Origin of the sequence: Novosphingobium taihuense, from assembly GCF_007830315.1 — a bacterium.
Classification (GTDB): domain Bacteria; phylum Pseudomonadota; class Alphaproteobacteria; order Sphingomonadales; family Sphingomonadaceae; genus Novosphingobium; species Novosphingobium taihuense.
Genome location: NZ_VLKJ01000015.1, coordinates 1 through 55,763 on the forward strand (window position 1 = coordinate 1; position 55,763 = coordinate 55,763).

Genomic DNA, 55,763 nt, shown 5'->3' on the forward strand with positions numbered 1-55,763 from the left:
GGGCGTGGCGCTGGAAGATCTCGGCGTGCGCAACAAGGGCGTGGACCCGCGCGCGGCGTGGCGGCTGTTTGCCGAGCGCTACTGGCTGTTCCGCGGCACGCCTTCGCGCATGTGGCTGGACTGGGTCTTCGCCGAGGCCTTCGGCATGGGCGTGCAGCTGAGTGCCGAGACGGCCGACCTCTACTACGACACCATCACCGATATGCTCGCCACGGACGCGTTCCGCCCGCGCGCGCTGTTCGATCGCTACAACATCGAGGTCATCGCCACGACCGAGAGCCCGCTCGACACATTGGAGCACCACGCCGCGATCCGCGCCGAAAACGCGCGCGCCGACGGGTGGCAGGGCAAGGTCATCACCGCCTATCGCCCCGATCCGGTGATCGATCCCGAGTTTGAGGGTTTTCAAGCCAACCTCGACCTGTTCTCCCACCTGACCGGCGAGGATTGCCGCACCTGGACCGGCTATCTTGCCGCGCACCGTCAGCGCCGCGCGTTCTTCGCGTCGATGGGCGCGACGAGCACCGACCATGGCCATCCGACGGCCGCGACTGCCAACCTATCCGCCAGCGAGGCCGCCGCGCTGTTCGATCGCGTCGCCTCTGGGAACTTCCATTCTTCCGACGCCGAACTGTTCCGCGCGCAGATGCTGACCGAGATGGCGGGCATGAGCCTCGAGGACGGCCTCGTCATGCAGATCCACCCCGGCTCCTTCCGCAACCACAACGCCGCGCTGTTTGATCGCTTCGGCCGCGACAAGGGCGCCGACATCCCGATGCGGACCGATTTTGTCCACTCGCTCAAGCCGCTGCTCGACAGGTTCGGCAACGAGCGCGATCTTTCGATCATCCTCTTCACGCTGGACGAGAGCGCCTATGCCCGCGAACTCGCGCCCCTGGCCGGGCATTACCCGTGCCTAAAGCTCGGTCCGGCATGGTGGTTCCACGACAGCCCCGAGGGCATGAAGCGCTTCCGCCACATGACCACCGAGACGGCGGGCTTCTACAACACCGTCGGTTTCAACGACGATACCCGCGCCTTCCTCTCGATCCCGGCCCGACACGACGTTGCCCGGCGCATCGACTGCGGCTTTCTGGCAGAGCTGGTCGCCGAGCACCGCATCGAGGACTGGGAAGCGGCGGAGCTGGCACAGGACCTGTCGTACAACCTGGCGAAGAAGGCCTATAACCTGTGAAGCGCCTGTCGCCCGGCACGCTGGCGGCCTTGCCCGCCGAGGTTGCCCGCCCGCTCTACCATCGCGAAGCGCAGAAGGTCGGCATCGTCCACTTCGGCATCGGCGCGTTCCACCGCGCGCATCAGGCCTGGTACACAGATGCGGCCCTGAATCTGGATAACGGGAATGAGGGTGATGCTGATTGGGCCATCACCGGCATCTCGCTCCGCTCGGCAGGCGTGGCGCGGCAGATGAACCCGCAAGGCGGGCTCTACACCGTTGCCGAACAGAGCGCCGAGGGCGCGAGGCTGCGGATCGTCGGATCGGTGCGCAACGTGCTGGTGGCAAGCGAGGAGCCTGACGCGGTAATTGCCGCGGTCGCCGCGCCTTCAACGCAGATCGTCAGCCTGACGGTGACCGAGAAGGGCTATTGCCGCAGCGCTGACGGCACTCTCAACTTCGACCTCGCGCACTCCCTGAGCTTCTACTACTTCGTCACGCAAGGTCTGCTGGCGAGGGCCAAGGCCGGGCTTGGCGGCGTGACGCTGCTGTCCTGCGACAACCTTGCCGACAATGGCGCGAAGCTTGAGAGCCTGATGCTGCAGTACCTCGCGCGGCACGAGCCTGATCTTGTGCCATGGTTCAAGGCAAACTGCACCTGTCCCTCGACGATGATCGACCGCATCGTGCCTGCCACGACGGACGAAGACAGGGCAATGGTGGCAAAGGCGCTGGGCGGTCTGAACGACGATGCCTGCGTGGTGACCGAGCCGTTCAGCCAGTGGGTGATCGAGGATCGCTTTGCGGGCCCGCGCCCGCGCTGGGAAGCGGTTGGCGCGCAGCTGGTATCCGAAGTCGGCCCCTACGAGACCGCCAAGCTCAGGATGCTCAACGGCGCTCATTCGCTGCTCGCCTATTGCGGGCTCAAGGCAGGCTACGAATACGTCCACGAGGCTATCGCCGACCCGGCCCTGCGGCAACTCGCCACAAGCCTGATGCGCGAGGAAGCCGCCCCCACGATCACGCCCGCTCCCGGACAAGACCTTGCCGCCTACGCCGAAGCGCTGATCGCCCGCTTCGCCAACCCCTGCCTCAACCACCGTCTGATCCAGATCGCCATGGACGGATCGCAGAAGATCCCCCAGCGCTGGCTCGAAACCCTCGCCGCAACCGCCGCCCAAGGCAGGACCTGCCCTGCTATCCTCCAAGGCATCAGCGCGTGGATACACCACTTGTCTGGTGCCAACGGACCGGTCGACGATCCCATGGCCGACAAACTCACCCCCATCGTCGCGCGCGCTGATACCCCCGCGCAGGCAGCAACCGAAATCTTCAGCGCAAACGGACCATTGGCAGGATACTGGACACCGCAAACGCGGGATTTTGAGGCAATCCTGCCTTAGCCCAGCGCAGAACGCGGGATGCTGATGCGGCAGAACACGCCTTCGGGGAGGAACCGGTAGTCCAGCTTCCCCCCGATGCCGTGGGTGACCGAGCGTTCGATCAGGCGCGTGCCAAAGCCGCGCGACTTGGGGGCGGTCACAGAGGGACCTCCGGATTCCCGCCATTGCATGACCAAGGCCTCTTCCTCCAGCGCGGTCGCACGGCACAGCACCTCGACACTGCCGTTGGCCGACAGCGCACCATACTTTGCCGAATTCGTGGCGAGTTCATGCAGGACCATGGCCATCGCTTGGGCAGTGCTGGACTTGAGCACGAGATCGTTGACAACAGGGTCGAGGTCGACGGCGATGCCATAAGGCGTCAGCTCGTCGGCGATGAGAGCCTGAAGCTTCACGCCATCCCAGCGGTTTTCCGAAAGGTGGCTGTGCGCGCGGCTGATTGCAGCGATGCGGCCGATCAGCGCCTCCTTGAATTCGGCGACCGAGCCTTGCGCCTTCATCATCTGGACGATCGACTGTACCACGGCGAGCAGATTCTTGGCGCGGTGGTCGACCTCGCGAGTCAGCAGGTCTTCCCTTTCGCGCGCCTGCTTGAGGTCGGTAATCTCCACGCAGAAGATGCCGACGCCACGGCGCTGACCATCCGGGCCATGGACCGGATAGAACACTTCGGACCATGTCCGCTTTACGCCTGGCCGGGCTGGTGTCTCGCCCGAAATCTCGACCCCGCGCATCACTTCGCCGCCTTCGAGCACGGTGCGCAGCAGCGGTTCGGCCGATGCCCTGAGATCGGGCAGTAAATCCCATACGTTGCGGCCGATGTGGTCTTCGGGGGTAAAGCCGTTCATTTCGGCAAGTGCCGAATTGATGCGGGCAAAGCGCAAGTCGGCGTCGAGCAGGCCGAGGCCGACCGGGGCCTCGTCGTAGATCGCCTGGAGTTCGTCGATCACGCCGAGCAGGTGGGCGCGCTGTTCGGCCTGCCATTCGCCATCCCGTTCGAGATGCTGCTTTGCTGCGATGAGGTCCATCGCGCTGGTGCAGAGCGCGTGGACCACTTCGAGCACGATTACAGTCGACGGTACGAAGACCAGCAGAGCGATTCCAGCGCCATCTCTCAGTTCAACGCCGCCTGATGGCCTCACAAACATGTACCATGCCAGGACCCAAGCCAGCACAGTTGCGGAGTATCCGGCGATGCGGCCGCCGAGGAAGGTTGCGATCACGATGGCCGGATAATAGGCCAGCAGTGGCGCGGGGGCAGGGTCACCCATCATCAGGCGCACGCCCAACGCCGTGCCGACGAGCAACAACGCAGTGGCTATGCCCGGAATGGGGCGTCCCAGCAGGGCATGACATAGCGAAAACGGCCAATGGCCGAACAGTTGCGTCTCGCGCTGTCGGCGGTCCGACGCCATGCCCCTGATTCCCTTGGCCTTCTCCGCCAACCGGACGGCTCAAGTGGCTATCTTGCCCGACTTTGCCGCTTGCGCAATCCCGCTTCGTCGCATTCAGGGTTTCGGCAGCGCCTTCAGCCCGGAAACCGGCCACCAGGATAAAGTGTGAACGTCATGCGCAGAGGTCCACATGCCCTTCGGCGTATAGCGCAGCGCGCCACTTCCGGCAGGCTTGCCGCCGCGCTGGGCTACGGTCATCGTTCTGGGATCGATCGCGGCCCAAACCTGATCGTCGGTGGTGCGCAGCCAGACCTTGCCGTCGCCGGTATCGATATCGCCCCACTTGAGGTTCGCGCCGACCTTGACCCGGCCGACCACTTGGCCAGTAATCGGATCGGCGCGGACGAGGGTGCCATCGCCCTGTTCCTGCACCCACACGCCGCCTTCGCCTGCGGCGAGAAAGCCGGGCATCGTTCCGAGCGAGGCGCGGGTGACGACGGTGTTGGTCCTGGGGTCGATCTTCTGCAGCGTCTGCTTGGTGGCGCTGACCGCCCAGACGGCGTCATAGCCGAAGGTCACGTACCAGGTATCGGGATCGACGGGGATCGAGGCGACCACGGTGTTGGTTTCAGGATCGACGCGCGCGACGGCGCCCTCGGGCTTGCTCGCCAGCCAGATTGAGCCTGCGCCATTGGCCACGATCAGTTCGCCCTGCTTCTGGTTGGCGATGCCGGTGGGAATGGAAGCGACGATCTTCGCGGTTTCCAGATCGATCCGGACCAGCGAGCCATCGGCGCAATTGGCGACCCAGAGCGAGCCGAACGCCACGGTCATTGCACCGCAGGGCCTTGCTATGGCGACTTCGGCGAGCTTGCCGTTGCGTGACCACTTCTCCACCTTGCCGCGATTGGTGGCCCAGACCGCATCGCCATCGACGGCGAGGAAATCGGCAAAGCCGGGTACGGTCTGCGCCTGTTCGACCTGCGAGTGAGCGAAGGTCGGGGCCAGAGCGGCGGCGGCGAGGAGCAGTGTGCGGAGCATGGGAGAAATCCTTCCGGCCAATCAGCTACGCGAGGCGATGTAGGCGCGCCATCCGCCAAGGTGCGTAATGTCCTCCGCTCCGGCCAGCGCACGCGGTTCGGCGACGAAACCCTTGACGCTGCTGCCGTCCGCCAGTGTGACCGTGCCGATGGCAAGCGGCGCCGGCACTTCGACGGTGAAGCTGCCGAACTCGGCGAGGCCAAGTTCATAGACCTCGAGCTTGATCGCCGCACCGCCTTCGTCAAACACCAGCGCGGGCTTGGGCGGCACGCTGTTTGCGATGGCGTAGAGCTTGTAGGAGGGCGCGGTCTCGAAGGCACCGACGAATTTGGCGTCTCGCGAGGTCAGTTGCCAGTGCAGCGGCATGCCTTCGAGGTGGGCTCCGACAACGGCGAGTTTCACGGTCTGCATCTTGCCCTCCAGATCGAGCGGGGGTGGGGGAGTGAGGTTGGCAGCGCCCAGCCACTGATCGGCGGCATCGAGCAGGGCGCGGTCGGTTGCTGCGGGGCCAATCAGCGTGATGCCGAAGCCCGAGCCATTGTGGCGCACGCCTGCCGGGACCGCGACGGCGGCCATGTCCAGCAGATTCACGAAGTTGGTATAAAAGCCCAGGTTGCTGTTGAGGGCTACAGGGGCCACCGCCAGTTCGGCCACACGATAGGTCGTGCCGGTCGTGGGGAAGGCGAGCATGTCCACGCATTCCCACAGCTGGTCGGCATGGCGCTTCAACTCGGCCATGCGGTAGATGCCGTTCCACAGTTCTACCGCAGTCTTGTCCCACCCGGCTTCGACGACGATGCGTACCGTTGGGTCGATCGCTTCGGGATTGTCTTTCAGCAGTTCGGCGATGGCAGCGGTGCGTTCGGCCACCCACGGGCCGCCGTAGAGCAACTGGGCTGCTTCGAGCAGCGGGGCGATGTCGATTTCCACGATATCAGCCTGTTCGGCCAGCGTGGCCAGAGCACGGTCGTACAAGAATTCGGACTCGCTATCGCCGAAAAATGCACGCTGGTCGCGGCGGGGGACACCGATGCGCTTGGGGCTGAGTGGCGTTTCAAAAAGCTGGCGCGACCACGGATCGCCTGCGTCGAACCCGGCGACCGCATGATCGACCAGCCTTGCGTCGATGGTGTCGGACGCGAAGACGGTGATGCAGTCGATCGAGCGGCAGGCGGGGACGAGGCCCTTGGTGCTCCAGCGACCCTTGGTGGGCTTGAAGCCGATCAGGTGGTTGAACGCAGCGGGCACGCGGCCCGAACCTGCCGTGTCAGTGCCCAGCGCGATGGGCACAAGCCCTGCGGCAACGGCAATGGCCGAACCGGAGCTTGAACCGCCACTGACGTAGTCGCGGTTGTAGGCGTTGCGCGGGATGCCAAAGGGGCTGCGCGTGCCGACGAGGCCGGTGGCGAACTGATCGAGGTTGGTCTTGCCCACGCAAATCGCACCTGCGGCCTTCAGGCGGGCAATGACGGTTGCGTCTTTTTGTGGGGCATAGGCAAAGGCGGGGCAGGCAGCGGTGGTTTCAAGGCCAGCGACGTCGATGTTGTCCTTGGCCGCGAAGGGGACGCCGGCCAGCGGCAGGACTTCGCCTGTCGCCACGCGGGCATCGATGGCACTGGCTTGGGCCAACAGACTTTCTGCCGAGGCCCGGCTGATCCAGACTTGCGGCTGGATTTCATCGTATGCAGCGATGCGGGCGAGGGTTTCCTCGATCACGCTGACTGCGGTTACTGCGCCCGAGTTGACTCCGGCGGCGAGGGCGGCTGCGCTGCGGCGGTCGAGCAGAGTCATGCGCTCCTCCGCAGGGCCAGCATCGGGGTTCCGGGCTGGAGCGATTGACGCTCCTTTATGTAGAGCGCGGCGATGGTTCCGGCCCCCGGACTCTCGACCGGACATTCCATCTTCATCGCCTCGATCACCGCAATGGTCTCGCCCGCCTGTACGGTGTCGCCGGGCTGGACGAGCAGTTTCCAAACGCTGCCGCCGAATGGGGCTTCGATCAGGTCGGCACCTTCCGGAACGTCAACCGCATCTTCAGCCGGGGCTTCGCTTTCGGTCAGCGCGTTGACCCGGTCGAACTCGCCACGGCGCTCCCACTCGGCGCGCTCGGCGTCGAAAGCGGCCTTGCGGTTCGCCTCGAAGCTCTCAATGGCCTCGGCATTGTCGGCCAGAAACCTGCGATAGTCGGACAGGCGGAATTCGGAGGGTTCGATCCGAAGTGCGCGCTTGCCGCTGGGGAAATCGCGGCGCCATTCGGCCAGTTCCTCTGCGCTGACCGGATAGAAGCGGATCTGGTCGAAGAAACGCAGCAGCCACGGCTTGCCCTCGATGAAGTCTGCCGTCTGTCGATGCGTGTTCCACACCTGCACGGTGCGGCCGAACAGTTGGTAGCCGCCGGGGCCTTCCATGCCGTAGATGCACATGTAGGCGCCGCCGATACCGACGACGTTCGGCGGGGTCCAGGTGCGCGCCGGGTTGTACTTGGTGGTGACAAGGCGGTGGCGCGGGTCGACCGGGGTGGCAACCGGTGCGCCGAGGTAGACATCGCCGAGACCCATTACGAGGTAGCTCGCTTCGAAGATCAGGTTCTCAACCGCAGCAACGTCGGGCAAGCCGTTGATGCGGCGGATGAATTCGATGTTGTCCGGGCACCACGGCGCATCGTCGCGCACGGCGCTCATGTATTTCTCGATCGTCTCGATCGTGGCCGGATCGCGCCAGCTCAAGGGCAGGTGGACAATGCGCGAGGGGATCGCGAAGTCCTCGAGATCGCCAAGACGCTCCTCCGCCGCGATCAGGGCGGCGAGGGCAGCGGCCTGCGTCAACTGCCGCCCGTCGTAATGTAACTGGAGCGAGCGGATTCCGGGAACGATGTCGATCACGCCGGGCAGCGCCATGCGCTCGAGTTCGGTCATCAGTGCGTGGACGCGGATACGCAGTTCAAGGTCGAGGACGATGGGGCCGTACTCGACGAGGATGTTGCGATCGCCCTGTTGCCGATAGACCGTGCGCGGACGTCCGGTTGCTGCAGGTACTTCGCCGAGGATCGGGGTCTGCGTCGCAGTGTCGCAAGTACGGCTGGAGCCGGGCTTCTTGCCCGTTTCGAGGTAATGCTGCTGCGCTTCGTCAGCTGCAACAGCTTCGGCCATGGTCACCGGCACGAAGCGCACGCGGTCTCCGGGAACGAGCTGGCCAATCTTCCACAGGTCCGCCGCGATCACCACGAAGGGGCAGACGAAGCCGCCGAGTGAGGGCCCGTCAGGGCCGAGGATGATCGGCATGTCGCCGGTAAAGTCCACCGCTCCTATGGCATAGGCGTTGTCGTGGATGTTGGACGGGTGCAGCCCCGCTTCTCCGCCATCACGCCGCGCCCACTCGGGCTTGGGGCCGACAAGGCGCACCCCGGTGCGGTTGGAGTTGTAGTGCACCTGCCACTCGGCGGTGACCACCATGTCGATATCGTCTTCGGTAAAGAAGTCCGGCGCGCCGTGTGGGCCATAGAGCACGCGCACGCACCAGTCGGTCGGGAGCGACGGCAGCGGGGGCGGGGCGAGGGGGGCGTCGGTCGGTTCATTGGCGAGATGCAGGACATCTCCGGCAACGAGACGGCGAGCGGCGTGGCCGCCGAACTGGCCCAGCTCGAAGGTGCTGCGACTGCCAAGGTAGGGGGCGATGTCGAGGCCTCCGGCGACGAGCAGGTAACCCCTCATACCGCCTCCGGCTGCCCTGCCGATGCTGAGCGTTTGCCCTGCCTTTGCCTCGAAGAGTTGGCCTGGAGTTAGCGGTTTGCCTTCGAGAGTTGCCCCGAAGTCCGCGCCGGTGAGGCACAGGGTTGCGTCGGCCGAAAACAGCAAGGTGGGGCCGGTGACGGTCATCTCCAGACCCGCAGTGCCTTCGGGATTGCCGAGCAGGCGGTTGCCGAGGCGGAAGGATTGGTCGTCCATCGGTCCTGATGGCGGCACGCCCACGGCCCAGAGGTGCTGGCGGCCCGGCCAGTCCTGAACGGTTGTGGCGGTGCCGCCGCTGATCACGCGGATCGATTGCGGTGCAAAGACAACGTCTTCGAGCGCAACAGTTGAGACTTCACCTGAATTGAAGGCAGGCGCGGCGACGACGCTGCGCAACCAGCGCAGGTTGGTCTCGATTCCATCGACGCGGGACTTGGCCAGCGCCTCCTGCATTGCAGTGACGGCCTCGGCGCGGGTGGGCGCGTGAACGATCAGCTTGGCAAGCATGGGATCGTACCACGCGCTGACCTCGGTGCCGGCCATGACCCAGGTTTCGGCTCGGATGTCTGATGGGAATTCGACACAGGTCAGTGTGCCCGAGGTCGGGCGGTAATCGAGCGCCGGGTCCTCGGCATAGAGGCGGATCTGGACCGAGTGGCCGCTCGGCGTGGTGGGGGCACTGGCGAGAAAGCTGTAATCCCCGGCCGCCCCACGGATCATCCACTCGACAAGATCGACGCCCATGACCATTTCGGTTACGCCGTGTTCGACCTGCAGCCGGGTGTTCATTTCGAGGAAAAAGAACTCCTTGCGCTCGGAATCGTAGAGGAATTCTACGGTGCCTGCCGAGCGGTAGCGCGCCGCTTCGCCCAGGCGGATCGCGGCGGTGTAAAGGGCCTTGCGCACGGATTCGGGCAGAAGCGGGGCCGGGGCTTCTTCGACGACCTTCTGGTTGCGGCGCTGCAACGAACAGTCGCGCTCACCCAAGGCGACGACTCGGCCTTGGCCATCACCGAAGATCTGCACTTCGACATGGCGGGCGCGGCGGACGAAGCGCTCGAGGAATACGCCCGCATCGCCGAAATTGCTCTGGCCCAAGCGGGCGACCGCGGCGAAGCCTTCGCGAATGTCGTCAGCGGTCTCACACACGCGCATGCCGATGCCGCCACCGCCTGCGGTCGCCTTGAGCATTATCGGAAAGCCGATTGTCTCGGCGGCGGCGAGGGCTTCGTCCTCGCTGGTCAGCAGGTTGCTGCCGGGGGCGAGGGGCACGCCGTGGGCTGCTGCAAGTTCGCGCGCGCTGTGCTTGAGGCCGAAAGTGCGGATGTTGTCAGGCGTTGGGCCGATGAAGATGATGCCCGCTTCGGCGCAGGCGGCGGCGAATTCGGTGTTTTCGGATAGGAAGCCGTATCCCGGGTGGATTGCGCCCGCGCCGGTGCGCTTTGCCGCATCGATGATCGCGGCGATGTTGAGGTAGCTTTCCGAAGACCGCGCGCCACCGATACACACGGTCTCGTCAGCCTGCGCGACATGGAGCGAAGCTTCATCGGCCTCGGAATAGACCGCGACCGAGCGCAGGCCCATCTTGCGCAAGGTGCGGATTATCCGGGTGGCAATTGCGCCGCGATTGGCAATCAGAACGGTGTCGAAGGCAGGAAGGACGGTCATGCGCTCACGATCATGCGGACGGGGGTGGGGTTGAACGCGTTGCAGGGGTTGTTGATCTGCGGGCAGTTCGAGACGACGACGATCACGTCCATGTCTGCGCGCAGGTCGACGGTGAGTCCGGGAGCGGAAATGCCGTCGACGATGCCCAGCGCGCCGTCAGCCTCTACCGGCACGTTCATGAAGAAGTTGATGTTCGAGACGATGTCGCGCTTGCCACGGCCTTCCCAAAGGTTGGCTTCGAGGAAGTTCTCGACGCAGGCGTGCTGCGACTTGGTGTGATGTCCGTAACGCAGGGTATTGGATTCGCAGGAACATGCGCCGCCGATGGTGTCATGATAATCGACCGCGCTGCCGGTGATGGTCATCAGCGAGCGGCCTTCGTTCGACAGCAGGCGGGTGCCTTCGCGCAGGAACAGGTTGCCCTGCGCTGCCACGGTATCCTGAGCGCTGTAGCGTTCGGAATCGTCGGCAGCGCTGTAGATCAGAAAATCGACCGCCTGATTACCTTCGAGATCGACGATACGCAGCGTTTCGCCCTTCTTCACGTGATGCAGCCATGGCGCGCGGGCGGGGACGATTTCGTCGTGGACGATGCTGCCGGAAAGGCCGGAGAGGTGGGGATCGGTCATGAGGCCTGTCCTTTTCAGCGGCGGTAGAAGTCTTCGACGTTGAGGAAGGCGCGCTGGCCCTCCGGCGTCGCGTTGCGGATCGGGTCGGCCTCGGTGGTCAAGGGCCCGCGCCATGCGGTGAGGCGCAGTGGTGTGACGGAGTATTCCGGCCTTGGATCAAGGATATGTGGGACGTTTGCGACAACCACGATCACGTCCATTTCGGCGCGCAGCACCACGCTGCGGCCGGGGGCATAGGGGCCGACAAGCGGGGTGATGGTGCCGTCGTCCTCGATGCGGGTGCCCTTGAACAGGGTGACGCAGGGGTGGACATCACGGCGGCCGAGGCCGTGCTTGGCCGCGCCCAGCAGAAAGCGGTCGCGCCCGTTGGGATAGGCCCCGCTGTTGCGGCCCTCACCGTACTTGGCGGCGTTGGTTGCGGCGTTGGAGGTGCCGCAGAAGCAGTCGTGGGTGCCGGCATCATCGGCCTCGATGCTCATCAGCACGCGGCCCATGTCGGACAGCAGGAGTTTGCCGGTGCCGAGGTAGGCGTTCCACTGGACCTTGACCGTATCGGCAAAGTTCAACCGCTCGGTCGGCATTTCGGCGTTGAAGAGGTTGAGCGAAGCGCAGGCGTCGCCCTTGACGTCGATCAGGCGCAGGCGGGTGCCTCGGGCAATGCGGCGCGTCGCATAGCCGCCGGAGGCGACCGTTTCTTCCCAGAGCAGGTCATCGGCGTTCACGCCTTCGGGAAGGTCGCTCGCCACAGGCGGGAGGATCGGCATCGCTTCCACAACCGTTCCAGCCATCGAGCGGGCATGGTCGCGGGCGGCGTTGGGGTTTGCTAATGTAGAGGTGGGGGCGTCGGTCATGCGGCCGCTCCTTTCTTCGATCCGGGGCCTGCCTCTGACAGAGGCGGCAGCAAGGCGGTGGTGGTGACAAGCTGGAGTTGCTGGACGCCGCGCACGCGGCGCAGCGCATCGGCAAGACCCTTGAGCCGGGCGGCGGGGCCCTGCACCAGCAGGACTTCCAGCGACTGGTCATCCTTGAGGAAGACGTGCTGGGTGGAGATCACTTCGGTCTGGAAATCGGCCTGCGTGCCCGCCAGCTGCTGGCGGACGCGGCCCCGGTCTCCGCGATAGACGAGCGTGATGGTGCCCGCGAGCATCTCTTCGGGCCGAGTCAGCGCCTCATGCGCGGCGAGGGCGTGGCGGATCAGTTCGGCGATCAGCTGCGAGCGCGATGGGAGCTGGCGCTCCTCGACCATCATGTCGAGTTTGCGGAACAGGTCCGCGGGCAGGCTCATGCTGAGGCGGGCAAGGCTGGCGGGTTCGGTGCTCATGGTCGCCACCCTCACGCCGCTTCGGTTTCTGGTTCGGGGGCGGGCTCGTCCTTGCGCAGCTCCAGATCGTAGACCGCCGTTGCGCCATAGCGGTGCGGAGCGTGAGGATCGTGGCGGCGCTTGTCGAGCGCGAGCACGCGGGTGCCGAGCGAGAAGGCCTCCTTGATATCGTGCGTGACCATGATGATGGTCAGGCCGAAGTCCTGCCACAGCTTGCGTATCAGCACGTGCATGTCGGCGCGGATGCCGGGATCGAGCGCTCCGAAGGGCTCGTCTAGCAGGAGAATGCGCGGGCGCATGATCAGGGCCTGCGCGATGGCAAGACGCTGCTGCATGCCGCCCGACATCTGCGATGGGTAAAGGTAAAGGCTGTCCCCCAGGCCCACCGACTGGAGCATCGCGATGGCCTCGGCCTCGGCGGCCTTCCTGGCGCTGCCAAACAGGCGGGCCAGCAGCGGCGCCTTGGTGCATTCGAGGCCGAACATGGTGTTCTGCAGCACGGTCAGGTGCGGGAATACGGAGTAGCGCTGGAACACAACGCCGCGATCCGGGCCGCATTCACGCGCCAGCGGCTCTCCATTGAGCGTGATCGAGCCTTGCGAGGGCACTTCCTGCCCGAGCACGACTCGCAGGAACGTGCTCTTGCCCGCGCCCGAGGGGCCAACGACCGAGACGAACGAGCCTTGGGCAACGTCGAGATCGACCTTCTCGAGGACGATGCGGTCACCATACTCGACCCAGACGTTTCGAAGGGAAAGGAGCGCGCTCAATGCTTCTCTCCGTGTGCCCAGGGGAACGCCTTGCGGCTGAGGGTGTTGAGGCCCCAATCCATGGCGATGGCGAGTAGCGCGATCCATGCGACGTAGGGAATGATCACGTCCATCGCGAGGTACCGGCGGACGAGGAAGATGCGGTAGCCAAGGCCGACATCGGAGGCGATGGCTTCGGCTGAAATCAGGAACACCCATGCCGGGCCAAGCGCGAGGCGCAAGGCTAGGATAAGGCGGGGCATGGCCTGGGGCAGGGCGACGCGGATGAGGATTTGCCAGCTTCCCGCGCCCAAGGTCTGCGCTTTGGCCAGCATCTCGCGTGGTAAAGTCCCCACATGGCCAGCGACATCGCGGATCATAACCGGGGCGATGCCGATGACGATCAGTGCGACCTTGGCGGTCTCTCCCAGACCCAAAGCTACGAAGAGGATCGGCAGGAGTGCGATCGGCGGGATCACCGCAATGCCGGTGACGAGCGGGCCGAACGTGGCACGGACAGGGGGCAGGGCGCCGAGGACGAGGCCGACCAGCAGTGCCATCAGAGTGGCGATGCTCAGCCCGAGACCTAGCCGTTGCAGGCTGGCGAGGGTATCGGCCCAGAACACCACCGTGCCGGAGAGTACATCCGTCTTGGTCATCTGCGACCAGAGGGCGGTGGCCATGCCGGAGGGAAGCGGAAGGATCTTGTCGACCGGGTTCACCGCATGGCGTGCATAGGCGGCGAAGAGGTAGACGATCACCAGCAGCAGGATCGGCACGGCACCCAGCGCGAGGCGCTGCTTGCGATCCGGTTCGCGGTTTACCCAGCGCATGAGAAACTATCCCGAAATATCGAGGAGATCAGAGCTTTCCGTCGGCGGCGAGCTTCATGAAGCTGTCGTCGAAGCGCAGGGTGACATGAGCAGGATCGCCGAGCGTCTTGTCACCGGGGAATGCCATGCCGACAGCATCGGCAGAGGAGGCCCCGGGAAAGAGGCCCTTCGAGAAGCTGAAATCGCGCACGCGGGTCATCGTCTCGATAAGCTTGGGGTCCTGCGTGGCGGCGACAGCGTCCTTGGCCTGCGCATAGAGGAAGGTTGTCTTGATCTGGGTTTCGAAGACGTCAGGCGTGGTGCCGGCGAGCTTGGCCATCGCGGCGCGGGCTTGCTTGCCCTGCTCGTCTTGCGCGGTCATCACTTTCATCGTGTCGTACCAGATGCCCGCCAGCGCCTTGCCAAGATCGGGGTTGGCCTTGAGCGTGGCAGTATCGACGACCAGCAGGTCGAGGATCTCGCCGGGGATGTTGGCCGAGGTGAAGACCGATGAGACACCGGGTTGCGCGCCCATCACTGAAAGCTGCGGGTTCCAGGCGACAGCGGCGGTGGCCTCGGGCGAGGCGAAGGCGGCGACAATGTCGGCGTCCGAGGTGTTGATCGTCTTCACGTCGGTCAACGACATGCCGTTGTTTCCGAGTGCGCGGGCGAGCAGGTAGTGCGAGACCGAGAGTTCGGAGAGATAGACCTGGCGGCCCTTGATCGCGGCAAGGCTGTTGGCACCTTTAAGCAGGATGCCATCGTTGCCGTTGGAATAGTCGCCGATGATTATCGCGCTGGTATCCTTGCCGCCGGCGGCGGGGATGGTGAGAGCGTCCATGTTGGCGACGGTCACGCCATCGAACTTGCCTGCCGTGTACTGGTTCACCGATTCGACGTAATCGTTGACCTGCACGACGTTGATCTTGATGTGGTACTTGTCGGCCCACTTTTTCACGATGCCGGCCTGCTGCGCATAGGGCCACGGCATCCACCCTGCGTAGATCGACCAGCCGATGCTGAATTCGGTGCGCTTCTCGGCGACTTTCTCACCACCCGAGCACGACGCGAGAGCCAGTGTTGCCGCGATCAGTGCGGATTTCCCGACCTTGCCGAGATGGGCACCGAAGCGCGCCGTGAAAGCATGAAGCACCAGCCATTCCCCTTCGTGGAGTGAGCGTTGTCGCTGCCCTGGGACCGGTGGTCGGTGGTATTACGAACAGCTGCGTTGGTAATACCTGCCCGCCTCAATCTGCGGATACGTCGATTGACGTAGCGGTCGTCGTGGCTGCTTCGTGCCAAGTGCGTTACAACAATCAGGCTATGGGGCTTTAGCGAGCATCGTCATGAACGTCAGGAAGTTCGCAGTCGATATGCTGCCGCCGGTCACGCTGGCGATTGTCGTTTCCTTCTGGGGACTTGCGCCAAAGGCGTGGGTCGAAAGCACTTGGACCGCGATCATCATGACCGCGCTGGTCACGACATGGGTGCTGGGACTCGAACTGGTGTTCGAACGCCACGAAGGCTGGAGAATGAACCGGCGCGAGTTCTTCACTGACCTGTTCTACATGGTGCTGAACGCCACGCTGATCTCGAAGGTTTCGCAGATGGTTGGCGAGGCTCCGCTGATGGCCTTCAAGAAGGCTGCCGGGATTGCGACGCCGTGGGCGGGCGAGATGCCGTTCCTGGCGCAAGTGGCGCTGGTTCTGTTCGTCTACGAGTTCGGGCAGTACTGGATGCACCGCCTGATGCACAATTCGACGCCGTTCTGGCTGACCCACGCGCCGCACCACCACATCACCCAGCTTAATGCGATGAAAGGCGCGGTGGGCAATCCGATCGAACTGGTGCTGATCAGCCTGAGCATCGTGGTGATGTTCGACGTGTCGCAAGCCGCGATCATGGGGGCGTTCGGGGCGACGGGCGTGATCTCGACCTTTGCCCATGCCAACGTGCGGTCAGACCCGCCGAAGTTCTATTCGTACTTCTTCACCACGATCCGCCACCACAGTCTGCACCATTCGGTCCCCTATGAGGACACGCGCTGCAACTATGGCAACTCGCTGATCCTGTGCGACCGTATCTTCGGAACCTACAAGGATGGCGAAGCTTCCGAAGTGGGGCAGGATGACCGCAGGCGGCTGTCGATTTACGAACAGTGGGTTTTCCCGTTCATGCCGATGGTCAGGGCATGGCGAGACCGCCGTCGCGAAGGTATGGTTGAAGGTTGAGGCGCTGCCTTGTTGCGACCTTGCGGTTTCGCTGAAGGCAAGTTCGGATAGGCCGGGCCGCGTCCCGATCATTGGGGCTGGTTGATACGGATTCGACCGGGGCTTTGAGCCCACAGCGCAAACCATGCAAAAAATGCGGCTTACCCGGTTGACCGCACCGGCAGCCGAAGCTAGGAGCGCGGCCTGCCAAGCGGACTTTCGGTCTGCAGCTTGGGGCGGAGTAGCTCAGCTGGTTAGAGCAGCGGAATCATAATCCGCGTGTCGGGGGTTCGAGTCCCTCCTCCGCTACCAAAGACATTCGCTGGAAGCTTCTTTCGTCTTCCACATCTTTCCAGAAGATCAGCAAAAGCAGAGGTTTGCGCCACTGGCCAGTCTCTATACCCAACAATCCTGACTGCTTCTCAGCAAGCGAGTTCGGCTTGCTGGGGTGCTTGCGCAGCTCGCACTGTGGTTCCACTTTTCCATTTCGCAGGTCGTCGCGGACCGTATGGGAGACCAACCCGTGCGTCAGCGGGTCTCCCGGATCAGCATCCCTTCTGTGAGATGCCAACGGCAGTTCGCACTGAATAGTGTCATGGCGATCGCTCGCTGGTCTCGTCAGTATCCGAACAGGATTGCGCTCATCTTCAGACGCGCGATCCGCGAGGACTGGGCGATTTGCAGTTGATCGTGAGTGCGATGAGACGATGCCCTTCAGTTGCCACTGATCAGAGTGCCTCATAGACATCGTAGGGCGCCCGACCAAGAGCAGACCAATGGCAGGCGACAGATGATTTTGGGAGTTGGCTTATGGACATGCGCTTTGATGGCAGGGTGGTGATAGTCACTGGCGCGGGGCGTAGTCTGGGGCGGGAGCATGCGCTGCTGTTCGGAAGGCGTGGCGCGAAGGTCGTCGTCAATGATCTGGGTGCTGCGATCGACGGATCCGACCCTTCTGATAGTCCCGCAGCCGAGGTGGTCGAAGCCATCCGCGCCGAAGGGGGCATTGCCGAGGCAGACTACAACGACGTTTCTACCGAGGCAGGGGTCCAGGCGCTTGTCGGCCATGCGGTTTCGGCGTTCGGTGGTGTTGATATCCTCGTAAGCAACGCGGGAACAATCGCTTACGATTGTACGCCTGACAAACTGCACCAGGAACTGTTCGACAAGCAGCTCAGCCTCATGGTGTCGGGCGTGGGATTGCTGGTCGGTGCAGCATGGCCTCACTTGCTCAAGTCTGATGCCGGGCGTATTGTCCTTACCTCGTCGGCGGGCGGGGTTTTTGGGATACCGGGCAGTTCCACGTATGGCGCTGCCAAGGGCGGCGTGATTGGTCTTCTGCGGTGTCTTGCCATCGACGGGGAACCCCACGGCATCAAGATCAACGCGATCTGTCCGCTGGCCATGTCACGGTTGTTCTCCGGGTTCTCGGATAATGAGGCATTCAACAACTGGTACGCCAACACCGCTCGTCCAGAGTATGTTGCGCCATTGGTCGCCTATCTTTCGCATCCGGATTGCGAACCCACAGGGCGCGTGTTCAGCTCGGGGATGGGTCATGTCAGCGAAATCTTCACGGGTCTTACGCAGGGCTGGAAGCAGCCTGGCCACAGCATCGAAGACATCCGCGACAATTTCTCCGCGATCACCGACCGCAACAATTTCTCCGTGCCAGCGACAGCACTGGAATCGACGGCGCTGATGTTCGCCGATGCGCCGTTGGCCTGACGCACCATGATCAAGGTGGATCGGCGACCGGACGGCATTGCAGTTGTCGCCATCGACAACCCGCCGGTCAACGCGCTGACTACGCCTGTATTCATCGCGCTGCAGACTCTTGCAGAGTCGTTTGCCGCCCATCCGCCGGCAGCTGTCGTGCTGACCGGATCATCCGATGTGTTCGCCTGGGGCGGGGAGTTCTCGGAGATCCGACGGCTGCGGTTCACTGGCCGGACCGACATCGCGCCCAGAGAGATCGAGGCGGTGGTCGAGGAAACGTCGGCAGACGCCTATGTCTCTCAGCTGGGTGACAAGTATCACGCAGTGTTCGAAGCCGTTGCCGCGATTCCGCGGATGGTGGTCTGCGCGATTGAAGGCGTAGCCTTCGGCGGTGGACTCGAGCTTACGCTGTGTGCTGACTATCGCATCGCTTCGCGCGGAGCACTTTTTGCGTCACCGGAAGTTACGTTAGGGATGTCGACAATCGGCGGTGGGCCGTATCGTCTGCCGCGCCTCGTGGGAAATGCGCAGGCGAAGCGCATCATGTTGAGCGGAATTGAGATCGACGCGGAGGAGGCACTGCGAATTGGCCTCATCGAGGAGGTCGTTGAGCCTGGTACCGCGCTGGACCGTGCAATCGAGTTCGCCAAGCCTTTCGCCGATGCCGCTTGCCGTTCGCAGGGCCTGCTCAAGCGGGTGATCGATGTGGGCATGGACCTGCCAAAAGCAGAAGCGCTGCGCTTCGAACATGAAATGTGGCGGGAATCCTTCCGTAGCGAGGAAGCGCGCGAAGGGCTCAGAAAGTTCTTCTCACAGGGGAACGTCACAGAAGCGCTGGCCCATGAGAAGATCAAGAATGGCGAAACCTGTGGCGCGGCGGGGAACAGGTAAGTGGCAATCTTCCCACTCCTGAGATCCAACCGGGAAGCCGCCAGTCGGCCACACTTTGATGATGCTTCCCGCACACCGTCTGACTTCGGTACCGACATCTTCTTTCCGTGCGAGAACCCGGGATGAAGGCTCGTCGCTGGCTAGAAGCCGGCAGTTCTATGCGGCCGTCCGCATAGAACTGCGCTTTGCCAATCGAACCAGACCTACGGTCCAGTTCCGGTGGCCACCGAAAAAGTGCTCTTGAAGGTCGCGATCAGCCGGGTGTCGCTGCGAATGCCGCAGGAACTGGCCAAACCATCGGTCTCAGGCGCTGAGGCGGTAGCCGAAACCTCGCACGTTCTCCACAACCGGGGGCCCCAATGCATGGAGCTTGCGACGCAGGCGGCTGAGGTAGACCTCGACGATGTTGGTCAAGGGATCGTCCTCGATGCCCCACACGGCGCGCAGGATCTCCGTGCGCGAGATGACCGTCCCCGGCGATTCCATAAGAAGGCGCAGAACGCCCATTTCCTTGACCGTGAGTTGCACGGGTACGCCGCTGCGCATCAGTGTCATCGTTCGGGGATCGAAATGCAGGTCCCCCACGGTTAGGGAGCCATCGGCCTGAACCGCGCTTGCTTGCGGGCGGCTCATCCGGCGTTTTACGGCGTCCATTCGCGCTAGCAGTTCCTCAAACGCGAAGGGCTTGGGCAGATAATCATCGGCGCCACCTTTCAAACCCCGAATCCGATCGGCGACTTCTTCACGCGCCGTGACCATGATGACCGGTGTCGACACGCTAGACGCACGGATCTCGGCGCAGACATCAAACCCCGACATGTCGGGCAAATTCACGTCTAGCAGGATGAAGTCGAATGCCATCCCCTTGGCAAGCTCCAGCCCGGTTGCGCCATCAGTGGCCAAGGTGACCTTGCAACCTTCTTGCGTGAGACCGCGATGCAGCGTGGCCGCCAGTTCGACTTCGTCTTCGATGAGCAGTATTTTCATGTGTTTTTTCCGTCAGCCATCGCAGTGGCCGGCATGAGAGGAAGTCGGATCGTGACGATCGTCCCGACGTTGATCTTGCTCGTAAGGCTGATGGTACCGCCCATGGCCTCGGTGATGGATCGGGCGATGGACAGACCCAGGCCTTGACCACTACCGGTCTGCTTGCTCCCGCGGCGGAACCGCTGGAACAGGAACGGGATATCCTCGCTCGGTATCCCGTCGCCATGATCGGTGATGATGATCAGGGCTTGCCCATCCTCGGCTTCAACCGAGACGTCGACCTTCGGCGGTGCGGTAGAATAGCACACCGCGTTGTCGACGACGATGCGCATCACCTGCTTCAGGCGCATTTCATCGCCTTCGACGATCAGCGATGGGGGTGCCTTGACCAGTAGGATGCTGCCGCCATCGGACTCGATCACACGGTGGAAATCGTCAATTGACTGGCGCACGGCTGCAACTGCGTCGACCGGCTCGATGCTTGTCTGCAACATGGGCTCTTCGGCACGGGCGAGATGCAGCATGTCGTCGATCATTTCGCCCATCAGCTCGGACAGGCGCACGACACGGTCGAGACCGGCCCGGAGGTCCTCGTTCTGGGCGTCGCCATCGCGGAGGGTGATTTCCGCCTCCGACCGCATTATCGAAAGCGGCGTGCGCAGTTCGTGGCTGGCATCTGCCAGGAATTGCTGGCGCAGGCGGTTGGCGCGTTCGAGCGAGCGGTTGGTTGCTGCAAGCTCTGCGGTGCGTCGGGCGACAGCACGTTCCAGTCCCTCGTTCGTCTGACGCAAACTGGCCGTCGCTTCAGCGACGCGTGCAGCCATGGTGTTGAAACTCTCGGCGATCGTGCGGAACTCGGTGGTCCCCACGACCGGCAAAGGCTGATGATAGTCTCCAGCGGCCAGCGCCTGCGTTCCGCGCCAGAGATTGCCGAGAGGTCGAATGATCTGGCGTTGCCCCCAGAACACCGCGAGCATGCCGCAGATCGCCACGACTGACATCGTCATGGTCAGTGTGTCGATAACGCCCTGAATGGCCTCGACCGAGCTGCGGCGATACTCCTTCGCTTCGCGCTCTTCGACCTTGATTGCCTCGAATACGAGGTCTTCCCACAGGGTCTCAGGCTTGTTCCCGCTCAGCGATCGCTCAAGGCTTGCGCCGATCTTGTGCAGCACCTCTCGCTGTTGGACTTCCTCCTCGATGGCCTGTGCCCGCATCTTGCGGCGTAAAGGCGTCTCGCCGAGGATCTTGATCTCCGCGTTGATGTACCTTTCCGCGTTGACGACATGCGAACGCACGCCGTCGATGTACAGTTGGCGGTCCTTCGCAAACTCTTCCGGATTGACGTACCGTTCTTGCTGCAAAGTGTAGCCCAGCACGGCAAGGCGCTGGAAGGAACTGAGCGACTGGGACGATGCCTCGGAACGGTCGTGCTCCGCGCGCACGACTTTGACAGCATGGCTGGCAATGATTCCCGGCACCGCGATCGAAAAGACCACGATTGCCAGAGCCACCCAGAACTTGAGGCGAAGCGCGTTCATTTTCGCTGGGATCCGACCGCACCAGATGCACCGGTCCGCAATCGACAGATTGCCAGACTGGCTGCAGACGTTGCCCCGCCCTCCATCTGCTCATGCATATAACCGATGTCCCCTGCCTGCGCTGCTCACGTTCTATCAGAACGCTCATGCAAGCCCTGTCGTGCGGCTCACATTGTCTTGCAAGCGCTTATCGATCAACGAATCGGTCGATTAAAATTCCATGAATGGCGGAGTATCGTGGTGATCTGCTCAATCCCCGGCAGTCCTTGCCGGGCCCGAGACTGCAGGGATGACAAGGCGTAATGGGCGTGCCAAGGCAACGGCATGCGTACCACACACGATGAGGTGAGCGTTCGGCTGTACCATCTGGCCGATGGCCCCGACGGCGGATCGGCGGAGACGCTGTTCTATGGCCCCCTGTACCGGGCCTTGCAGATTGCCGCCGAACAGCCTGAACCTGTGCAGGATGGCCTTTTCATCGCGACGGACAACGATGTCGTGGCGTATCTTGATCTGATAGAGCCGTAACTGGGGCTTTCAGATCGCCTCGCCAGCGGCGCGGCCACTCGCCCAGGCCCACTGGAAATTGTAGCCACCGAGCCATCCCGTGACGTCCACCGCCTCACCGATAGCGTGGAGACCGGGGACCTTGCCTGCTTCCATAGTCTTTTGGGACAAGACCCGCGTGGAGATGCCCCCGGCGGTCACCTCGGCCTTGGCGTAGCCTTCGGTGCCGTTCGGGTGGAACGGCCAGCGCGCCAGCTTTTCTTGCGCATTGCGCAGCGCGCCATCACGCAGCGTGGAAAGTTCACCGTCGAGTCCGAGCCTTTCGACCAGCGTTTCCGCCAGCCTCTCGGGCAGGCGGCGGGCGATTGCGGTGCGAAACGCTGATCGCGGACGCGCTTGCTTCTCCTCGATCAGCCAGTCGGTTCCGGCATCGGGCAGGAAATTCACCTCGATCGGCGTGCGATGTTGCCAGTAAGACGAGATTTGCAACATGGCCGGGCCGGAAAGTCCCTTGTGCGTAAACAGTGCAGCCTCGCGGAAGGCTGTCTTGCCCCAGCGCGCGATAACGTCGGCCGAAACTCCGGAGAGTGAGCGAAACAGCGCTTCATCCTCACCCAAGGTGAAGGGAACGAGGGCAGGGCGGGTCTGGACAACGGACAGGCCGAACTTGCGCGCGATGTCCAAGGCGAAGCCCGTGGCGCCCATCTTGGGAATGGACAGGCCTCCCGTGGCCAGGACGAGCGAAGGAGCTTGGTGCTCGCGCCCGTCGATCATTACGCGGTACCGCCCGTCGGCATGCTCGACTCCACTGACCGGATCGCCGAATGCGAAGCTCACGCCGCCGTCCCGGCACTCGGCCATCAGCATCTCGACGATCTGGCGCGCAGAGCCGTCGCAGAACAGCTGCCCCAGCGTCTTTTCATGCCACGCGATACTGTGGCGGTTCACCAGTTCGAGGAAATCGGCAGGCGTGTATCGCGCCAGCGCCGACCGCGCAAAGTGCGGGTTTTCCGAGATATAGCGATCTGCTGCCGTGTGGATGTTGGTAAAGTTGCAGCGTCCGCCGCCCGAGATCAGGATCTTCTTTCCCGGCTCGCCGGCATGGTCGACCAGCAGGACCCGGCGTCCCCGCTGCCCGGCAGTCAAAGCGGCCATCAGCCCGGCTGCGCCTGCGCCGAGGATGATGGCGTCGTAGCTCGTCGCGCTCACTTCAGCACTTCGGCGGCGAGTGCTTCGGCCACCTTGATTCCGTCAACGGCCGCGGAAAGGATGCCGCCGGCATAGCCCGCGCCTTCGCCCGCCGGGTACAAGCCGCGCGTGTTGAGGCTCTGGCAATCCCTGCCGCGTGTGATCCGCACCGGTGAGGATGTGCGGGTCTCGACGCCGGTCATCACCACGTCTGGGTGATCGTATCCCGGCACCATGCGACCGAACACCGGCAGCGCTTCGCGGATGGATTCGATCACATAGTCGGGCAGGCATTTCTTCAGCTCGGTGAGGTGGACGCCCGGCTTGTAGCTGGGGACCACGTCGCCGAATTCGCTCGATGGCTGGTCCGCAAGGAAGTCGCCGAGCTTCTGCCCCGGCGCCATGTAGTTGCGTCCGCCAGCCTCGAAGGCCAGGCTTTCCCAGTGACGCTGGAACGCCATGCCCGCCATCGGCCCGCCCGGATAATCGCGGTTCGGGTCGATATCGACGACAAGGCCCGAGTTTGCGTTGAACTCTGCACGTGAATACTGGCTCATGCCGTTTGTAACGACGCGGCCTTCCTCGCTTGTCGCGGCAACCACGCGCCCGCCCGGGCACATGCAGAAGGAATAGACCGTGCGGCCGTTGCTGCACTTGTGCGAGATCGAATAGGCGGCAGGGCCAAGGATCTTGTTGCCAGCGCTCGGCCCGTAGCGTGCCGTGTCGATCCAGCTCTGCGGATGCTCGATGCGCACGCCAATGGCAAAGGGCTTGGCTTCAATGTGAACGCCCCGGTCAAACAGAACCTGAAACGTGTCGCGCGCGGAATGGCCGACCGCCATGATCACGTGCCGCGCGGGCAGGAACGAACCGTCCGACAAATGCAGCCCGGCAATCCGACGCTCGCCATCCGCGGCGGTCTCGATCTCGAAATCCTCGACGCGGGTCTGGAAGCGGTACTCGCCGCCAAGGCTCTCGATCGTCTCGCGCATGGACATGACCATGGTGACAAGGCGGAACGTGCCGATGTGGGGGTGGGCTTCGGTCAGGATGTCGTCAGGCGCTCCGGCTTTCACGAACTCTACCAGCACCTTGCGTCCGAGGTGGCGGGGGTCCTTGATGCGGCTATAGAGTTTGCCATCGGAAAAAGTTCCGGCTCCGCCTTCGCCGAACTGCACGTTCGATTCCGGCTCCAGCACCGAGCGCCGCCACAGACCCCAGGTATCCTTGGTCCGTTCGCGAACCGCCTTGCCGCGTTCAATGATGATCGGCTTGAGGCCCATTTGCGCGAGGATCAGCGCCGCCAGCAGACCGCAGGGGCCGGCGCCGATTACGACAGGGCGTTCGCCGTCCCAACCTTCGGGTGCCATGACCGGAAACTTGTAGGATGTATCGGGCGTGGGCTTCACGTTCTGGTCGTCGGCAAAGCGCGCCAGAACTTCAGCCTCGTTCGCCAACACGCAATCGACCACGTAGGTCAGCAGGATAGCGTGCTTCTTGCGCGCGTCGTTGCCGCGACGGAAAATCTGGAAGCGTTCGAGATCAGAAGGCTCGATGCCCAGGCGTGCGCAAATCGCCGCCGGAAGGTCTTCGGCGGCGTGATCGAGAGGCAGTTTCAGTTCATTGATACGAAGCATGGCGCCGCCCTAGCGAAATCGCGCGGGCGGCGCCACTTGTGCGTTATGCCGTGAATGGCCCTGCAAACGCGATCTCACTCACCGGCTTGCGGTCACTTACGACTTCGCGCTCGCGCAGCATGTCGGGAAGTTGCGACTTGTCGCCCTGCTTGCCGATCACGAAGGCCATTTCCACTCGGTAACCTTCGGGCAAGTTCAGCACTTCGGCGGCCTTGGCGAAATCCACGCCGGTCATGCCGTGGGTATGATAGCCAAGGTGCAGAGCCTGCAAGGCAGCATTTGCCCAAGCCGCACCGGTATCGAAGCTGTGGCTGTGGTTCGGGTTATCGCCGCGGTCGCTACGCATGAACTCGTCCGAGATGGCATAGACCAGCACGCCTGCGTCCTTGGCCCAGCTCTGGTTGAACTCCACCAGCGCCGAAAGGAACTTGTCGAAGTTGGCATCGCCCTTGTGCGCATAGGCAAAGCGCCACGGCTGGTAGTTGTATGCGCTGGCAGCAAGGCCAGCCGCTTCGAAGATCACCTCGAGATCAGACTGGGGAACGGCCGATCCATCGAATGCGCGCGGGCTCCAGCGGTCGACGATGATCGGCAGGACGCGGGGGGAGGCGGTACGGGTCATGGGATACTCCTTGGAGAGATGTCGGAGAGATAATGGGGCGGGGCCGAAGCACAACTGCCCAAGGCAACTGCACTCCGGCCCGCGGGGGGTATCAGCGGCGGTCGAAGCCGAAGCGGCCCGATCCGAATGCGGCAACCTGCAGAAGGCCACCAGCCAGCGCCACGTTCTTGAAGAAGTGGATGAACTGGTTCTGGTCGGCGAGGTTTGCGTGGAAGCCAACCGCTGCGGCAAGGCTGAACAGCGCGATGGCCGATGCGACGATCCGGGTGCGGAACCCTGCGATCAGGAGCAGGCCGCCGACGAGTTCGACGATCACCGCAATGCCATATGCGACGCTCGGGGCGGGCAGGCCTGCACTGCTGATGTAGGCGATTGTGCCGGCGGGATCAGCGAGCTTTGAAACCCCGCTCAGCACGAAGATTGCGGCAAGCAGCACCCGGCCGGTCACTGCCAGCAGATCTGAAGTTGTCGAGGAGGCGCGAGGCGCATCAAGGGATACGGTGGTCATGGGATCGGTCCTTTGCAGAAGTCTGGATTGGGAAATGTGCGGGAAAAGTTCGGTCACGGTCAGGCCGCGTCAACGAGCACGAGCTCGGCGTCCTCGAGTGCGGTGATGACGATCTCGGTTACACCGGTGATCGCCACACCATCGCGGGCATTTGCTTCGACATCGCCGATGCGGATCTTGCCCTTGGCGGGGACGAGATAGGCATGGCGGTCCTCGGTCAATTCGTAGCGAACCGTTTCACCTGCCTTGACCGTTGCACCAAGAACGCGGGCATTTGCATTGATGGTCAGCACGTCGCTGTCATCTGCGATACCCGAAGCGAGCGGTACGAACTTGCCCTCACGGCTGTCCTTGGGGAAGGGGCGAGCACCCCAGCTCGGCGCGTGACCGCGACGATCGGGGATGATCCAGATCTGGAACAGCCGGGTTTCCTGCGACTCCAGATTGAATTCCGAATGCGCGATGCCGGTTCCGGCCGACATCACCTGCACATCGCCAGCTTCGGTGCGGCCTTCGTTGCCCAGGTTGTCGCGATGGGTGATCGCGCCCTGCGTGACATAGGTGATGATCTCCATGTCGCTGTGCGGGTGGGTCGGGAAGCCGCTTTTGGGAGCGATGCGATCGTCGTTCCAAACGCGCAGAGCACCCCAGTGGACGCGCGCAGGATCATGGTATCCGCCGAACGAGAAGTGGTGGTGGGCATCGAGCCAGCCGTGATTGGCGGCACCGAGCGTGTCGAACGGGCGCAGTTCGATGTGAGCTTTGGTAGCGGTGGTGGTAGCGGTCTGGGTCATGGCGATTTCTCCAAACGGGCGGTGTCTGGTCCGTCCTGTTGAGGTGGAGATAGGCCTTGCAGTTCGTTCGGAATATCCCGATAAATTCAATCAGGACATTCGAAATACTTGAAAGGCCCGTCGATGGACGTCGGACAGCCAACCCTCGACCAGCTTCGCCTGTTCCTCGCCGTGGTCGACGAAGGCAGCTTCAACGCCGCTGCGCGCAAACTGGGCCGGGCAATTTCTGTGGTAAGCTACGGGATCGTCACGCTTGAAACCCAGCTAGGCGTGACATTGTTCGATCGGGAAGGGTCGAAGAAGCCTGTCTTGACACCTGCCGGCAAAGCGATGCTGGCACAGGCGCGCGCCGTTGCCGACAATGTCGATGCGCTGATCGCGGGCGTGCGCAACTTCAACCAAGGCCTCGAGGCTGAATTAGGGCTTGCCATTGACGTAATGTTCCCGACGCACCTCGTTGCCGAAGTGCTTCGCGAGTTCCAGTTGCTCTACCCCACGGTTCTACTGCGCCTCTATGTCGAAGCACTGGGTACAATCGCCGCGATGGTAGTCGATGGGCGGGCGGAATTGGGCATTGCCGGGCCGGAACTGGTCGCGATCCCCGATCTCGAACGAGAGGCAATTGGTGAAGTGGAACTGATCCCGGTCGCCGCCCCGGATCATCCACTCGCGCGGATGGACGTAATCCCGCCCGGAGAGGCGCGCAAGCACCGGCAGCTTGTGCTGACCGATCGTTCGCAATTGACGCAGGGACGCGACTTTTCAGTCTTTGCCGCGAGCACATGGCGTCTGGGAGACCTCGGTGCGCGCCATGCCCTGATGCGTGAAGGTATCGGCTGGGGCAACATGCCGCGCCACCTGATCGCGACGGACCTCGCCACCGGGCGGCTAAAGCGCCTTATCTTGCCCGAGGCGCCTGGTATGGCCTATCGCTTCCATGCAGTGTGGCGGCGCGATTGCCCGATCGGTCCGGCGCGTACTTGGGTGCTTGACGCCTTGCGCGAGCGGCTCACGCGTTGCCCGGATGCGAAAACGCCCCGTCAGGCTGACTGACGGGGCGATGCTGCAAGTCTCTTGAAAGTTTCAGGTCCCGGCGCTCTTGCGCTTGAACGCTGCGTTGTCATTCGCTTTTATCTTGGCGATTTCAAGCCCCGGGCTGGCGGGAAAGCCGTTCTTCGGCCCCGGTGCAGGATTACCCTTGCTGGGGGTGCTAGTTGCAGCCGGCGGAGGACTGGCACGCGTTCCCGCATTGGCAGTAGCTGGCAGAATTACGCACGCAGAAAGCCCTGCGGCAAAAAGCCACTTCATCCCGTCAATCATTTTGAAAACCCCCGAAGGTTGTCCCTAGAAAGTCAGCATCAATCGGTCCCGAGTGGTGCTGCCCTCAATGACAATTGGGGACACTCGGGTTTACCGAAATGAAATGTTCTTAATTAAATCGATATTTATCATGAAAATTTATTCCAAAATGACTTTACCAAACCGCAGATTTTGGCCGTTTTCTAAGCAAGGCGGACCGCAGGCAATGGCAAACCACTTCATTTCGCTGATTAACAAGCTCGTGTTTGAAAGTGACGATCCCGGCATCAGGCCGTGACTTACTTGTCCGCAAATCAACAACTTCGCTCTTGGCATGCATCGTGTCGCCGATAAACACGGGGGCAGGCATAACCAGCTTGTCGTATCCCAGATTGGCGACCAGCGTGCCAAGGGTCGTGTCCCCGACCGACAGGCCAACCATTAGTGCGAAAGTGAAAGTACCGTTGACCAGGATCTGGCCGAACTCGCTAGCCTTGGCCGATTCGGCATCGATGTGCAGCGGTTGCGGGTTGTGGGTCATGACGGAGAACAACAAATTGTCGGTCTCGGTGACGGTACGGCGGATCTCGTGTTCGATCGTGTCGCCCACTTGCCATTCGTCGAAGAACTTGCCCGCCATCAGCCTTCTGCCTTCTCGATCTGCGCCAGCACCGCCTCGACCTGAACCTGTGCACCAGCCACGGCGTTCAGTTCTGCCACCACGCCATCAAATGGTGCGGTCAGCGCATGCTCCATCTTCATTGCTTCGAGGACCATCAGCTTCTGGCCCTTGGTTACGGACTGCCCGGCGGAGACATCTACCGAAATGACCTTGCCGGGCATCGGCGAAAGGATCGCACCGTCCGTTGCCGATCCACCGGCACCCCCTTCGGCACGGGCCAACCTGACAAGGAATCTCTCGCCGCCCTCGTCGATGCCCGTAACATCTTCGCCGGGCCAGTAGTCGATTGCCGGTTCCTGCGGCAGGTCCACAGCAAAAGTTCGCCCGAACTGGTCCGAAAGGCGCATCGTCCGCCGCGCCGGAGCATTCATGCGCAAGCCGCTCTGGCTGCTCCAAGGCGTCAGGCCGGGCGTTCCTGCAAGTCGCATTGCGGCAAGGCCCAGCGCTTCGGTCGAAGGTTCAGGCCTTGTCGTCAGCGTTTCCAGGTCGCGTTCGATCAGGCCGGTATCCACCACTCCCGCCTCAAACGCCGCATGGCCGAGCAATCGCCACAGGAACCCACTGTTCGTGATCAGGGGGCCTACCACGCCTTCCTCAAGCGTCTCGCGCAAGCCCGCAATCGCTTCTGAACGCGTATCGCGATGGACGATGACCTTGGCAATCATCGGATCGTAGAACGGCGTGATCTCTGCCCCCGCTTCAACGCCGGTATCGATCCGGGCGCGGTAATGCGGGAAGGTGAAATCTTCGACGCGTCCTATGCTCGGGAGAAAGCCCCTGGTCGCATCCTCTGCATAGAGCCGCGCTTCCATCGCCCAGCCGTTGATGCTCAGCTCGTCCTGCCGCTTGGGGAGCGGCTCACCGCTTGCCACCCGCAACTGCCATTCCACCAGATCGACCCCGGTGATTTCCTCGGTTACCGGATGCTCGACCTGCAGGCGCGTGTTCATCTCCATGAACCAGATGCGATCTGCGCGCAGGCCTTCCGACCCGTCTGCGATGAATTCGATGGTGCCCGCGCCTTCGTAATCGACCGCCTTGGCCGCGCGCACCGCGGCGGCACAAACCGCCTCGCGCGTGGCTGCGTCCATGCCAGGGGCAGGGGCCTCCTCGATCACCTTCTGATGCCGCCGCTGCAACGAGCAATCACGCTCGAACAGATGCACGACGTCGCCGTGGCTGTCGCCAAACACCTGCACCTCGATGTGCCGGGGCGAGAGGATGTACTTCTCGATCAGCACCCGATCATCGCCGAACGAGGACGCCGCCTCACGACGGCATGACGCCAGGCTTTCCGCAAAGTCGGCAGAGCTTTCCACCCGCCGCATCCCTTTGCCGCCACCGCCAGCCACAGCCTTGATCAGCACCGGATAGCCAATCGCATCGGCCTCGGCCTGCAAGCGCTCAGGCGACTGATCCTCGCCCAGGTAGCCTGGCGTCACCGGCACACCCGCCGCAATCATCCGCGCCTTGGCCGCATCCTTCAGCCCCATCGCGGTGATCGAGGCAGGTTTCGGGCCTACCCAGACAAGCCCTGCATCCAGCACTGCCTGCGCAAATTCGGCATTCTCCGACAGAAAACCGTATCCGGGATGGATCGCTTCGGCGCCAGTTGCCTTGGCGGCGGCGATGATCCTCTCACCGACAAGGTAGCTCTCGCGAGCCGCGGCAGGCCCGATGTGTACCGCTTCATCGGCCGAGCGCACATGCAGCGCCTTTGCGTCGGCATCTGAATAGACCGCTATGGTCCGGATACCCAGGCGGCGGGCGGTGCGGATTATCCGGCAGGCGATCTCGCCGCGATTGGCGATGAGGAGGGACTGGATCATTGTGCTCTCCTTCATCACATCCGGAACACCCCGAACCGGGGTGCCTCCGCTATCGGCGCCTCGAGACAAACCTCCAGCGCCAGACCCAGCACATCCCTCGTCTGCACCGGATCGATCACGCCGTCGTCCCACAGCCTTGCGGTGGCGTAGTATGGATTGCCCTCGTCCTCGTATTTCTGGCGGATCGGGGCCTTGAAAGCTTCCGCCTCTTCCGGCGTCCACTTCTCGGCATCGCGGTGAACCGTCGCCAGTACACTTGCCGCCTGCTCGCCACCCATTACGGAAATGCGCGCATTGGGCCAGGTGAACAGGAAACGCGGCTGATAGGCCCGCCCGCACATGCCATAGTTGCCCGCGCCGAAGCTGCCGCCGATCAGCACGGTAATCTTCGGCACCTGCGCCGTCGCCACTGCCGTCACCAGCTTGGCGCCATGCTTGGCGATGCCCTCGGCCTCGTACTTGCCGCCCACCATGAAGCCCGAAATGTTCTGCAGGAACAGCAGCGGAATCTTGCGCTGGCAGGCCAGTTCGATGAAATGCGCACCCTTCTGCGCGCTTTCGGAGAACAGCACGCCGTTGTTGGCAAGGATCGCCACGGGAAGCCCGTGGATATGGGCAAATCCGCAGACCAGCGTGGTGCCATAGAGCGCCTTGAATTCGTGGAACTCGCTGCCGTCTACAATCCGGGCAATCACTTCATGGACATCGTAGGGTGCGCGGACATCTTCTGGAATGATGGAATAGAGTTCTTCCGGGTCGTATTTGGGAGGCACCGCTTCACGCCGCGAAGCACCTGCATCGCTTGCAGGGCCGATATGCGAGACGATGTCACGCACGATGGTCAGCGCATGCTCGTCATTGTCGGCCAGATGATCGACAACGCCCGATTTGCGCGCGTGAAGATCGCCACCGCCCAATGCCTCTGCGCTGATTTCCTCGCCAGTCGCTGCCTTCACCAGCGGCGGACCGGCAAGGAAGATCGTGCCCTGTTCACGCACAATGACGGATTCATCCGACATCGCCGGAACGTAGGCTCCGCCCGCCGTGCACGATCCCATCACGCTGGCGATCTGCGGAATTCCCCGCGCACTCATGTTCGCCTGGTTGTAGAAGAACCGCCCGAAGTGATCTCGGTCGGGAAACACTTCGGCCTGATTGGGCAGGTTCGCCCCGCCGCTGTCGACAAGGTAGATGCAAGGCAGCCGGTTCTCCTGCGCTATCTCCTGCGCGCGCAGATGCTTCTTCACCGTCATCGGGAAGTAGGTGCCGCCCTTGACCGTGGCATCGTTGGCAAAGACCATGCACTGACGGCCAGAGACGCGGCCCACGCCGGTGATAATGCCTGCGCCCGGCACTTCGTCGCCATACATGCCGCCCGCCGCAAGCTGGCCGATTTCGAGAAAGGGAGAGCCCGGATCGAGCAGCCGCTCCACCCGGTCACGCGGGAGCAGCTTGCCCCGCGAGACATGCCGTTCCCGGCTGCGCGCGTCACCGCCAAGCGCAGCTTTGGCCACCCGCTCGCGCAGTTCCTGCGCCAATGCACGGTTGTGTGCTGCGCGCACCTGCGCCTGTTCGGAACTGAGATCGATGTTGCTTGATAGGACCGGGGCGGACATCAGCGCGCTCCGATCAGTTCGCGGCCGATCAGCATCCTGCGAATCTCGTTGGTCCCGGCGCCGATGTCCAGCAACTTGGCATCGCGCAGATAACGTTCCACTGGCCAGTCCTTGGTGTAGCCCGCGCCGCCCAGCGCCTGCACGGCCTCGCCGGAAACGCGGAACGCATTCTCGCTCGCCAGCAGGATCGCGCCTGCCGCATCGAAGCGTGTGGTTTGGCCTGCATCGCAAGCCTTGGCCACGGCATAGACGTATGCTCGCGCCGACTGGATCGCGACGTACATGTCCGCCACCTTGGCCTGCATCAGTTGGAACGTGCCGATGGGCTGGCCGAACTGCTTGCGCTCGCGAACATAGGGGATGACGGTATCGAGGCAGGCCTGCATGATGCCGATCTGCATGCCCGCCAGCACGACGCGCTCGTAATCCAGCCCGCTCATCAGCACGCCCACGCCGCCGTGAAGCGGGCCCATCACGTTCTCTTCCGGCACGAAGCAGTCGTCGAAAACCAGTTCGCAGGTGGGCGAGCCGCGCAGGCCCATCTTGTCGATCTTCTGGCCGATCGAGAAGCCGGGCATGTCCTTCTCGATCAGGAAAGCGGTGATGCCGCGGCTTCCCGCCTCGGGTGATGTCTTGGCATAGACCACCAGCGTATCGGCATAAGTGCCATTGGTGATCCAGAACTTGGTGCCGTTCAGCCGGAACCCGCCTGCTACCGGCTCTGCGCGCAACTTCATCGAGACCACGTCCGACCCTGCGCCGGCTTCCGACATGGCAAGACTGCCGACGTGCTCGCCCGAGATCAACTTGGGCAGGTACTTCGCCTTCTGCTCGTCGTTGCCCCAGCGGCGGATCTGGTTGACGCAAAGATTTGAGTGCGCGCCATAGGATAGGCCGACGGAGCCCGAAGCGCGGCTGACTTCCTCGACCGCTATGACGTGATCGAGATAACCGAGACCAAGCCCGCCGAACTCTTCCTCAACGGTGATGCCATGGAGACCAAGCGCGCCCATCGGCTCCCACAACTCGCGCGGGAAACGGTCGTTGCGATCGATTTCGGCGGCAAGTGGAGCGATCTGCTCATCGGCAAAGCGACCCGCAGCCTCGCGGATCATCAGGGCGCTTTCGGTCAGGCCGAAGTCGAAATCGGGCGTGGCGCGCATCTCGGGCATCCTCTTCAAACTTTATCACCGCGAAGGATACCATCACCGAACCATTGCTCAAAATTGATTTATCCTGAGCTTTGCGATAGATTTTACCTATGATGAAGCGCGCGCACCTCCGCCAGTTCCTTGCCCTTGTCGAAACCGGCAATTTCACCCGCGCGGCGGAGCGCCTTGGTGTTGCGCAGCCGACCCTGTCCTCTGCCATTGCCGAACTCGAACGCCTCGCCGGAACGCGCCTGTTCATGCGCGACAAGCGGCAGGTCCGCCTGACCGAAGCAGGCGCGCGGCTCGTTACCCACGCCCGCGCCATAGAGCGTGAATTTCGTGCCGCCGAAGCCGTCTTTGCCGATGCGCCGGTTCCGCTCAGTCCGTTGCGTCTTGGCATGTTGCCCTCGGTGGCCACCCACATGATCTCGGGCATGGTTCGCGGCTTTACCGGTCCGCAACCGTTGATGCTGTCCGAAGGCACCGATGCGGAACTGCGCCGAAAGCTGGGGGAAGGACAAGTCGATGTGATTATCACCATCTTGCGCCCCGAAGACACCGACCGGCCGTCGCTGGCTCTTATGGAGGAAGGCTACCGTCTGCTCATGCCCGAAGGCCACGCGCTTGCCGGAGCCGCGCTGCTCGATGCCCGCGATGTGGCTGCCGAGACGATGATCGCTCGCCGCTCCTGCGAGATCCTGGGCGAGACCAGTCGCTGGTTCACCCAGCGCGGTGTGCGTCCACCGTTCTTCCTGCGCTCTTCCAACGACGACCGCTGCATCGAGATGGTCAGGGCAGGGATGGGCGTGACAACTGCCCCGCAATCGCTGGTGCGCGAGGGTGTGGTGGCCGTGCCGTTAGCAGAGTATGACTTCCGCCGCACCCTCGGCCTCGTCGCCGCGCGGGAGCGTCCCGATCTTGTCGATGAGGGAAGTGCTCTAGTCGAAGCGGCGCGTGCCGCATTAAACTGATCGTCACTTCACCGCGTAGAGCAGGCGCCCTTCGCCGAGGCGTTCGAGCACGCCATCGATATCGCTGTTCGAGAATGCAAAGCAGCCCTGGCTGCGCCCGATGCGTCCCTGCGTAGCAGCCATGTCCTCGCTGACATAGCTCGCCGCATGGATCACGATCCCGCGCTCCAGCGCGGCGCTGTTAGCGTCTTCCAGGCCGATCAAGCGGCGCGAACGACCATGCTTGCCGTAATACGTCACGCCCGTCAGGAAGGCGCCAGGGCTCGAAGCGTTGGAGCCATAGGCATTCGAAAACCGCTGCACCCACCCGCTGTTCGCCGGATCAGATCCGCTGCCGTGCGAGACGAGGTGCGAGGAAACAACCTTGCCCGCTTCGATGTCGACAAGATGGAAGCGCGATTCCCGCGAAGCCTTGCCAAAATCGACCAGCCCTACGAGGTCGCGATGGCGGATATGCGCCCCGTGCGCATCCAGCGCCGCAATTGCGCGCTGCACCAGCACCGGCGGCGTCGGCTTTGCGAAAGGCGAGACTTCCAGTTCTTTGGGAGGCGTGACCGCCAGCGCAGGTTGACCGGAAACGGCCAAGCTACCCAGCGTTGCAACCATGGCGCCCAAAAATTGGCGCCGATCAGGAACCATTATGCGAGACCCCGGTTATCGTCCATTGGGCCTCAAATTGTATGCCCTGCATCATACCTGCAAGTGGCGCAGGGCTCCCTTGCGACGAGCCGTGCATGACCCGCCACCTGCTGAGCCCTGCGCTCCCTCATTCGCCTTTGGCGAGCCTCAGCACCTTCGGGCTGCGGAAGTTTGACGACGAAACCCAGTCCAGCGTCTCGTCGACGCGACTGAACTCGGGCACCACCTTCAGCAGTTCCTCAAAGGCTATCTGCGTTGCCAGTCGGCCGATCGCTGAGCCCAAGCACGCGTGGACGCCCCCGCCGAAGCCCAGATGCCGCTTCGCCCTGCGGGTGATGTCATAGACGTCCGGGTTCTCGAACATCCGCTCGTCGCGATTGGCCGAGCCATAGGCGAGGATCACCGCATCGCCCGCCTTCATCAGTTGCCCATGCAGTTCCACGTCCCGCGTCAGCGTGCGCTTGAAGCGCTGTGCCGAAGTGTTGAACCGCAGCGATTCCTCGATGGCATCGGGGATGAGCGAAGGATCGGCCACCACCGCACGCCGCGCCTCGGGATGATCGGCAAGGTTCAGCCCGAACATTGCCATGAACCCCGAAAGGCTCTCGATGCCCGCCATGATCAGCGTCGTGACCGTCAGCTGTACTTCCTTGTCGAGCAGCTTCTCGCCATCGATTTCGGCAGTGATGAAGTTTGAAAGCAGGTCGTCTCCCGGATTGGCCTTGCGCGACTGAACGAGCTTCTCGGCGTAATCCGCCATCCAGTGGAACGCTGCGAGGTGTTCGGGGCTCTTCTGCCGCGTCACCGGATCGGTCTGGACCATCAGCACCGCATTGTGGCGCACCAGATCAGCGTTCTCTTCCGGCAGGGCAAACAGATAGAACAGCAGGTCCACCGTCAGCTTCGAGGTGTAGTCCCCAACCAGATCGAACACGGGATTGTCCGCAATCTCGGCCAGATGCGCCCGCGCAGCAGCCCGGGCCGGTTCGACGATGTGTTCAAGCGCCCGCTTCGTCACCGCCGACTGGATCAGCGCCCGCAACCGATCGTGCCGCGGCGGATCGCTTGACCCGAGCGTCGATCCCGCACGGCCCGGAAACTCGTCGACTAGATTGCCCTTGGCCGAGGAGTATGTGCGCCAGTCCTGCAAGGCGCCAAGCACATCGGAATAGCGCGACAGCACCCATTTTCCCGCCTCTTCCGACCAGAAGCACGGGTATTCATCACGCAGGGTCTTGTAAGCGGGGAAGGGGTCGGCATCGATGGCCGGGGAATAGGGATCGAAGCGGAACGCTGAACGCTCGAGCACGGTTGCCATGGCAAGTCTCCTCTCTTGCCGTCGATGATGCCCGGTCGCATTGCGGGAGACGACGCAACCTGCGCGCAAAATCTTGCACTTTTCGTGCAACCTGCAACACTGTCGGACATGCAGGCAAAGGGCTTCAGTCGCTACACGCTTTACGGGGAAAAGGGTATTTCCTTGCCTCCGGAGTTCGTTCACCTTGAACGTATCCGTGATCGAGCCACCCTGCACGAATGGACAATCGAGCCGCACGCTCACCCGCAGATGCTGCAGTTCCTGCTGCTCCAGTCCGGTGGCGTCACGCTCCATGGCGAGGCGGCTTCGCAGCGGCTCGATGCACCTGCGCAGGTAATCGTGCCGCCTTCATGCGTCCACGCCTTCCGCTTCGACGCTGGGGCCGAAGGCTGGGTGCTCTCGCTCGCCTCCTACCTTGCCAATGACCCGAGGCTTGTCGGTCTTCTGCAAGGCCTGCAGCAGATCGGCGGTTCCGCCGTTGCCGCATCCTTGAGTGCACAGTCGCAGACCATCGAACGCCTCGGCTGGCTGCTCGCGGATCTGTCGAGCCTCCTTGGGCAGGGCGATGCCGTCGGCCCTGCCGTGCTGGCGCAAGTCGCGCTGATCCTCGCCATCGCGGCGCAAGCTGCCTCGCACGATCACGACACCCGCAACGGGAGCGGGCACGAACCGCTTGTCGCCCGCTATCGCAGCCTGACCGAACAATACTTTCGCGATCACCTGCCGATCGGCCAATACGCTGCAATGCTCGGCACCACGGCCTCCACGCTCACCCGCGCCACCCGCCTGCTTACGGGCAAGCCACCGGCCGAAATCCTGCACGACCGCCTGATTCTCGAGGCCCGCCGCAACCTCGCATTTTCGGGCGCAAGCGTAGCCCAGATTGCCTATTCACTGGGCTTTGCCGACCCTGCCTATTTCGCCCGCTTCTTCAAGGCGCGCACCGGCCAGACGGCAGGCGCTTTCCGCAAGGAGCGGGCGTGGACTTCGCCGCCAACGGCCTGACGCAAGCTGCCTGCAATCTGGCGCAGGGCCCTTGTCTATCAAAACAGTTGAGTTATCTCTGAAGTTGTCGGGACGTAAACCGAGTCGACCGGCTTTCCGCTTCAGGAGACAGCACCATGACTCAACAACGCTCGTTTTCAGCGGCGCAGGACCCGCTGATCCTCACCGTTCCGGGCCTTGGCAACAGCGGCCCCGGTCACTGGCAAACGCAGTGGGAGCAGGATCTGCCCGATTGCCGCCGCATCGACCTTGGCCTGTGGGACGATCCGCATCGCAACACCTGGGTCAACAAGATCAATCTCGCGGTCCATCGGTCCGATCGCCCCGTCGTCCTTGTCGCGCACAGCCTCGGCTGCCTTGCCGTCGCATGGTGGGCAGAATTCGAAAAGCCTGCTGATGGCAGGGTACTGGGAGCATTGCTTGTCGCTCCCCCTGATGTCGAGGTACGCCCGATCGACCGCCGCCTGACCCGCTTCGCGCCTTTCCCGAACGGCGAACTGCCGTTCCCATCGATCCTCGTCGCGAGCCGCGACGATCCTTACATGGGCATCGGGCAGGCACGCCATCTGGCACGCACATGGGGCTGCGGCTTTGCCGATGCTGGTGAGGCAGGGCACATCAACGCCGAATCCGGACTTGGCGAATGGACCTTCGGCCGTCTGCTGCTCAACCAGTTGCTGCCCAAGCCGGTCGCTCTCGAAAGCAGCCAGCGCGCGCCGCTAGGCTCCTTCCACCCCGACCGCGCCTTGCGTCGCCTCGGTGCCTGAGCGGGTGACCGGACCGGCTTCGGGCGCGGTCCGGTCGACCCGGAAACCATAGGCTTCGCATTCCCAGGAAAAGCCGGGCGTCCTTGACCACTCCCAATCACCGGGATGCATCATGGGCCCGTCGAGCCTGCGCCATTCGCCAGTCTCGGGGAACTGCGTGAGCAGTGAAGTCCTTTCGGCACGCCACGCCGCCAGCGCAAAGACGTCAGCCTCCAGCGCCCGGTCGCGGCCGTTCCAATCGATCCATGTGATAGCGTTGTTTTGTGCATAGGCATTGTTGTTGCCCCGCTGGCTGCGCCCAAACTCGTCGCCCGCGGTCAGCATGATCGTGCCTGTCGATACGAACAGCGTGCCCAGCAGCGCGCGGGCATAGGCGGCGCGACGTGCAAGGACTTGCGCGTCGTCGGTCGGGCCTTCCACGCCGCTGTTCCAGCTGAAGTTCTCGCCATGTCCGTCACGATTGTCTTCGCCGTTGGCATGGTTGTGGCGCTGTTCGTAGGCGAGCGTGTCCGCAAGCGTGAAGCCATCATGCGCGGCAAGGAAGTTGACCGAGCGGCAGGTCTTGCCGAACAGGTCGGCCGAGCCTGCGATCCGCGTCGCCAGCACATCGACGCCAGCCTCGCCCTTCCAGAACCGGCGGACATCGTCGCGGAACCTGTCGTTCCATTCCAGCCAATTGCCTGGGAAATTTCCCAACTGATAGCCGCCCGGGCCGATGTCCCAAGGCTCGGCAATCATCACACGGTCGGCCAGCAGGGGATCGGCAGAAATCTCGGCAAAGATCGGCGCGTCAGCGGCAAAGCCGGGGCTGCGCGCAAGGATCGGCGCAAGATCGAAGCGGAACCCGTCCACGCCGCAGTGCCTGACGAAGTGGCGCAAGGTCTCAAGCGCCAGCTCGCGCACCGCAGGATTGCCGAAATCCAGCGTGTTGCCACAGCCGGTATCGTTGATCAGCGATCCATCGGGGGCCTTGGCATAGGCCGCATCGTCCAGCCCGCGCAGCGAGACAACCGGGCCAAGAACGTCGGACTCTCCGCTGTGATTCAGCACCACGTCAAGGATCACGCCGATACCATGCGCGCGCAGCACCGCTACCGTATCGCGAAGTTCCGCCACGCCGCCGGGGCAAAGACGCGGATCGAGCGCCATCATGGCAACCGGGTTGTAGCCCCATGCATTCGTCAGGCCGAGTGGGGGCAGGTGCCGCTCGTCGATCCACGCGACGATGGGCATGAGTTCTACCGCCGAGACATGCAGCCGCTTGAGGTGGTCGACGATTGCGGGATGAGCGAGGGCTGCAACCGTCCCTCGCAGCGCTTCGGGCACTTCGGGGTGCATCATGGTAAAACCGCGAACGTTGAGTTCGTAAATCAGTCCACCATGTCTGAACAGCGGCGGTTCGGGAGTTACGTCAGCGGGCGCGGTGACCACGGCCTTGGGCACGATCGCAGCAGTATCCACGCCGTATGCCGACAGGCTCACATCGAACACGAAAGGCCGGTCGAGTTCCATCGCATAGGGATCGACCAGCAACTTCGCCGGATCGAACCACAGCCCGGCAGCGGGATTCCACTCGCCCTCGGCACGGTAGCCATAGCGTGTGCCGCGCAAGTCGCGGGCAATCTCGACGGTCCAATTCTCGCCCTTCCGCGCCATCGCCACGCGCTGCTCGGCATCGTCTCCGAACAGGCAGAGCGTCAGGGCTTGAGCATTGGGGGAGCGGACGGTGAAGCGGGTTCGCCCGTCGCTGATCTCAACCCCTGGCTTCACGTAACCACATCTGGCGCAGTGCGTCCCGTATGGCGGGTAATGCCCGCTATGGCGTCCGCCGCTGCAATGAGGTCGGCCAGCATGTCCGGCGTTTCGCGATCGAGATCGCCGCCGACCGGCTCATAGCGTTCGAGATAGACGCGCAAGGTCGCGCCTTCGGTGCCCGTGCCGGACAGGCGGAACACCACGCGCGATCCGCCCACGAACAGCACGCGCACGCCCTGGTTGCTGCTGGTCGAGCCGTCGACCGGATCGAGGTAGGAGAAGTTGTCAGCCTCGGCAATTTCCAGCGTTCCGAACGACTTGCCGGGCAGAGTTGCCAGCGAAGCCTTGAGTTCGTCCATCAGTGCATCGGCATTGTCCGTCGGCAGGGCCTCGTAGTCGTGGCGGGCATAATAGTTGCGCCCCAACTTCGCCCAGTGCTCGCGCGCCAGCTGATCCACGCTGATCTTGCGCACGGCGAGAATGTTCAGCCAGAGCAGAACGGCCCATAGCCCGTCCTTCTCGCGCACGTGGTCACTGCCGGTCCCGGCGCTTTCCTCGCCGCAGATCGTTGCCATGCCTGCGTCGAGCAGGTTGCCGAAGAACTTCCACCCTGTGGGCGTCTCGAAGCACGGCAGGCCCAGCGCCTCGGCCACGCGGTCGGCTGCAGCGCTCGTCGGCATCGAACGGGCAATGCCCTTGAGGCCGCTGGCATAGCCGGGTGCGAGTTGGGCGTTGGCAGCAAGCATGGCGAGGCTGTCTGACGGCGTGACGAAGCGATGCCTGCCCACGATCAGGTTGCGGTCGCCATCGCCGTCGGAAGCCGCGCCGAAATCGGGGGCGTTCTCGCCGAACATGGTCTCGAACAGTTCGTGCGCGTGGACCATGTTGGGATCGGGGTGGTGCCCGCCGAAGTCTTCCAGCGGCACGCCATTGCGCACGGTGCCCGTGGGGAAGCCGAGGCGGTTTTCCAGTATTTCCGACGCGTAGGGGCCGGTGACGGCACTCATCGCGTCAAACGACATAGTGAAACCGGCCGCAACATTGGCTCGTATGGCGTTGAAATCGAACAGCGATTCCATAAGCTCGGCATAATCGGCCACGGAATCGATCACTTCGACCGTAAGCCCCGCGACTTTCGTCGACCCAACCGTGTCGAGGTCCACATCTGCGGCATCCACCGTCAGCCAGCGGTCAATCGTCTGCGTCCGCGCATAGATCGCCTCGGTCACGCCCTCGGGCGCGGGGCCGCCGTTGGCGATGTTGTACTTGATGCCGAAGTCCTCGTCAGGGCCGCCGGGGTTGTGGCTGGCCGAGAGGATCAACCCGCCCGAAGCGCCATACTTGCGGATCACGTTGGACGCGGCAGGGGTCGAAAGGATGCCGCCCTTGCCGACCAGCACCTTGCCGTAGCCATTGGCGGCAGCGATGCGGATCGCTTGCTGGATCACTTCGCGGTTGTGGTAGCGGCCGTCTCCGCCGAGCACCAGGGTGCTACCAGGATCGCGCTCTACGACGTCGAACACTGCCTGAATGAAGTTCTCCGCATAGTTGGGCTGCTGGAAAACCTTCACTTTCTTGCGCAGGCCGGATGTACCGGGCTTCTGCCCCGCATAAGGTGTCGACGCAACAGTACGGGTCATTGGTCCTCCGCGATCAGGCTGGCATAGAGGCCCGCATAGGTCTTACCCGAGCGGCTCCACGAAAAGTCGGTCTTCATTCCGGCGCGCTGCATGGCACGCCAGACATCCTTTTGACCATAGAGCGTTACAGTCCGGCTGATCGCGTCGGCAAGGCTCGCGTAATTCACGCCATCGAACTGCACGCCAGTCGCCACGCCGCCCATGACCGCCGCCAGATTGGCGTCGATCACGGTGTCGGCAAGGCCTCCGGTGCGCGAAACCACGGGCACGCAGCCATAGGCGAGGCCATAGAGCTGGGTCAGGCCGCAAGGCTCGAAACGCGAGGGCACGAGGATCGCATCCCCGCCGCCTTGCATCCTGTGGGAAAGGCCCTCGTCATAACCCGTGCGCACGCCCACTTTGCCGGGGTGCCGCATGGCCGCGGCGTGGAATGCGTTCTCCATGGCCTTGTCGCCCGAGCCGAGGAGCGCGAGGCGGCCGCCGAGGCCGACGAGGTGATCGATGCACTCCAGAAGAACGTCGATGCCCTTCTGCCAGGTGAGACGGGTGATGGCGATGAAGAGAGGACCATCGTCCTCATCGAGTGCGAATTCTGCCTCCAGTGCGCGCTTGTTTGCTACCCGCTTGCCCAGGGAGAGTTGCCCGTTTGCCTTCGAGAGTTGGCCGTATGCCTCGGAGAGTTGGAGATCGGTTGCCGGGTTCCATTGGGCGGTGTCGATGCCGTTGACGATACCCTTTACGCGGTCCCCGCGACTGACGATAAGTCCTTCCAGGCCCATGCCAAATTCGGGCGTACGTATCTCGCGCGCGTAAGTCGGGCTGACAGTGGTGATCATGCTCGCTGCCTCGAGGCCCGCTTTGAGGAAGCCCACGCCGCCATGATACTCCACCCCGTCCATCGCCCACGCTTCGGGCGGGAGGCCGAGGGCCGGGAACAGGTCTGCGCCGAAGTGGCCCTGGAATGCCATGTTGTGGATGGTCATGACCGATGGAATGCGCTTGCCCCCGGCGGGCGGCGCGAAACGCAGGTAGGCCAACGCCATCGCCGCCTGCCAGTCGTGCGCGTGCAGGACGTTGAAACTGCGCGCTTTTACCGCGCCACCGGCAAGGTCGGCGGCTGCTCTGCCGAAGGCGGCAAACCGACGCCAGTTGTCCGCCCAGTCGCGGCCCGAGCTGTCAACGTAAGGCCCGCCATCGCGCTGGAAATAGGCAGGAGCGTCAACCACCAGCAAGGGGTGCCCGTCGATCTTGCCGCCGACCAACCGCGCCTTCTCGCCGAGCAGGCTGTCCCACGCGTGCAAGGCGCGGGGGCGGGAAAGCGCTTTCATGACAGCGGGATAGCCGGGGAGGATGGTCGTCATTTCCACCCCGTGCGGTGCCACCGCCGAGGGCAGCGCGCCCGCCACATCGGCAAGGCCGCCGGTCTTGATCAGCGGCACGGCCTCGGAGGCGACGGAGAGGACTTTCACGCTCATGCCAACTGGTCGATCATCCGCTTGGTGATGAGGCAGACGCCGCTGTCAGTACGGCGGAAGCGCTGGGCGTCAAGGATCGGGTCTTCGCCAACGACAAGCCCTTCGGGGATGCGCACGCCGGAATCGAGGATTACCCGGCTAAGCCGCGCGCCTCGGCCGATGTTGCAGTAGGGCAGGATCACGGCTTCCTCGCAGGAGGAGAACGAACCCATCTTTACGCCGGTAAACAACAGGCTGCGCTTGGCGACAGCGCCAGAGACGATGCAGTCCTGGCTGATCAGCGAGGATATCGCCATGCCGCGCCGGCCTTCCTCGTCGTGCACGAACTTGGCGGGGGCGGCGATGATCTGGTCGGTCCAGATCGGCCAGTCGCGATCGTACATGTTGAGCTTGGGGACGACGTCGGTGAGGTCGAGGTTAGCCTCGAAGTAGGCATCCAGCGTGCCGACATCGCGCCAATATTCCTCGATTTCCTCCGCCGCGCGGATGCACGAATTGGTGAAACGGTGGGCGACTGCCTTTCCGTTCTTTACGATCTTGGGGATGATATCGTTGCCGAAGTCGCGCGACGAATTGGGATCGTCGGCATCTTCCTGCAGCATCTGGAACAGGAATTTCGTCTCGAAGACGTAGATGCCCATCGAGGCCAGTGCCATCTCCTCGTTGCCGGGAATGCCGGGAGGATCGGCGGGCTTTTCAATGAAATCGGTGATGGTGTCGGTCTTGTCGACGGCCATGACGCCAAAGCCGGTCGCTTCCATGCGCGGCACGACGAGGCAGCCGATCGTCACGTCAGCGCCGCTTTCGACGTGCTGGCGGAGCATCAGCTCGTAATCCATCTTGTAGATGTGATCGCCCGCCAGGATGACCATGTACTTGGGCGCATAGGAGGCGATGATGTCGATGTTCTGGAACACGGCATCGGCGGTGCCTTCGTACCAGTGATCTTCAGAGACTCGCTGCGAGGCGGGGAGGATGTCGAAGCTTTCGTTGCGTTCGGGGCGCATGAAGTTCCACGCGCGCTGCATGTGGCGGATCAACGAGTGCGCCTTGTACTGCGTGGCGACGCCGATGCGGCGAATGCCCGAGTTGATCGCGTTGGACAGGGCAAAGTCGATAATGCGGGATTTGCCGCCGAAATAGACCGCGGGTTTCGCACGATTGTCGGTCAGTTCCTTCAACCGGCTGCCACGGCCCCCTGCAAGGACATAGGCCATCGCATCGCGGGCCAGCGGCTGAGAGTAAGTTTCGCGCATCCCCGTTTCTCCGTCCTCTTTTAACCTTCGAATTCCAGCATGAGGGTAGCCAGCGGCGGAAGCACGACGAATGCCGCGCCGCCTTCTGCCGTGACCTGCCCGAGATTGCCGATGCCGCTGCCACCATAGTCCTGCGCATCGCTGTTGAGCACTTCGCGCCATGCACCATCGTGGGGCAGGGGCAGGCGGTAGCTGTCATGGACCTGCGGCGTCATGTTGCAGATCACCGCAACCGGCTTTGCCCCCGGTGCCTTGCGCACCCAGGCGAAAACAGAGGCCTGGGCATCATCGACCACCAGCCACTCGAACCATTCGCCTTCGCAATCGCGGGCGTGGAGGGCGGGGCGGGTGGTGTAGACGCGGTTGAGATCGCGCACCCAGCGGCGGACACCTTCGTGTGCGGGGGCCTTAAGCAGATCCCAGTCGAGCGAGCGCGCTTCGCTCCATTCGCGGCGCTGGGCGAACTCCTGCCCCATGAACAGCAGCTTCTTGCCGGGATAGCCCCACATCATGCCGTAATAGGCGCGAAGGTTGGCGAACTTCTGCCAATCGTCGCCGCTCATCTTGGTGAGGAGCGAGCCCTTGCCGTGGACCACTTCGTCATGGCTCAGCGGCAGGACGAAGTTTTCGCTGAAGGCGTACGTCAGGCCGAACGTGATTTCGTTGTGGTGGTAGCGGCGGTGGATCGGATCACGCGCCATGTACTGGAGCGTGTCGTGCATGAAGCCCATGTTCCACTTGAAGCCGAAGCCGAGGTGCTCACGCGGGGCTTCTGCGAAGGCGGGCTTGCTGACACCGGGCCATGAGGTTGATTCCTCGGCGATGGTGAGGAAGCCCGGATGGCTGGCATAAACCGCGCGGTTCATTGCCTTGAGGAACTCGACCGCTTCCCAATTCTCGCGCCCGCCTTCCTCGTTGGGAATCCATTCGCCCGCCTTGCGCGAGTAATCGCGGTAGAGCATCGAGGCGACGGCATCCACGCGCAGGCCATCGACATGGTAGCGCTCGGCCCAGAACAGGGCGTTGTTGACGAGGAAGCTGACCACTTCGCGGCGGCCGAAGTTGTAGATCAGCGTGTTCCAATCGGGGTGGAAGCCGAGGCGCGGATCTTCGTGTTCGTAGAGCGCGGTGCCGTCGAAGCGGACGAGGCCGTGTTCGTCGGTGGGGAAGTGGGCGGGCACCCAGTCGATCAGGACCGAGACGCCTGCGCGGTGCGCACCATCGACGAAACGGGCAAAGCCCTCGGGCGGGCCGAAGCGGGCCGACGGGGCATAGAGGCCGGTGGTCTGATAACCCCACGAAGGGTCGTAAGGGTGTTCGGAGACGGGCAGGAACTCGATATGGGTGAAGCCCATCTCGGTTACATAGGGGATCAGGCGATCGGCCAGCTCGTCCCACGTGTAGAAGCCCTCATCGTGCGGCTTCTGCCATGAGCCCGGATGGACTTCGTAGATCGACATGGGCTGGCGGCGCGCATCGATGCTGGCCCAGTGGGCGCGGTGATCGGCATCGCCCCAGTCCATCTTGACCGGATGGGCGGTGATCGAGGCCGTGCTCGGGCGGAACTCGGCTGCTTGCGCATAGGGATCGGCCTTGAGTGGCAGGACGGTCCCATCCGCGTCGACGACCCGATACTTGTATGTGCGGTGTTCGCCGATGTCGGGGATGAATACTTCCCAGACGCCGATATCGACGCGACGACGCATGGGATGGCGGCGTGCGTCCCAATCGTTGAAATCGCCGACGACGCTGACAAGCCGCGCGTTGGGTGCCCAGACGGCGAAGTGCACGCCGCTTGCGCCTTCATGCTCGATGAGATGGGCGCCCATCTTGTCGAACAGGCGCAAGTGCGTGCCTTCGGCAATCAGGAAGTCATCCAGAGGACCAAGGACGGGGCCGAACGAATAGGGGTCGGTAACGAGCCATTCGTGGGCACCCGCCTTGCAGGCATAGCGCACCGGCTGGCGCGGGCCGGTGACCTTGCCTTCGAACAGCCCGCGTCCGTCAACGCGCTTCAGCTTGCCCAGTTTCTTGCCCGAGAGCGACCATGCCACGGCCTCTTCCGCGCCGGGCAGGACAGCGCGACCGAAAGCCCCGTCCGGCCCCTCATGGATGCCGAGAACCGAGAAAGGATCGGCGTGCGTCCCGTCCAGAAGGGCTTCGATGGCGCTCGCCGGTGGTTTCATTGCGGTCGTCAGACCCCCCAGATGTCGCGGGCATATTCGCCGATCGTGCGATCGGACGAGAACCAGCCTACGTTGGCTATGTTACGGATAGCCGAAGCGCGCCATGCCGCCTGCTGTTCCCAGCGGCGATCGATGTTGCGCTGGGCGGCGTGGTAGCTGTCGAAATCTGCGGCGACCATGAACCAGTCGTGATCGTAGATGCCGCCCATCAGGCCCTTGTAGCGGTCCGGATCATCGGGCGAGAACACGCCGGTGGCGATGGCGGCGAGGGCCTGCTGCAATTCGCGCGAACTTTCGATCACTGCGCGGGGGTTGTACCCGTTCGCGCGCTTGTCCTCGACTTCATCGGCGGTGAGGCCGAAGATTTCGATGTTGGGATCGCCGACGTGGTCCTTGATCTCGATGTTGGCACCATCGAGTGTGCCGATGGTCAGCGCGCCGTTAAGGGCGAACTTCATGTTGCCGGTGCCCGAGGCTTCCATGCCGGCAGTGGAGATCTGTTCGGACAGGTCTGCGGCCGGAATGATCTTCTCGGCAAGGCTGACGTTGTAGTTCGGCACAAACACGACCTTGAGCAGCCCGCCGACCGAAGGATCGGAATTGACCCGGCGGGCGATGTCGTTGGCCAGTTTGATGATCAGCTTTGCGTTGTGATAGCTCGACGCGGCCTTGCCGCCGAAGATCTTCACGCGTGGCACCCAATCGCGTTCCGGGTGGCTGCGGATCTGGTCGTAAAGCGCTACGGTTTCGACCAGATTGAGCAGCTGGCGCTTGTATTCGTGGATGCGCTTTATCTGCACGTCGAACAGGGCGTCAGGATCGAGGCGGACGCCGGTCAATTCCTTGATGTGCTTGGCCAGCGCGATCTTGTTCGAGCGCTTGACCTCGGCAATGCGCTCACCGAGCGCGGCGTCATCGGCCAGCGCGTTGAGGTCTGCCAGTTTGGCGGCATCGTCAAGGAATGCGGTGCCGATCGCGTCCTTGAGCACCGAAGTCAGGCCGGGATTGCACTGCTGAAGCCAGCGACGGGGCGTGACGCCATTGGTCTTGTTGTTGATGCGGGTGGGGTAGAGCTTGTGCAGATCGGAGAAGACGGTGGTCTTCATCAGATCGGTGTGCAGCGCAGCCACGCCGTTGACGCTGTGTGCCCCGGTGAAGGCGAGATTGGCCATGCGCACGCGGCGTTCGCCCCCTTCGTCGATCAGGCTGATCGCGGCGATGGCGGCATCGTCCATTCCGGCCTTGCGGGCTTCACGCAGAACGCGGCTGTTGATCGCATAGACGATCTGCATGTGGCGGGGCAGCAGACGTTCGAACAAGGGGAGCGGCCAGGATTCCAGCGCTTCGGGCAAGAGGGTGTGGTTGGTGTAACCGACAGTGGCTTTGGTCACTTCCCACGCCTCATTGAACTCAAGGCCGTGGACGTCGACCATGAGGCGCATCAGTTCGGCAACGGCCACCGCGGGATGCGTGTCGTTGAGCTGGATCGCAGCCTTGTCGGGCAGGGTGCGGATGTCGCCGTGGAATTGGACGTGACGGCGCACGATGTCCTGGATCGACGCGGAGGTGAAGAAGTACTCCTGCCGCAGGCGCAGTTCCTGTCCGGCGGGGGTGGAGTCCGCGGGGTAGAGCACGCGCACGAGGCTGTCGGCACGGACCTGTTCGGCCATCGCTCCCATGTGGTCGCCGGCGTTGAAGGCATCGAGACGCAGCGGATCGAAGGCGTGTGCGGTCCACAGGCGCAGGGTGTTGACGCGCTTGCCGCGCCAGCCGACGACCGGGGTATCGACCGCGCTTGCCTCGACCTTTTCAGCCGGGCGCCATTCCACGCCGTCGCCGGTTTCGACCACTTCGCCGCCGAAGCCGATGATGTAGGCGCTTTCGCGGCGATCAAACTCCCAGGGGTTGCCGTGGCTGAGCCAGGTCTCGGGCAGTTCGACCTGCCAGCCATCGTCGATCCGCTGGCGGAACATGCCGTTCACGTAGCGGATGCCATAGCCGTAGGCAGGGATGCCGAGGCTGGCGAGGCTTTCCATAAAGCAAGCGGCGAGGCGTCCAAGACCGCCATTGCCCAGCGCAGCATCAGGTTCGAGGTTCTCCAGCGCGGCGAGGTCGAACCCGTGTTCGCGCAAGGCCTTTTCCATGTCGCGCGTGAGGCCCATGTTCGACAGGGCATCGCGCAGGAGGCGGCCGATCAGGAATTCGAGGCTGAGGTAATAGACCCGCTTGCCGCCCTTCTCGTAAGTCTCACGCGTTGATTCCATCCACTGGTCGATGATCGCATCGCGCAGGGTGAGGACAGTGGCCGTGTACCAGTCGTGCGGCTTTGCCGCGCGCTCGTCCTTGCCGACGCGGTGGCGCAGCACGTCGATGATCTTCGCGTCGATCTCGCTGGCGGTTGAAGTTTTCTCGAGGTTCATCGCACAAGTCCCACCCTGCTTGGTGCCGGACGCAGGCCGACATTCGTGCCCGCTGACCGGCGCCTGTTGCACCGACCTTTCATGGTGGCGTGCCTAACCTTTCCGCGCTGCTGCGCTCGAAGCGGGCAAAACCTTGCATCGTACTCCCGGACCGGAAGGTAGGCGACGCTTGGGGAAATGGGCAAGCGGGGATTGCGAGCGGGCTGGGATGTGACCAGACGGAACGCACCAGTCTTGGCAATCTGCATCGGCCCCCCAATCGCTTGTGGGAGGCACTTACGTGTTTCACCGCTGTTTGTCGGTCAGAATACGTCTGCGCATCAGAGCATTCGGCGCAAGACATTGTCCTTGATGATGAAATGGTGATGCAGGGCCGCCGCGACGTGCAGCACAACGAGGCCGGCCATGAGGAAGCCAAGCACTTCGTGGCCTTCATGCGCTGCATCGGCAAGGGCCGAGCCCTTGGCCACGGCAAGCTTGGGCCAATCGAACAGTCCGTAGATCGAGAGCGGGTATTTGCCGGCTGACGAGAAGATCCAGCCGGTGATCGGTACGATCAGCATGAGCGCATAGAGCCCGACATGGGTGATCCGAGCAATCTTGCGTTTCAGGCTGCCCATCGTGCTCGGCCAGTCGGGCATGGTCCAGGTGAAGCGCCAGCCGAGGCGCCCAAGCGAAAGCAGGAGAATCAGGATGCCGGTCGCCTTGTGGGCGGGGAATGGCTGCCAGATGTCTTCGATCGCATCGCCCGCGATCCCGGTGACGAGGTTGAAGATGACCATGGCGGCAATCACGGCATGGAGTGTTCGGGCCACCGCGTTGTAGCGCACCAGTTGATCGTTTGCCGCGAGTGTTGCCATTTTGAATCCCCGATTTCTGCTCTTGCGAGGACTTTAGGGCTGCGGACCGGATTCGTCACGCAAGTAGAGTGGTTTGCGCATCCAACGCCACGATAGCGTTTAAAATTATGACAGTCGTCAAGGAATGACATGCGGCATTTGACGTATGTCCTCTCGTGCAGTGCAAAAAATATGGTGTCGGCAGAAACCATAGTTCGTGAGGGTACATGACCACGCCGCGTCTCACTCAAGTCGAGCCTGCTGTCGTCCACAAAATGGCTTCGGTGCTGAAGAGCCAGAAGCCCGAAGTGATCCAGAATCACTTCGGAATAGGCCTCAACACATGGGTCAAGCTGCGTGAAGGAAAGGCGATCCGCCACTCGGTGGCAGAACGCCTGATGCAGCGTCTGCAGCGCGACCAGCTTATTTGAACGCTCACATTCCTGCCGGGCACCTCGCCGTCAGGGCTTGAGTTTGTTTGCGTTGCAGTGCACAAACCGTAAGTGCCCCATACGACAACACGGGCATGCGGGGTCGTTGCAATGGTCACTTTCCGTGAGGGCGGAAACAGACTGATCGAGAAAGCAAGCGTCTTGCTGCGCTTGCGCACCCAGCGTCCGCCCGCTGATTTTGACGATCTTCGAGCAAGACTGGCCGCTGCCGAGGCAGCCAACAGCGCCAAGAGTCGCTTCCTTGCCAACGTCAGCCATGAGATACGCTCGCCGCTCAATGCCATCTACGGCTACGCCCAACTGGTTGAGCGTGGGGCAGGCGTCGACCCACAGGACGCGGCACGTGTGATCCGCCGGAGTGCGGAACACCTTACCAACCTCGTTGAAGGGCTGCTCGATATCGCATCGGTCGAGCAGGGCGTTGTGAGGATCGATAATGGCGTGATCCGTCTTGGCGCGCTGGTGGAGCAGGTGGCCGAAATGTTCGCGCCGCTCGCCACGCAGAAAGGCCTCGCGTTCTCGTGCGAATTGCCGGATCGGCTGCCCGAGTTCGTGCGGATGGATGAGCGCCGCGTGCGGCAGGCACTGATCAATCTCGTCTCCAACGCGGTGAAGTTCACTCAGGCGGGCGCGATACGGCTTGTGCTCAAGTGGTCCGGCCAGATCGCGACTTTTGAAGTACACGACACCGGGCCGGGGATCGCGCCTGAACGGCAGGAGCGGATATTTGCACCCTACGAGCGCGCCGATGTCGATGGCGACGCCGAGCGCGTAGGGGCGGGACTTGGCCTGGCAATCACCAGCGCAGTTGTGCGCATGCTTGGCGGTGAACTCACGCTTGAAAGCCGGGTAGGCGAGGGGAGCCGCTTCAGCATCCGTCTGATGGCTCCGCCGGTGTCGGGGATGGTCGATCGTGCGAAAGATCGAGTGCGGCCGGTGGGCTACCGTGGCCCGCGTCGATCAATCCTGCTGATCGATGACGACCTTGATCATCTGAGCGTCTTGCGGACGACGTTGGCCGAAGTGGGCTTCGAGGTATCGCAAGCGAGCGATGGCCAGACCGCTATCGCACTGGCCGAGAGAGGACGCTTCGATGCAGTGATTTGCGACGTGAGCATGCCGGGCATGAGCGGGTGGGAGGTGGCCGGGCACTTGCGGGCCTTACATGGTCGTTCGCTTGCGATCCTGATGCTCTCGGCCAATGCCTTCGACCGACACGGTCAATCGGGGCGCGAGGCTGACCATGACGCCTTCCTGCTAAAACCGGTGGAACTCGGGGCACTGATCGATTCGCTCGGGCGGCACCTCAGCCTGGATTGGATCACGTCGGACAGTGGCAATTTCCGTCAGAGCAACGTTCTTTCAAGCTGCAGCGATGGCATTGCCGCTGCTGCGCGCGAGCATGCCGAAAGGCTGAAATCACTGGTGCGGATCGGCCATGTGCGTGCGCTGGAAGGCGAGATCAGAAGTCTCGAGCAGGCCGATCCTGCGGCAGCCCCCTTGGCTGCCAGACTTTACGACTGCCTCGACCGTTTCGATCTTGCCGCGATGGGGCGGATGCTTGAGGAGTTGCCCGATGAGTGGCGTTAGCGCACGGCGCGATACCGTTCTCGTCGTGGACGATGAGCCTGATTCCCTCCGATTCCTCACCGACACGCTGGAGGGAGCCGGTATCACCGTGCTCGTGGCGATTTCAGGAACGGCAGCACTCGACCTGCTCGAGCATATAACGCCCGATCTTATCCTGATGGACGCGGTCATGCCGGGGATCGATGGTTTCGAGACGACCGCGCGGATCAAGGCGCGGCCTGAACTGGTGCACGTGCCGGTGATGTTCATGACCGGGCTGACCGAGAGCGAGCATGTGATCGAGGGGTTCGAGGTCGGTGGGGTCGACTACCTGCGCAAGCCGGTGAACGTGCATGAATTGCTCGCTCGTGTCCGCGTTCATCTGGGCCATGCGCGCGCCATGCAGGCGGGCGCTGCGGGACTTGATGCAACCGGGCGGCTCATGATGGCGACTGATACGCAGGGTTCGCTGCTGTGGTGCACGCCGCTGGCAGAGCAGGCAATCAGTCGTGTCAGTCCTGGCTGGAACAAGGAGCAGGGCCCGCTTCCCGATGTCCTGCGCGGGCCGCTCGCACGGTTGATCGGGCGCAATGCCACAGGAGCGACGGCGCGGATCGAGCAGGAAGAGGGCGCGCTCGAACTGGTCGTCATCGCGCAATACCGCGAGAGCGAATTGCTCATCCGGCTCAACGAGCTCAATCCGAAAGCAGACGTGGGCAAGCTTCAGCAGCGGCTCGCTTTGACGGACCGCGAGGCTGAGGTGCTGCTGTGGATCAGCTACGGCAAGTCAAACGGGATGATCTCCGAGGTCCTGGCGATCAGCCCGCGCACCGTGCAGAAGCACCTGGAGCGGATCTACGAAAAGCTCGGTGTCGAAACGCGCGCGGCCGCTGCAGCTGTGGCGATAAAGGTTCTGGGTACCTGACGCGACAACGCCGGCCGGGAGGGGCATGCCTCCACGTCCGGCGCTGGGCTAGCATCCCGTCGATCTACGCGCGCATCCAGGGAACGGTGCGCCGGAGACCTGCGGGAAGCCGGAATGCGTGCTCAGCGGCGGGCCATGGTGCCGGTACGTGCGGCCTGAGCCAGTTCCTGGACCATCGGTTCGACGCTCGCGATGGCAGCGCGGCGGCAACGATAATCAGGCATGGGCGTGGTTATCATGCGGTCCGAGGGATCGCAGGCTTCGGCTGCGGCGTCGGCAATGCGGTTGCGAAAGCGACGCATGTCAGTCGGCCGTGTCAGGTCAAGGCCATCGGCCGAAACCGAGATGTTCACGGTCTGGGGAGCGGGAGCGGCAAAAGCAATCTGCGGTGCAGACAGCAAGCCGACCGCCGCGGTGGCGGCGAGAAGGATCTTCATGGGGTATTCTCCTGCGTACTGTCTTTTTTATGAGAAGGCCGTTTGCCAACCTCCCCTTTTTGATGGATCGCCGGGTTTGCCCCGTTGGCTCGATCCATGCTTAAAATAGACCTCGTACGGGCTTTGAACAAGCAGATTTGGCGGGGAAGGCGTTGGTTTTCTGGGGTTTTTGCTTGTGCCCCGCAGCAATCTGCACACCTTTGAAACCAGCTCTTAGCGGCAGTGGAATTGGGCACCCCGCGATCGACTTAGGACAGGTGTTCAATTTTCTGGCTGTTGTCAGCGAGTTGCAGCAGGGCGGTAAAGGGTGTGGGCGAGAAAGTGCTTCGAGGTCACGCTTGCCCAGATTGCTTCGGTGCACTGCAGCATCCCGGCGCAACTTTTTTGCAGTGATCGGTCAATAAGGGGCAGCTTGGTGCGACCGGTCAAATCGTTCAGTGTCATTTTGGGAGAACACCATGAACAAGATGCTGGCCCTTCAGGTGCACGAACTCGCCGATGATCTCAGCGGCACAAAGCTTGCGGAACTACCCATTCCGCAGATTGCTGCAGGAGAGGTTCTTGTCAGGATCGAGGCTGCGGCACTCGGCTTTCCGGACCTGTTGATGACGCGTGGCGGTTACCAGGCCAAGCCGCCGCTACCCTTCGTGCCCGGCATGGAATCGGCAGGCGTCGTTGTCGAAGCGGCCGAAGGAAGCCGTTGGCGCGCAGGAGATCGTGTGATCACCGGCGGGCTGACGGGGGGCGTGGCGCAATATGGCGTCTTTGCGAATAATGCTTTGATGTCGCTGCCGGGCTTGCTGTCAATGGCGCAAGGGGCCTCCTTGCGGGCTGCCTATCTGACAGCCTGGGTTGCGCTTGTGCGTCGTGGCCAGGCTCTGGCAGGTGATTGGCTGCTCGTGCATGGAGCGGCCGGAGGCGTCGGTCTCGCCGCAGTGGATCTTGGCATTGCGCTGGGCTTGAGGGTCATCGCGGTTGCCTCTTCGGAGACAAAGCGAGAGGCGATAGCCCGTCTTTACAGTCCAGCACACGTAATCGACGGGGCTGCCGGCTTTCGCGAACAGGTGCTCGCGCTTACCGATGGCCATGGCGCCGATCTGGTGTTCGACCCTGTGGGTGGCGACGTATTCGACGAGTCGACCAGATGTATCGCTTTCGACGGACGACTGCTGGTGATCGGATTTGCGGGTGGACGCATTCCCCAGGTCGGAGCCAACATACCCCTGATAAAGGGATTTTCCGTAGTCGGTGTTCGCGCAGGCGAATATGGGCGGCGCTTCCCGGAGCGGGGCGCCGAAAATCTCGAGAGCGTCCATAAACTGGCGTCGGACGGCTCGATCGTGCCGCACGTTGATGCCTGCTATTCCATGCAGGACTGGGAAAAGGCCTATCGCGCCATGGAATCCCGCAGTGTCATCGGGCGAAGCGTGATTCTGCCGCACGGCTGATCGCGCACTGGCGGCCAGTATTCTCAGCCAAAAAATGGGCCGCACCGTTGCCGGGCGGCCCTGAAAAGTTTGGGAGAGGATGCCTGAAAGGCCCAACCGAAATGGGCTTAGCTCCCCTGTTGTGCAAGTGCGAAACATACGTACACAGTTGCAATAAATGCAATCGAGTTAATTGATGAGGCATGCTGACGTTCTCGTCTGGCAATGCCTTTTAGGCTGTAACGCTATACATTTCATGAAGTTAGGTTCGCTGCAGCGATGCGTGATGGTCCATCTTCAAGCATGCGTTTCCTGCACAAAAGGTCAGGTAACACGTGGCGTCATTTCGCCGGTTGCGGCGCAAATTCAAAATTGCTATAAATCATAACAGATAGGGAGAGCAGACATGCAATTCGAACGCATCAACCCCATGACCGGTGCTGTCGCGTCAACCGCCGAGGCGATGCAGGCATCTGACATTCCGGCGATTGCAGCCAGGGCAGGGGCTGCCTTTCCGGCCTGGGCCGGGATGGGGCCGAACGCCCGCCGCGCCGTGCTGATGAAGGCGGCAAGCGCGCTTGAGGCGAAGGCCGATGCCTTTGTCGAGGCGATGATGGGCGAGATCGGAGCGACCAAGGGCTGGGCGCTGTTCAACCTCGGCCTTGCGGCATCGATGGTTCGAGAAGCCGCTGCGCTCACAACCCAGATTTCCGGCGAGGTCATTCCTTCCGACAAGCCGGGGTGCCTGGCCATGGCCCTGCGCGAACCGGTTGGCGTGATCCTTGGCATTGCGCCGTGGAATGCGCCGATCATTCTCGGCGTGCGTGCGATCGCCGTGCCGCTGGCCTGCGGCAATGCCGTGATCCTCAAGGCTTCCGAACAATGCCCGCGCACCCATGCGCTGATCATCGAGGCCTTTGCCGAAGCGGGCTTCCCCGAAGGCGTGGTCAATGTCGTGACCAATGCGCCGAAGGATGCGGCTGAGGTTGTGGGCGCGCTGATCGATGCGGGCGAGGTAAGGCGGATCAATTTCACCGGCTCCACCGCTGTTGGCCGGATCATTGCCAAGCGCGCTGCCGAGCACCTCAAGCCCTGCCTGCTCGAACTGGGCGGCAAGGCGCCGCTGATCGTGCTGGATGATGCTGATCTGGATGAGGCGGTGAAGGCAGCAGCATTTGGCGCCTTCATGAACCAGGGTCAGATCTGCATGTCGACCGAGCGGATCATCGTCGTCGATGCCGTCGCCGACGCCTTCGCCGAGAAGTTCAAGGCCAAGGTCGCGACGCTGGCCGTGGGCGACCCTCGCGAGGGGACAACGCCGCTTGGTGCCGTCGTGGACGCCAAGACTGTGGCACACTGCCAGAGCCTGATCGACGATGCCGTGGCCAAGGGCGCAAAGGTTCTGACGGGCGGCGAAACCACGCACAACGTGCTGATGCCCGCCCACGTCGTCGATGGCGTGACGCAGGACATGAAGCTGTTCCGCGACGAGAGTTTCGGCCCGGTTGTCGGCGTGATCCGGGCCCGCGATGAGGCCCATGCGATCGAACTGGCCAACGACACCGAGTACGGGCTGTCGGCT

At 62.9% G+C, this 55,763-nt stretch carries 46 protein-coding genes and 1 tRNA gene; 16 read left to right on the forward strand and 31 right to left on the reverse strand.

Annotated elements, in window-relative coordinates; genetic code table 11:
* Window positions 1–1,195 (forward strand): glucuronate isomerase (gene uxaC, locus IQ25_RS19075; RefSeq protein ID WP_144907877.1); only part of this gene is annotated, 1,195 nt, incomplete at its 5' end.
* Window positions 1,192–2,577 carry a mannitol dehydrogenase family protein gene (locus tag IQ25_RS19080; RefSeq protein ID WP_258537075.1) on the forward strand — a complete coding sequence of 462 codons (1,386 nt, stop codon included), beginning with the start codon at window positions 1,192–1,194 and terminating at the stop codon, window positions 2,575–2,577. The genes uxaC and IQ25_RS19080, both read left to right, overlap by 4 nt.
* On the opposite strand, the gene IQ25_RS19085 is transcribed toward IQ25_RS19080, so the two are convergent.
* The 10 genes from IQ25_RS19085 to IQ25_RS19130 form a co-directional block, all read right to left on the reverse strand.
* Window positions 2,574–3,992 carry a sensor histidine kinase gene (locus IQ25_RS19085; RefSeq protein WP_144907878.1) on the reverse strand — a complete coding sequence of 473 codons (1,419 nt, stop codon included), beginning with the start codon at window positions 3,990–3,992 and terminating at the stop codon, window positions 2,574–2,576. The two genes, IQ25_RS19080 and IQ25_RS19085, sit on opposite strands and share 4 nt — an antisense overlap.
* Before the next feature lie 93 nt (window positions 3,993–4,085).
* The gene (locus IQ25_RS19090) at window positions 4,086–5,012 is read right to left on the reverse strand and encodes a Vgb family protein (protein WP_144907879.1); all 927 of its coding nucleotides are present in this window, start codon (window positions 5,010–5,012) and stop codon (window positions 4,086–4,088) included.
* A 21-nt stretch (window positions 5,013–5,033) separates the two neighbouring features.
* A complete protein-coding gene (atzF, locus tag IQ25_RS19095; protein ID WP_144907880.1) occupies window positions 5,034–6,803 on the reverse strand; it encodes an allophanate hydrolase in 1,770 nt (589 codons plus the stop codon).
* Window positions 6,800–10,408 carry an urea carboxylase gene (gene uca, locus IQ25_RS19100; RefSeq protein ID WP_144907881.1) on the reverse strand — a complete coding sequence of 1,203 codons (3,609 nt, stop codon included), beginning with the start codon at window positions 10,406–10,408 and terminating at the stop codon, window positions 6,800–6,802. Before uca ends, atzF begins: the two co-directional genes overlap by 4 nt.
* Window positions 10,405–11,037: an urea amidolyase associated protein UAAP2 gene (locus tag IQ25_RS19105; protein ID WP_144907882.1), complete on the reverse strand. Its 633-nt coding sequence runs from the start codon at window positions 11,035–11,037 to the stop codon at window positions 10,405–10,407. The genes uca and IQ25_RS19105 overlap by 4 nt, the downstream gene beginning before the upstream one ends.
* A 14-nt stretch (window positions 11,038–11,051) precedes the next feature.
* Window positions 11,052–11,888 carry an urea amidolyase associated protein UAAP1 gene (locus tag IQ25_RS19110; RefSeq protein WP_144907883.1) on the reverse strand — a complete coding sequence of 279 codons (837 nt, stop codon included), beginning with the start codon at window positions 11,886–11,888 and terminating at the stop codon, window positions 11,052–11,054.
* Window positions 11,885–12,358 (reverse strand): CopG family ribbon-helix-helix protein, encoded by a 474-nt coding sequence (locus IQ25_RS19115; protein ID WP_144907884.1) that lies wholly within the window; start codon window positions 12,356–12,358, stop codon window positions 11,885–11,887. Before IQ25_RS19115 ends, IQ25_RS19110 begins: the two co-directional genes overlap by 4 nt.
* Before the next feature lie 11 nt (window positions 12,359–12,369).
* The gene (locus IQ25_RS19120) at window positions 12,370–13,128 is read right to left on the reverse strand and encodes an ABC transporter ATP-binding protein (protein ID WP_144907885.1); all 759 of its coding nucleotides are present in this window, start codon (window positions 13,126–13,128) and stop codon (window positions 12,370–12,372) included.
* Entirely contained in the window at window positions 13,125–13,940 is an 816-nt protein-coding gene (locus tag IQ25_RS19125) for an ABC transporter permease (RefSeq protein ID WP_144907886.1), read from the reverse strand. The genes IQ25_RS19120 and IQ25_RS19125 overlap by 4 nt, the downstream gene beginning before the upstream one ends.
* A 28-nt stretch (window positions 13,941–13,968) precedes the next feature.
* Window positions 13,969–15,072, reverse strand: coding sequence for a putative urea ABC transporter substrate-binding protein (locus tag IQ25_RS19130; RefSeq protein WP_220094565.1), 1,104 nt, complete (start codon window positions 15,070–15,072; stop codon window positions 13,969–13,971).
* 193 nt (window positions 15,073–15,265) lie between these two features.
* Here IQ25_RS19130 and IQ25_RS19135 point away from each other — a divergent pair, with 193 nt between their 5' ends.
* From IQ25_RS19135 to IQ25_RS19150, 4 genes are all read left to right on the forward strand, one after another.
* On the forward strand, window positions 15,266–16,150 hold the full coding sequence (locus tag IQ25_RS19135) for a sterol desaturase family protein (RefSeq protein ID WP_144907887.1): 885 nt from the start codon (window positions 15,266–15,268) through the stop codon (window positions 16,148–16,150).
* A 214-nt stretch (window positions 16,151–16,364) separates the two neighbouring features.
* A tRNA-Met gene (locus tag IQ25_RS19140) sits at window positions 16,365–16,441 on the forward strand.
* A gap of 498 nt (window positions 16,442–16,939) precedes the next feature.
* Window positions 16,940–17,857, forward strand: a complete 918-nt coding sequence (locus tag IQ25_RS19145) for an SDR family NAD(P)-dependent oxidoreductase (RefSeq protein WP_144907888.1) — start codon at window positions 16,940–16,942, stop codon at window positions 17,855–17,857.
* Window positions 17,858–17,863: 6 nt separating this feature from the next.
* The gene (locus IQ25_RS19150) at window positions 17,864–18,739 is read left to right on the forward strand and encodes an enoyl-CoA hydratase/isomerase family protein (RefSeq protein ID WP_144907889.1); all 876 of its coding nucleotides are present in this window, start codon (window positions 17,864–17,866) and stop codon (window positions 18,737–18,739) included.
* Between the two features lie 303 nt (window positions 18,740–19,042).
* On the opposite strand, the gene IQ25_RS19155 is transcribed toward IQ25_RS19150, so the two are convergent.
* Both IQ25_RS19155 and IQ25_RS19160 read right to left on the reverse strand, forming a co-directional pair.
* Window positions 19,043–19,726 carry a response regulator transcription factor gene (locus IQ25_RS19155; protein ID WP_144907890.1) on the reverse strand — a complete coding sequence of 228 codons (684 nt, stop codon included), beginning with the start codon at window positions 19,724–19,726 and terminating at the stop codon, window positions 19,043–19,045.
* Window positions 19,723–21,267: a sensor histidine kinase gene (locus IQ25_RS19160; RefSeq protein WP_144907891.1), complete on the reverse strand. Its 1,545-nt coding sequence runs from the start codon at window positions 21,265–21,267 to the stop codon at window positions 19,723–19,725. The genes IQ25_RS19155 and IQ25_RS19160 overlap by 4 nt, the downstream gene beginning before the upstream one ends.
* 324 nt (window positions 21,268–21,591) lie before the next feature.
* On the opposite strand from IQ25_RS19160, the gene IQ25_RS19165 reads away from it, so the two are divergent.
* Window positions 21,592–21,795, forward strand: a complete 204-nt coding sequence (locus tag IQ25_RS19165) for a hypothetical protein (RefSeq protein WP_144907892.1) — start codon at window positions 21,592–21,594, stop codon at window positions 21,793–21,795.
* Window positions 21,796–21,804: 9 nt separating this feature from the next.
* On the opposite strand, the gene IQ25_RS19170 is transcribed toward IQ25_RS19165, so the two are convergent.
* From IQ25_RS19170 to IQ25_RS19190, 5 genes are all read right to left on the reverse strand, one after another.
* Window positions 21,805–22,983 (reverse strand): BaiN/RdsA family NAD(P)/FAD-dependent oxidoreductase, encoded by a 1,179-nt coding sequence (locus IQ25_RS19170; protein ID WP_144907893.1) that lies wholly within the window; start codon window positions 22,981–22,983, stop codon window positions 21,805–21,807.
* Window positions 22,980–24,599, reverse strand: coding sequence for an NAD(P)/FAD-dependent oxidoreductase (locus tag IQ25_RS19175; protein ID WP_144907894.1), 1,620 nt, complete (start codon window positions 24,597–24,599; stop codon window positions 22,980–22,982). The genes IQ25_RS19170 and IQ25_RS19175 overlap by 4 nt, the downstream gene beginning before the upstream one ends.
* Window positions 24,600–24,642: 43 nt before the next feature.
* Window positions 24,643–25,221 (reverse strand): nitroreductase family protein, encoded by a 579-nt coding sequence (locus tag IQ25_RS19180; protein WP_144907895.1) that lies wholly within the window; start codon window positions 25,219–25,221, stop codon window positions 24,643–24,645.
* Window positions 25,222–25,312: 91 nt separating this feature from the next.
* Window positions 25,313–25,729 (reverse strand): DoxX family protein, encoded by a 417-nt coding sequence (locus IQ25_RS19185; RefSeq protein WP_144907896.1) that lies wholly within the window; start codon window positions 25,727–25,729, stop codon window positions 25,313–25,315.
* A gap of 59 nt (window positions 25,730–25,788) precedes the next feature.
* Window positions 25,789–26,523, reverse strand: coding sequence for a pirin family protein (locus IQ25_RS19190; protein ID WP_144907897.1), 735 nt, complete (start codon window positions 26,521–26,523; stop codon window positions 25,789–25,791).
* Between the two features lie 123 nt (window positions 26,524–26,646).
* Here IQ25_RS19190 and IQ25_RS19195 point away from each other — a divergent pair, with 123 nt between their 5' ends.
* Window positions 26,647–27,576: a LysR family transcriptional regulator gene (locus IQ25_RS19195; protein WP_144907898.1), complete on the forward strand. Its 930-nt coding sequence runs from the start codon at window positions 26,647–26,649 to the stop codon at window positions 27,574–27,576.
* A 421-nt stretch (window positions 27,577–27,997) separates the two neighbouring features.
* Here IQ25_RS19195 and IQ25_RS19200 read toward each other — a convergent pair whose 3' ends face one another.
* The 4 genes from IQ25_RS19200 to IQ25_RS19215 are packed head-to-tail and all read right to left on the reverse strand — an operon-like array spanning window position 27,998 to window position 33,112.
* Window positions 27,998–28,462 carry a MaoC family dehydratase gene (locus IQ25_RS19200; protein WP_144907899.1) on the reverse strand — a complete coding sequence of 155 codons (465 nt, stop codon included), beginning with the start codon at window positions 28,460–28,462 and terminating at the stop codon, window positions 27,998–28,000.
* Entirely contained in the window at window positions 28,462–30,333 is a 1,872-nt protein-coding gene (locus IQ25_RS19205; RefSeq protein ID WP_144907900.1) for an acetyl/propionyl/methylcrotonyl-CoA carboxylase subunit alpha, read from the reverse strand. Before IQ25_RS19205 ends, IQ25_RS19200 begins: the two co-directional genes overlap by 1 nt.
* A gap of 14 nt (window positions 30,334–30,347) precedes the next feature.
* Window positions 30,348–31,949, reverse strand: a complete 1,602-nt coding sequence (locus tag IQ25_RS19210) for a carboxyl transferase domain-containing protein (protein ID WP_144907901.1) — start codon at window positions 31,947–31,949, stop codon at window positions 30,348–30,350.
* Window positions 31,949–33,112, reverse strand: a complete 1,164-nt coding sequence (locus tag IQ25_RS19215; protein WP_118074717.1) for an isovaleryl-CoA dehydrogenase — start codon at window positions 33,110–33,112, stop codon at window positions 31,949–31,951. The genes IQ25_RS19210 and IQ25_RS19215 overlap by 1 nt, the downstream gene beginning before the upstream one ends.
* A 101-nt stretch (window positions 33,113–33,213) precedes the next feature.
* On the opposite strand from IQ25_RS19215, the gene IQ25_RS19220 reads away from it, so the two are divergent.
* Entirely contained in the window at window positions 33,214–34,071 is an 858-nt protein-coding gene (locus IQ25_RS19220) for a LysR family transcriptional regulator (RefSeq protein WP_158637802.1), read from the forward strand.
* Window positions 34,072–34,074: 3 nt separating this feature from the next.
* On the opposite strand, the gene IQ25_RS19225 is transcribed toward IQ25_RS19220, so the two are convergent.
* Window positions 34,075–34,656 (reverse strand): murein L,D-transpeptidase catalytic domain family protein, encoded by a 582-nt coding sequence (locus IQ25_RS19225; protein ID WP_246415540.1) that lies wholly within the window; start codon window positions 34,654–34,656, stop codon window positions 34,075–34,077.
* A 181-nt stretch (window positions 34,657–34,837) separates the two neighbouring features.
* Window positions 34,838–36,028, reverse strand: coding sequence for a cytochrome P450 (locus IQ25_RS19230; RefSeq protein ID WP_144907904.1), 1,191 nt, complete (start codon window positions 36,026–36,028; stop codon window positions 34,838–34,840).
* Window positions 36,029–36,112: 84 nt separating this feature from the next.
* On the opposite strand from IQ25_RS19230, the gene IQ25_RS19235 reads away from it, so the two are divergent.
* Both IQ25_RS19235 and IQ25_RS19240 read left to right on the forward strand, forming a co-directional pair.
* Window positions 36,113–37,033: a helix-turn-helix domain-containing protein gene (locus IQ25_RS19235; protein WP_158637803.1), complete on the forward strand. Its 921-nt coding sequence runs from the start codon at window positions 36,113–36,115 to the stop codon at window positions 37,031–37,033.
* Window positions 37,034–37,149: 116 nt separating this feature from the next.
* The gene (locus IQ25_RS19240) at window positions 37,150–37,800 is read left to right on the forward strand and encodes an RBBP9/YdeN family alpha/beta hydrolase (protein ID WP_144907906.1); all 651 of its coding nucleotides are present in this window, start codon (window positions 37,150–37,152) and stop codon (window positions 37,798–37,800) included.
* On the opposite strand, the gene glgX is transcribed toward IQ25_RS19240, so the two are convergent.
* The 7 genes from glgX to IQ25_RS19275 form a co-directional block, all read right to left on the reverse strand.
* Window positions 37,753–39,570: a glycogen debranching protein GlgX gene (gene glgX / locus IQ25_RS19245; protein WP_144907907.1), complete on the reverse strand. Its 1,818-nt coding sequence runs from the start codon at window positions 39,568–39,570 to the stop codon at window positions 37,753–37,755. The two genes, IQ25_RS19240 and glgX, sit on opposite strands and share 48 nt — an antisense overlap.
* A complete protein-coding gene (locus tag IQ25_RS19250; RefSeq protein ID WP_144907908.1) occupies window positions 39,567–41,195 on the reverse strand; it encodes an alpha-D-glucose phosphate-specific phosphoglucomutase in 1,629 nt (542 codons plus the stop codon). Before IQ25_RS19250 ends, glgX begins: the two co-directional genes overlap by 4 nt.
* Window positions 41,192–42,670 carry a glycogen synthase GlgA gene (gene glgA / locus IQ25_RS19255; protein ID WP_144907909.1) on the reverse strand — a complete coding sequence of 493 codons (1,479 nt, stop codon included), beginning with the start codon at window positions 42,668–42,670 and terminating at the stop codon, window positions 41,192–41,194. Before glgA ends, IQ25_RS19250 begins: the two co-directional genes overlap by 4 nt.
* Window positions 42,667–43,926: a glucose-1-phosphate adenylyltransferase gene (glgC, locus tag IQ25_RS19260; protein WP_144907910.1), complete on the reverse strand. Its 1,260-nt coding sequence runs from the start codon at window positions 43,924–43,926 to the stop codon at window positions 42,667–42,669. Before glgC ends, glgA begins: the two co-directional genes overlap by 4 nt.
* Window positions 43,927–43,946: 20 nt before the next feature.
* On the reverse strand, window positions 43,947–46,112 hold the full coding sequence (gene glgB / locus IQ25_RS19265; protein ID WP_144907911.1) for a 1,4-alpha-glucan branching protein GlgB: 2,166 nt from the start codon (window positions 46,110–46,112) through the stop codon (window positions 43,947–43,949).
* A gap of 8 nt (window positions 46,113–46,120) precedes the next feature.
* Window positions 46,121–48,532, reverse strand: a complete 2,412-nt coding sequence (locus IQ25_RS19270; protein WP_144907912.1) for a glycogen/starch/alpha-glucan phosphorylase — start codon at window positions 48,530–48,532, stop codon at window positions 46,121–46,123.
* Window positions 48,533–48,852: 320 nt separating this feature from the next.
* A complete protein-coding gene (locus IQ25_RS19275) occupies window positions 48,853–49,392 on the reverse strand; it encodes a cytochrome b (RefSeq protein WP_144907913.1) in 540 nt (179 codons plus the stop codon).
* A 206-nt stretch (window positions 49,393–49,598) separates the two neighbouring features.
* Here IQ25_RS19275 and IQ25_RS19280 point away from each other — a divergent pair, with 206 nt between their 5' ends.
* From IQ25_RS19280 to IQ25_RS19290, 3 genes are all read left to right on the forward strand, one after another.
* Window positions 49,599–49,802, forward strand: coding sequence for a hypothetical protein (locus IQ25_RS19280; protein WP_144907914.1), 204 nt, complete (start codon window positions 49,599–49,601; stop codon window positions 49,800–49,802).
* Between the two features lie 111 nt (window positions 49,803–49,913).
* A complete protein-coding gene (locus IQ25_RS19285) occupies window positions 49,914–51,413 on the forward strand; it encodes an ATP-binding response regulator (RefSeq protein WP_144907915.1) in 1,500 nt (499 codons plus the stop codon).
* On the forward strand, window positions 51,400–52,317 hold the full coding sequence (locus tag IQ25_RS19290) for a response regulator transcription factor (protein WP_144907916.1): 918 nt from the start codon (window positions 51,400–51,402) through the stop codon (window positions 52,315–52,317). The genes IQ25_RS19285 and IQ25_RS19290 overlap by 14 nt, the downstream gene beginning before the upstream one ends.
* A gap of 122 nt (window positions 52,318–52,439) precedes the next feature.
* On the opposite strand, the gene IQ25_RS19295 is transcribed toward IQ25_RS19290, so the two are convergent.
* Window positions 52,440–52,754: a UrcA family protein gene (locus tag IQ25_RS19295; RefSeq protein WP_144907917.1), complete on the reverse strand. Its 315-nt coding sequence runs from the start codon at window positions 52,752–52,754 to the stop codon at window positions 52,440–52,442.
* Between the two features lie 467 nt (window positions 52,755–53,221).
* Between IQ25_RS19295 and IQ25_RS19300 the strand changes: the two genes are divergently transcribed.
* Both IQ25_RS19300 and IQ25_RS19305 read left to right on the forward strand, forming a co-directional pair.
* Window positions 53,222–54,202: an NADPH:quinone oxidoreductase family protein gene (locus tag IQ25_RS19300; RefSeq protein WP_181447289.1), complete on the forward strand. Its 981-nt coding sequence runs from the start codon at window positions 53,222–53,224 to the stop codon at window positions 54,200–54,202.
* A 385-nt stretch (window positions 54,203–54,587) separates the two neighbouring features.
* On the forward strand, window positions 54,588–55,763 hold a 1,176-nt coding region (locus IQ25_RS19305; RefSeq protein WP_144907919.1), incomplete at its 3' end, for an aldehyde dehydrogenase family protein.

Bases quoted from the DNA above. Each gene is read 5' to 3' on its own strand.
- IQ25_RS19210 (WP_144907901.1), bottom strand. From the start codon at position 31,949: ATGTCCGCCCCGGTCCTATCAAGCAACATCGATCTCAGTTCCGAACAG.
- IQ25_RS19160 (WP_144907891.1), bottom strand. From the start codon at position 21,267: ATGAACGCGCTTCGCCTCAAGTTCTGGGTGGCTCTGGCAATCGTGGTC.
- IQ25_RS19240 (WP_144907906.1), top strand. From the start codon at position 37,150: ATGACTCAACAACGCTCGTTTTCAGCGGCGCAGGACCCGCTGATCCTC.
- glgA (WP_144907909.1), bottom strand. From the start codon at position 42,670: ATGAGCGTGAAAGTCCTCTCCGTCGCCTCCGAGGCCGTGCCGCTGATC.
- IQ25_RS19215 (WP_118074717.1), bottom strand. From the start codon at position 33,112: ATGCGCGCCACGCCCGATTTCGACTTCGGCCTGACCGAAAGCGCCCTG.
- IQ25_RS19220 (WP_158637802.1), top strand. From the start codon at position 33,214: ATGAAGCGCGCGCACCTCCGCCAGTTCCTTGCCCTTGTCGAAACCGGC.
- IQ25_RS19180 (WP_144907895.1), bottom strand. From the start codon at position 25,221: ATGACCCGTACCGCCTCCCCCCGCGTCCTGCCGATCATCGTCGACCGC.
- atzF (WP_144907880.1), bottom strand. From the start codon at position 6,803: ATGACTCTGCTCGACCGCCGCAGCGCAGCCGCCCTCGCCGCCGGAGTC.
- IQ25_RS19200 (WP_144907899.1), bottom strand. From the start codon at position 28,462: ATGGCGGGCAAGTTCTTCGACGAATGGCAAGTGGGCGACACGATCGAA.
- IQ25_RS19300 (WP_181447289.1), top strand. From the start codon at position 53,222: ATGCTGGCCCTTCAGGTGCACGAACTCGCCGATGATCTCAGCGGCACA.
- IQ25_RS19295 (WP_144907917.1), bottom strand. From the start codon at position 52,754: ATGAAGATCCTTCTCGCCGCCACCGCGGCGGTCGGCTTGCTGTCTGCA.
- IQ25_RS19115 (WP_144907884.1), bottom strand. From the start codon at position 12,358: ATGAGCACCGAACCCGCCAGCCTTGCCCGCCTCAGCATGAGCCTGCCC.
- IQ25_RS19230 (WP_144907904.1), bottom strand. From the start codon at position 36,028: ATGGCAACCGTGCTCGAGCGTTCAGCGTTCCGCTTCGATCCCTATTCC.
- IQ25_RS19155 (WP_144907890.1), bottom strand. From the start codon at position 19,726: ATGAAAATACTGCTCATCGAAGACGAAGTCGAACTGGCGGCCACGCTG.
- IQ25_RS19105 (WP_144907882.1), bottom strand. From the start codon at position 11,037: ATGACCGATCCCCACCTCTCCGGCCTTTCCGGCAGCATCGTCCACGAC.
- IQ25_RS19275 (WP_144907913.1), bottom strand. From the start codon at position 49,392: ATGGCAACACTCGCGGCAAACGATCAACTGGTGCGCTACAACGCGGTG.
- IQ25_RS19205 (WP_144907900.1), bottom strand. From the start codon at position 30,333: ATGATCCAGTCCCTCCTCATCGCCAATCGCGGCGAGATCGCCTGCCGG.
- IQ25_RS19290 (WP_144907916.1), top strand. From the start codon at position 51,400: ATGAGTGGCGTTAGCGCACGGCGCGATACCGTTCTCGTCGTGGACGAT.
- IQ25_RS19195 (WP_144907898.1), top strand. From the start codon at position 26,647: ATGGACGTCGGACAGCCAACCCTCGACCAGCTTCGCCTGTTCCTCGCC.
- glgB (WP_144907911.1), bottom strand. From the start codon at position 46,112: ATGAAACCACCGGCGAGCGCCATCGAAGCCCTTCTGGACGGGACGCAC.
- IQ25_RS19190 (WP_144907897.1), bottom strand. From the start codon at position 26,523: ATGACCCAGACCGCTACCACCACCGCTACCAAAGCTCACATCGAACTG.
- glgC (WP_144907910.1), bottom strand. From the start codon at position 43,926: ATGCGCGAAACTTACTCTCAGCCGCTGGCCCGCGATGCGATGGCCTAT.
- IQ25_RS19150 (WP_144907889.1), top strand. From the start codon at position 17,864: ATGATCAAGGTGGATCGGCGACCGGACGGCATTGCAGTTGTCGCCATC.
- uca (WP_144907881.1), bottom strand. From the start codon at position 10,408: ATGACCGTCCTTCCTGCCTTCGACACCGTTCTGATTGCCAATCGCGGC.
- IQ25_RS19145 (WP_144907888.1), top strand. From the start codon at position 16,940: ATGGACATGCGCTTTGATGGCAGGGTGGTGATAGTCACTGGCGCGGGG.
- IQ25_RS19285 (WP_144907915.1), top strand. From the start codon at position 49,914: ATGGTCACTTTCCGTGAGGGCGGAAACAGACTGATCGAGAAAGCAAGC.
- IQ25_RS19135 (WP_144907887.1), top strand. From the start codon at position 15,266: ATGAACGTCAGGAAGTTCGCAGTCGATATGCTGCCGCCGGTCACGCTG.
- IQ25_RS19185 (WP_144907896.1), bottom strand. From the start codon at position 25,729: ATGACCACCGTATCCCTTGATGCGCCTCGCGCCTCCTCGACAACTTCA.
- IQ25_RS19165 (WP_144907892.1), top strand. From the start codon at position 21,592: ATGCGTACCACACACGATGAGGTGAGCGTTCGGCTGTACCATCTGGCC.
- IQ25_RS19250 (WP_144907908.1), bottom strand. From the start codon at position 41,195: ATGACCCGTACTGTTGCGTCGACACCTTATGCGGGGCAGAAGCCCGGT.
- IQ25_RS19175 (WP_144907894.1), bottom strand. From the start codon at position 24,599: ATGCTTCGTATCAATGAACTGAAACTGCCTCTCGATCACGCCGCCGAA.
- IQ25_RS19085 (WP_144907878.1), bottom strand. From the start codon at position 3,992: ATGGCGTCGGACCGCCGACAGCGCGAGACGCAACTGTTCGGCCATTGG.
- IQ25_RS19280 (WP_144907914.1), top strand. From the start codon at position 49,599: ATGACCACGCCGCGTCTCACTCAAGTCGAGCCTGCTGTCGTCCACAAA.
- IQ25_RS19270 (WP_144907912.1), bottom strand. From the start codon at position 48,532: ATGAACCTCGAGAAAACTTCAACCGCCAGCGAGATCGACGCGAAGATC.
- IQ25_RS19110 (WP_144907883.1), bottom strand. From the start codon at position 11,888: ATGACCGACGCCCCCACCTCTACATTAGCAAACCCCAACGCCGCCCGC.
- IQ25_RS19090 (WP_144907879.1), bottom strand. From the start codon at position 5,012: ATGCTCCGCACACTGCTCCTCGCCGCCGCCGCTCTGGCCCCGACCTTC.
- IQ25_RS19125 (WP_144907886.1), bottom strand. From the start codon at position 13,940: ATGCGCTGGGTAAACCGCGAACCGGATCGCAAGCAGCGCCTCGCGCTG.